The sequence below is a fragment of the Massilia sp. DWR3-1-1 genome, from assembly GCF_049898325.1.
Taxonomy (GTDB): domain Bacteria; phylum Pseudomonadota; class Gammaproteobacteria; order Burkholderiales; family Burkholderiaceae_D; genus JAFCUW01.
The window spans coordinates 230,687-286,455 of record NZ_JAFCXL010000002.1; the positions used below are offsets into that span (position 1 = coordinate 230,687).

Consider the following 55,769-nt stretch of genomic DNA (forward strand, 5'->3'; position numbering starts at 1 on the left):
ATCATGCTTACCTGGATGGGCGCCGGCTTGAGGGCGAACAGCGGCAGGCGGTTGAAGGCGGTGTGGCCGGCCAGGTCGATCAGGATGTCGATGCCGTCGGCGCGGATGCGCTCGGCGACTTGTGCATCGTCCTGGCCGTGGATGTCGCGCCAGCCGCGCATATGGGCGCGAAGGCGCGCGGTGACGCTGTCGTGGACCGTGTGATTGTAGTAGGCCGTCATTGCCAGACCGGTGCGGGTGGCCAGGCGCGCCAGCAGCGGCTCGATGAACGAGGCCAGCGCATGGTTGCGAAAGTCGCCCGTGACGAAGCCGATGCGGATGGTCCGTCCCGCGTCGCGCGAGTTGGCGTGGCCACGCAGTGTGCCGCGCAGCGGCGCCTCGACGGCCTCGCCGAAGGCCCGATGCGCCTCAAACAGGGCCGGCGCGGCGATGTCGTCCATCTGGCTCAGGCAGAACAGCAGATTGCTGTGGACGACGTGGAAGTCCGGCCGCAAGCGCAGCGCGCTCTGGTAGTGCGGCAGCGCCTCGGCCAGCCGGCCCTGGCTTTGCAGGCATTCCGCCAGATTATTGAGCGCATCGGGAAAGTCGGCCTTGCGCGCCAGCGCGCGCCGGAATGCCGCTTCGGCGGCCGCCGGTTGGCCTTGCAAGGCCGCGCCCAGGCTGTTCCAGGTGTCGGCGTCATCGGCGCCCAGGTCGAGCGCGCGCCGCAGCGCGCGCCCGGCTTCGTCGAAGCGCTGCAATTCGTTGAGCAGGGTGCCCAGGTTGGCGTGCGCCTCGGCGTCGGCAGGGGCAATGAGCACGCCCCGCTGCATCGCCTGCAGCGCCGCCTCGGGGGCGCCGCGCATGCGCTGCACCGCCGCCTGAATCTTCCAGCCAAACGGGTCGGTGGGAAAGCGCGCCGCCAGCGCCTGCGCTTGCGCGAACGCCTGGTCGTGATGGCCCTGGGCCAGCAGCGCCATCACGGCGGCGCTGTCGTCCGCCCCGACCGGCCCCAGGCGGGCCTCAAGGGCATCGACGGCGGCGCCGCCCAGGCCCCGCTGGCGGCCCAGTGCGAGCACGTGGCGGGCGCCGTCGAATTCGGTAGCGTCGATCAGTGCGTCGATGTAACTGCGCCAGAATTGTTCCTGTTCGGGCGCCGCCTTCAGGGCCGTCGCCAGTCGCACCAGCGCGCCGGCGCGGCCCAGTCGCAGTTCGAGCAGGCCCAGTTGATGGTTGGCCAGCGCGTGCGTCGCTTGCACCTGCAGCACCGCCAGGTAGGCGGCGGCCTGCTCGACGTCGCCCGCCGCGCCCAGGCCCTGCGCCCGGTGCAGCAGGGCGTCGACCTCGCCCGTCTGTGCTTGCGCGATCGAATCAGCCTTCACTTGCATACGTTCCTTTGATTGCATCTCGGTCCTGCCTGCGCGCAGCCCGTCGGACTCGCCCGCGGGCGACTTGCCGGCGCAGCATTCGATCGTGGGATGGCCGCTGCGATGATCCCCCCACCATAGTGGAAAGCGCAGACAGGGTCAAGTGGCCGGACCGATCCGCAGGGGCGCCGGCGGCAGGCCTTCGCACCAGCGCCGCCACATCGCGCGCAGCGCCAGTTCGACGCCGTGCGGGCCGCCGTCGACAGCGTCGCCAGGGGCGCCGGCGAAGCGCCCGCGCAGGCTGGCGCGGATCGCGGCAAGGGCATCGAGGTCGTGCGCCAGGGCGGCGCCGATGGCGACGAATTCGCCGCCGTCGGCGGCGACGAAACGGGGCAGGCCAAGGTGGCGCAGGATGCCAACACCCTGGTGCCCGGCGGCGCTGGCACCTGCCAGCGTCAGGGTCGGCACGCCCATGTACAAGGCGTGCAGGGTGGTGGTGCCGCCCGTGCAGGGGAAGCTGTCGAGGCACACGTCGACGCGCCGGTGCAGGGCCAGGTAGGCGGCCATGTCGGTGCGCGGAACAAAGTCGAGGCGCTGGCGGGCCACGCCGTTCAAGGCGAACAGCGACGCCAGTTCGTCGTGGGACAGGTCGGCCGGCATGGCGCCGATCAGCATGCGCGCCGTCGGCAGGGCGCGCAGCAATTGCGACCACAGGGCGACGACGGTGCGGCTCAATTTGCCGGGGCGGTTGAAGCTGCCGAAAGTGAGGTAGCCGTTGTCGATGGCCGGCAGGCGGTTCACCGGCGGCGCCAGCGCCGCTGGCGCGCGCGGCCTCGCCAGCGGCAGGTGCACCAGCGCTTCGCTGAACTGCTGGTCGAACTGGCCGGGCGGCAGCATGTACGGGTCGGTCAGGTAGTAATCGATTGCCGCCAGCCCCGTGCTGCCAGGGTAGCCGATCGAGCTCGCCTGGACCGGCGCCGGCTTGCGGGCAAATACCGGCAGGCGGTTGTGCGCGGTGTGGCCGGACAGGTCGATCAGCACATCGATGGCGTCAGCGGCGATGCGGGCGGCGACAGCGGCGTCGTCCCAGCCGACGACCGGCGTCCAGCCGGCAAAGTGCTGCCGCAGGCGGGCGCTGACCTGGTCGTGCACCGCGTGGTTGCTGTAGGCGTGCAGGGTCAGGCGCGCGCTGCTGGCCAGCGCGGCCAGCACCGGCTCGACCAGCGCGGCCACCGGGTGCTCGCGCAAATCGCCCGACACCACGCCGATGCGCAACACCCGCTCGGGGTCGCGGCCGTTGGGGTGGGCCGGCCAATGGGGGCGCAAGGGCGCCTCGAAGCAGTCGGCGTAACGCTGCTGTTCGGCCGTCAGCGCCGCCGCATCGACGCTCTCCAGCTGGCTCAGGCACAGCAGCAGGTTGCTGTGCGCCTCGGCGTACAGGGGATGCAGGGCCAGGCTGGCCCGGTAGGCCAGCACCGCCTCGCCCATGCGGCCCTGGGCCTGCAGCGCCAGGCCCAGCTTGTTGCGCGCCTTGACGTAGTCGGGCTTGAGTTCGAGCGCGCGCCGCAGGCTGGCGGTGGCCGCTGCGGGCCGGTCCTGTTCGAGCAGGGCGATGGCCAGGTTGTTGTGCGCTTCGGCGTAGTCGCTCGAGAGCGCCAGCGCGCGCCGCAGGGCGGCTTCGGCTTCCACGCTGCGATTGAGGCTCGATAGCACCAGGCCCAGGTTGTTGTGCACCTCGGCGTCGTCGGGCAGCAGGCGTGCCGCCTCCAGCGTGGCGGCGAGTGCGGCGTTCACATCGCCCTGCACCTGCAAGGTGATGGCCAGCGCCTTGAAGCCGAAGCCCCAGTGGGGGCAGGTGGCGATGAGCTGGCGTGCCAGAACTCCCGCCTCGTTGAGGCGACCCTGGGCGAACAGGGCCAGCAAGCTGTCGACAAGGGCGGCTTCGGGTGCGCTCGATGACTGGCTCATCGGCAGCAGGCGCGGCGGCGCGGAAGAAAATACAGTGTGCGCAAATTGGCTGCCGGTATGAACCCAGCGCACGGAGCGAAGTGGACCGGCTGCGGGGCACCCAGATAGAGTATCGTTCACAATAAGGCAAGTCAAGGACGGCGGGCGGCTATCCCAGCAGGTCCTCGACGTCGAGGATCCGCTGCGCCAGCTCGGCCAGCTTCATTTTCTTGTTCATCGCCATGCTGCGCAGGCGCTGGTACGCCGCCTCTTCGCTGATGCCGTGGTGCTTCATCAACAGGCCCTTGGCCCGTTCGACCGTCTTGCGCTCGGCCAGCTGGTGGCGGGCATCGGCCAGTTCGCCGCGCATGATCTCTTCCTGCCGGAAGCGGGCCAGGGCGACATTCAAGACGGGCTCGAGGCGCTCGGCCTGCAGGCCGGCGACGATGTAGGCCGACACCCCGGCCGCCATCGCCGCCGCCATCGAGGCGGGCGCGGCGTCGTCGGTGAACAGCACGATGGGACGGCGGCCGTGCTGGCTGCTGACGACAACGTGCTCGAGCACGTCGCGGGCATCGGAATCGGCGTCGATGATGATCAGGTCCGGTTGCAACTGGGCGATGCGCTCGGGCAGGTACATGTCCGCCGGCAGCGACGCCACCAGGTCGTAGCCCGCTTCGAGCAGGCCGATGCGCAATGCATTGGCGCGCCGCGACTGCTCGGCCAGTGCGGCTGCATCATATTGGTGCGGATCGGCCACGGTGGTGGCCACGACGATGCGCAGGGGAGGGGCGGCGGACGGCTTCATGCGGGTTTTACTCGCAAGAATCGTGCCGCCTGCGGGGGCGACGCCTTGTTCAGCTCAGGCCGGCAATGCGGGCGTTGCGCTCGCGTTCGAGCCGGGTGATGTAGCGCTGCACGGCGGCGGCGCTGGCGCGCGACATGTCGAGGAACTGGCAGCCCAGGCGACGGTTGGCCTTGTTGTTGAGCAGGGTCATGTCGATCGAGTTTCTGACCTGCAAGGTGGTGGCGACCATGCCGATGTCCGGCAATTCGATGCGGCAGTTCTCGTAGTTCTTGCCGATGGTGTTGCCGAGCACGAACTTGTTGTCGAACACGCACACGCCGCCGCAGCTGATGTCCGACAGCGGCAGCACGGCGTTGCCGCCGCCGAGCTCGTAGGGAATGGGGATGGTCACCCGCAGCGGCGTGCTCACGGGCGTACTCATGCGGTAAAACTCGCGCCGTTGCAGGCGGATCATGGTGGCCGGCAGGTCGAGCACGAGGGCGGCGCCGTCGACGTGGATGGTCTCGCGCACGCTCTCGCTGGCGAACAGGATGCGGATCTTGTCGAGCGAGGTTTCAAAGGAGATGCGGCGGGCCTGGACGATGCGCGCGTTCTGCTCGGCGTTGATCGAGCGGTCCAGCACCAGCGTGCCGGCGTCGGCGTCGACGTGCAGGATCGAGGTGACGCACACGTCGTTTTCGCCCTGCACCAGCATGCGCACGAGCTGGTTTTTATCGGCGATGGCGCGCAGGATGGCCACCACTTCGCGGCGTGAGCCGACTTCGAAGTCGTGCCAGTTTTCCAAACCAAAATCGTTCAAGTCGTCCATCGGGGCCAGTTCGGAAAAAATCGTTCAATCGGTTGGGGCGGACGCGGCAGGCGGGGCCGGCAAGGGCTCGCCCCGTCCGGTCGCCGCGTCAACATGATATAGCCAGGCCAGCAGTTCCGCAATCGCCCGGTACAAGGCCGGCGGGATCTGGCCATCGAGGTCGACGTCCATCAGCAAGGCCACCAGTTCCTTCGATTCGTGCACGAACACGCCCGCGTCGCGGGCGCGCTCGATGATCTGGCCGGCCACCAGGCCCTTGCCCTTGGCGACGACCTTGGGCGCGCCGTCGCCATCCTGGTAGGCCAGTGCGACGGCGCTCTGCAAGCGTTGCGACGGCTCAGGCATCGGCGGCGATATTGAGCGAGGACAGGGGCGCGCCGGCCGCCTCGAGGGCGCCGGCCAGGCGCGGCGCGTGCGCCTGCAGGGCGGCGCCGGCGTCAACGCTGGCGGCGCGCACCTGCAGGTGCAACTGGTCGCCCACCAGCACCAGCTGGGCGTTCACTTCGCCCAGGTGGGCAAAGCGAAAGCGCACCGCGCTGCGCCAGGCGGTGGGCGCCTGCTGGCCGCCCTGGCCGCGCGCCTCGGGCGCGTCCTTGCTGATTTCCCACTGCATCGGCTGGCCCGGAAACAGTTCACCCTGCCAGGCCACGCGCGACTGCTCGTGGCTCGACAACTGCAGGTTGATGAACTGGGCGGTGGGGCCGTCGATGGCGGCGCCGGCGCCGGCCCGGGCGGGCGCCTGTTCGAGCGCCTTTTGCATCTGCGGCTCGCGCGCCAGGTCGGACAGGGGCCGCTTGCCCTCGCTCCACTGGCGCAGGTGCGATTCGTAGAACAGGCCGCTGCTGTCGATCGTGTGTTTCAATTCGCCCGCCAGCGCCGCCGTCTGCGCCTCGACCGGCGCGCGCGCCAGGATCGGCGCGGCGCTGTGCACGGCGGTCGGTGGATTGGGCATGGCCATGGCGGTGGCCAGCACATTGGTGATGACGCGGGCGCTGGGACTGAGCACCGCCTGGCGGCTGTCCGCCTGCAGCGCCGGCAGTTGTTCGGCCGCGACCATGGCGGCGTTGCCGCGCAAGACCGCCCCTTGCGCACCGGTGGCGGCGCCCTTGCCGGCGCCCGCCGCCGGCGCCGCTTCGCCCTCGGCGGGCGCGTCGCCGCGCGGCGGCGCCAGCACGCCCGCATCGGCTTCCGACATCATGGCCGCGCCGCCAGCGCCAAAGGCGGCAATCTGGAAGGTCGGACGGGGCGTGAGCGAGACCAGCGTCAGGGGCACCTCGGCGCCGGGCTGGGAACCGGCCGGCAGCATCATGCGCGCCGGGGTGCCGTTGACCTTGACGACAAAGCTGCCGTCGGTGAGCCGGGACATGATCTGGCCGGGCAGCGATTTGCCCACCAGGGTTTGCAGCGAGCGTTCAAACAGGACCTGGCGCGGGTCGCCGATCGCCTCGGCCGCCTGCAGGGGGCGGGCGGGGGTGACGGGACCGATGCTGGCATCGATGCGTGGCAACATGGCCGGTCGGCCTTACACCGCGCCGTAGGTATTGACCAGGCGGTTTTGCGAGCGGGTGCTGCCGATCATCGCCGACAGCTGGGCCATCCACGGCATGGTCAGGTCGCGGATCTTGCGGTCGTCATCGAGCAACTGGCGGATGATCTGGATTTTTGCCACCCGCTGCTCGCCGCTGAGCGGCACGGCGTCGGCCTGGGTTTTCAGCGCGTGCACGTGGGCGGCGCAGCGGCGCTCTAGATCGGCCAGCAAGTCCCACTCGCTGGCGCTGGCGGCGTCGACCATCTGCGCGGTCAGGCTCTGCATGGCTTCGTAGGTGCTCAGTACTTGTTGCGTCGTCATCATGGTCGATTGCCTTATGCCTTGATCGTGCTGGTGGTGCGCGGGACGGCGGCGCCGTAGCCATTCACGGCCGCGCTGGTGGTGGCCGACGGCGCCGCCATTTGACCGAGCGCGGCATTGGCCATCTGGCCGATGGCGGCGGCGGCCGGGTCGATGCCGTCCCACGCCTGTTTCAGTTCGATCAGCAGGCGCTGTACTTCCTCCAGCATGGCCGGATCGTTTTTCAGGTTGCCCATCAACAGGCGGTTGCTCATGTACTCGTACAAGGCGTCGAGGCTGACGGCGATGCCGCCGCCGGCGGCCTGGTCGAGGCTGGCGCGCAAGCCTTCGTCGATGATGCGGATGGCTTTCGACACCGCCTGGCCCTTGCCGGCGATGTTGCCGGTTTTCATGTGCAGCAGGGCGGTCGACAGCGCCACCAGGGCGCCCTCGAACAGCATGGCGATCAGTTTATGGGGGCTGGCGGCCAGCACGCCCGTCTCGACTCCCACTTTGGCGTATGCATTGGCCCCACTGCGCTGCGATCCGAACATGTTGTTATCCTCTGTTAATCAATTTGCTGGCCATCAGGCTTACGCGGCGATGGCGGCGAGCTGCTGGGTCAAGTAAGTACTGGTGGTGGTCATGCTGGCCATCGCCGAGTCGAGCGCGCTGAACTGGGCACGGTAGCGCTTTTCCACATCGGCCAGGCGGGCGGTGAGGGTGGTGCGCTGCTTTTCCAGGTCCTTGATGCTGCTGTTAAAACTGTTGGTGTGCGAGGGCAGCGTGCCCACCGGGCTGAGGATGCGGCCCAGGGTCACGTCCATCTGGGCACCGAAGCCGCGGTTGCCGTCGTTGGTGGCGAACAGGGAGGTGAAATTCTTGGTCGGGTCGGCCAATGCCTTGTCGAGCTTGGTCGAATCGATGGAAATGGTGCCGTCGCGCTGGGTGGTGATGCCGATATCGGGCAGGGTGGCGCCACCGGCGGCGGCGCCGGGGATGGCGCTGCCCATCAGCGCGCGCAACTGGGTCTGGATGGTGCGCACGGTGCCGTCGCCATTGAGCACGGCGCCCTTGCCGGTGGTGGTGTCGTAGGCGGTCAGGTCGACCATCGATTTCGAGGCGTCGTTGTAGGCTTTGACAAACGCCTCGATATTCGTCTTGACGGTGCTGGTATCGCGCGCCAGCGACAGCGTGGTGGTGACCCCGCTCGCGGTCGGCTTGGTCAGGGTCAGGGTGACGCCGTCGATGGCGTCGGTGATGGTGTTGGACGCCTTGGTGATCTTGACGTTGTCGACGAAGATGACGGCATCCTTGGCCGACACCGACTGCGTCATTTCGCTGCTGGCGCTGCCGTCGTAGGCAAACGCGGCCAGCGCCGGGTCGGCCACGATGCGCATGGCATTCTTGGCGCCCGTGCTGGTGGAGGCGAACGACAGGAAATTGCCCTCACCATTGTTGATGATGCTGGCGGTCACGCCCGCGTTGGCGGCGTTGATGGCGTCCCTGACGCCGGCCAGCGTCTTGTGGTCCTCATCGATGGTAATCGTGGTGGCGCCATGCACATTGGCCGTGTCGAAGCTGAACTCGGCAGGATCGCTGCCAGCGACCGCGGTGTAGCTGCTGAAATCGAAGGTAATGGTGCCGGTGCCGACGACGTCGGTGGTGGCGCCATACGAGACGCTGGTCTTGAGTTTTTGCTGCTGGGCCAGGCTTTGCACTTCGATGGCGTAGTTGCCGGTGGCGGTGCCGCCGGTGGCGGTGGCGCTGAGCACGGTCGGATCGGCCACCGTGGTCTTGATGGGCGCAATCAGCGCCGGCGTGGCGAGGGCGCGGGCGGCCGTCTGCAAGGTCGCCAGTGCGCTTTTCATGGTGCCGAAGGCGGTCAGCTTTTCCGTCAATACGGCTTGCTTCTTGTCGATGGCGTTGATCGGCATACGCTCGACCGCCATCAACTGGCTGACCAGACTTTCGACGGGCAGACCGGAACCGACTCCTGATGAACTGATTGTTGCCATGATGTTTTCTCCAACTTGCAGGCACTATACCGTGGCAGGGGGGCCGTCAAATTGCCCGAAAGAGGGGCAAACAGGCGCTATTTCCCATTCGATGCCACTGGGGCGGACCAGGCATTGCCGGCCGCGCGTGATGCACACTGCATATTCCAGGTCTGCGCGGGGCAGATTCAAACGCAGTGCTTGCTACCTTGTCGCAGGAGGACTCAGGCCTCTTGCTTGATCAACATGCCCTTGGCGCGGTCGAGCGCCTTGGCAATTTCCAGCGCTTCCACCGACGGCATCTGGCGCAGCACTTCGCGCGTTTCCTGGTCGATCACCTTGACCACCAGGCGCTTGCTGTCGTCGTCGATGGAAAACTCGACGCCCTGGCCAGCGGCCTGCAGGGACTTGTTGATATTGCCGACGGCTTCGTCGAGCGGGTCGGGGGCGCCGGCGGCGCGCACTTCGGGTGCGCGGGTGGCGGCAGCGGCTGCGACGGGCGCTGGCGCGGTACTGGCGGCGAGTTTGCCGGCGGCTGCCGCGGCGGCGGCGCGCACGGCGTTCGGGTCGCGCTCGACCGGCGAGGGCGCCGGCGAACTGGAAACGGAACGGATATCCATGAAAAACTCCCAAGAAGGCTTGCCTTCGAATGGCAAAAAGACCCTGCCGGCTTGAACCGACAGGGTCGCTGGCTACATCATGCCGGGCGGGGAATTAACCGCGCAGCAGCGACAGCACGCCGTTTGGCAGCGAGTTGGCCTGGGCCAGCATCGCGGTACCTGCCTGCTGCAGAATCTGGCCGCGGGTCAGGCTGGCAGTTTCCGAAGCGAAGTCGGCGTCTTGAATCCGGCTACGGGAAGCCGACAAGTTTTCCGACGTGGCTTGCAAGTTCGACACAACGGCGCTGAAACGGTTCTGGTAAGCACCCAGAGCAGCTTTCGACGAGTTGACCGAGCTGAGGGCGGCATCGATGGTGCTCAATGCTGCCTGCGCGCCGGAGGCGGTGCTGACGTCGACCGAGCTGACCGAGTTGGTCGACTTGGTGTCGGCCGATTTCAAGCCTTCGAATGCCTTCAGGCCGGCGTTCTTGTCGTTGGCGCCGCCCACCACGATACCGTTGGGGTTCGAGCTCGACAGGGTAACGGTACTGGAAAACACGCCGGCGGTGATGCCTGCCGAGTTGGCGGAGGTGCCAGTGCCATCCTGTACGTTGATGTCGCGGCCGTCCGCTGCGGTCAGCGACACGGCGCCGGTGATCGAATTGGCCGTCGCGGTGACGCCCGTTTTGCCACTGACCAGGTTGATGGCCGCGGCCGCATTCGCGCCCTGGCCCTGCGCGGTGGTGCCGGTTGCGATGGCGCCGATGTCCACACCGTTGATCTTGAACGAACCAGCGGTCTGGGCGCCCACCGATGCGCCGGTGGTGGTGGTGACGCTGCCTGCGGTGGTAGCGACAACACCGGCATTGGCCAGCACGTTGGCAATCGGCGTTGCGCCGGCGGCAGGATCGACCATCTTGACGGTGATGTCCTTGCCATTGAGCGACTGCAGCTGGACCTTGCCGGTGTCATCAACCGTAGCGCGCACGCCGGTTTTGTCCGAGATCTTGTTGATTGCTTCGGCCGCGTTGGCGCCCTGGGCGATCAGCGCGGTCGGGCCACCGGCCGTTGGCGGGTTGGCGGTCAGGACTGCGGCGACACCGGCGGCGATTTCGCCGACGGCCACACCGTTGATGCTGAAGGTGTTGGCAGCCAAAGCGGCAGCGGCGGTAGGCACGGCGCCGGTGGTCTTGATGGCGTTGGCAACGGTGGCGTTGGCGGTGGCGGTGACACCGGACTGGCCGGCGGCAGCGTTGATGGCCTGGGCCACGGCGTAAGCCGAGCTCGAGGTCTGGCCAGCCTGGCCACCGGCGGTCGAACCACCGACTTGTGCGCCGTTCAGGGTCAGGTCGCCGGCGATCAGGCCACCGGAGACGGAACCGGAGGTCAGGGTGGTCGAACCGGACAGGCCCGTGCCCAGTGCGGTCGTTTGCAGGTTGGCGATCTTGTCGATCTGGATGCGGTCGCTCGAGGTGGCGTTGGCGCCCACCTGGAAGCTTTGGGCGGTGAACGAACCGTCAAGCAGGTTCAGACCGTTGAAGCTGGTCGATTTGGCGACGCGGTCGATCTCGTCCTTGAGCTGGCCGACTTCCGACTGGATCGACGCGCGGTCGGTGTCCGAGTTCGAGCCGTTGGCCGACTGCACGGCCAGGTCACGCATACGCTGCAACAGATCACTTGCCGAGTTCAAGCCGCCTTCAGCGGTTTGCGCCAGCGAGATGCCGTCATTGGCGTTACGTGCTGCCACGTTCATGCCGCTGATCTGCGAGGTCATGCGGCTGGAGATCGACATACCTGCCGCGTCGTCTTTGGCGCTGTTGATACGCAGGCCGGTCGACAGACGCTGCAACGACGTGGCCAGACCCGATTGCGACGAGGTCAGGTTGCGCTGTGCGTTGAGCGAGGAAATGTTGGTGTTGATCATCGATGCCATGGTAATTCTCCAAAACTGGTAGTACGGGGTGGGCGACGTGCCGCTGCTGTCCTTGGTGTGCCCCGCTTTTCCGGGACAATCACACCGTGGTTGAATCAGGTAACGGAGTGTGCTTCTGATTCTTTAGAGCAAAATTTGATAATAAAATCATTGCCTTGCCCTTCAGTTCGCCGTTTGGGCGCGCTTAAACGACCGCGCCCGACCGAACTTGAGGGTGAAAATAATTTTATTTTTTTGATGAAACGGCGCCAGGACGGCGCGTTTGCTTGATAAATGATTATGACAATTGGCCGCCACCCCGGGCGGGGGGCGGCCGCGGTTAATCGGCGATGACGACGCGGTTCTTGCCCGCCTTCTTGGCCGCATACATGGCCTTGTCGGCGCGGCCGATCAGCGCTTCCTGGGTTTCATTGGCGACGCGCAGCGCCACCCCGGCCGAAAAGGTGATGAGCAACTTGTCGTTCTCGTGCAGGAAGAAATGCTTGGTCAGTTCGCGCTGCACCCGCGTCATCGTCTGCGAGGCCGCGTCGAGCGTGGTCTCGGGCAGCAGGATGACAAACTCCTCGCCGCCGAAGCGGGCGATCGCATCCATCGAACGCAGCTCGTCCTTGACGATCTTGACCAGGTGGCGCAGGGCGCTGTCGCCGGCCTGGTGGCCGTGGGTGTCGTTGAGGCGTTTGAAGTCGTCTAGGTCGAGCAGGGCCACGCACAGGGGCGTGCCGCGGCGGTCGGCGCGCGCCGTTTCGCGGTCGAACACGTCGTCCAGGCCGCGACGGTTGAGGCTGCCCGTCAACTGGTCTTCGCGCACCAGTTCGCTCATGTGGCGCAATTCCGCCTCCAGTTGGGTGATCTTGTTCTCGGCGTCCTGCACTTCCTGGCGCGCCTCGAGCATGCGGTCGCGTGACTTGAGCGCCTCGGCCTGCACCAGCCGGGTTTCGCGCAGCACTTCGGCGACCACGTCGTTGAGGTCGGTAATATTGGCGGCGCTGCTGATGCGCTCGGTGAAGCCGCCGATTTTTTCGTGGAAGTCGCCGGTCGAGGCGGCCACGCTGCCCAGGCGGTCAATGAAGGTCATCATCATGTTCTTGACCGTCACCTTGACATCCGACAGGCTGTGTTTGAGCTTGCCCTGTTTATAGATGACGTCCTTGAGGCTGCGGGTGGCGTCTTCCAGCGCGCGCTGGTCCATCGGTCCGCTGATCAGGTCCTGCACGGCGTCGATCTGGCCGCGCAGCCAGCTGTCGTCGTCGAGCAGGCCGCTGACGTTTTCCAGCAGCAGCTTGAACAGGCGCAGCAGCAACTCTTGCTGCTCGCCCACGTCGCCACTTTTGATTTCGATCTGGTAACACAATTGTTTGAGGCGCGCGCCGATCTCGCCCAAGGCTTCGTCCGAATGGCCCGTCTTGACGGCCGCGCCCAGCGCCTCCGCTTCGGCGACCAGGGCGGGATTGCCGCTGAGCAGAGAGGCGACGGCAAAGCCCAACGTGCGGCTGAGCAGTTCGCGCAATTGCTTCGATTCGGCCCCTTCGGCCGGCACCGTCAGCGCGATGTTGCCGGCGCCGGCGCGGCGGTACGGCTTTTCCACCAGTTGCGCCAGGTTGCGGGCACAGGTGTCCCAGTCGCGGTTGGTCAAGGCGCGCGTGAAGCGGCGGCCCAGATCGGCCATCTCGCCCGGCGTCTCGGCCAGCTTGCCGGCAAATTCGGCCAGCACGCGTTCGGCTGCCCCGCTGTCGGGCGCCGCGGCGGCCGCCGGCACGGTCGGCACGCCCGCCACCTCGTTGTAGATTTCGCGGTAATTGTCCGGGGTCGGCGCAATGCGGCGGGTGGCCAGGCGGCGGAAGGCTTCGCGGGCGAAATCGGCTGGATTCTGGCCGGGAGCGGGAGGTTTGGCAGGAGGCTGGGACATGGGGTCGGTAGGAGAGCGGCGGGCGCGTTAACAGAGAGCAATCCCTGTATGGTAATGCAGTTCGAATAGTTACATGGTGCAAATAAAAATGGTGAGAGTCACTTACTTTATGGCACAGCTTCCACGCCGGCACGCGAGGAAGTGAAATTTCCTTTCATCTATCGAATAATAATGAAAGATTATTCAATCAACTGGTTTTTGATGGCGTAGTGGGTCAGTTCGGCGCTGTTTTTCAGCTTCATTTTCAGCAGCAGCCGGGCGCGGTATTCGCTGATGGTTTTCACCGACAATTTGAGCTCCTCGGCAATTGCCGTCACCGTCTTGCCCGAGGCGATCATGGTCAGGGTCTGGTATTCGCGGTCGGACAGGGTTTCATGGGGCGCGCCGGCGTGGTCTTCGCCCAGTTGCGAGGCCAGTTCCTGCGCCAGCGCCGCGCTGACGTACTTCTGGCCGGCGGCCACCAGGCGGATGGCGTCGACCAGTTCGCGCGGGGCGCTCTGCTTGGTCAGATAGCCCGCCGCGCCCGCCTTGAGCGAGCGGATCGCGTACTGGTCCTCGCGGTGCATCGACAGCATCAGCACGACCATGTCGGGCTGCTCTTTCTTGACTTGCTTGAGCACTTCGATGCCGCTGCGGTCGGGCATGGAGATGTCGAGCAGCATGACGTGGCACTTGGCCTTGCGAAACAGCTTGATGGCGTCGTGACCGTTTTCCGCTTCGCCGGCCACGATGATGTCGCGCGACTCTGCCAGGATCTGCTTGAGGCCTTCGCGCACGATGGCGTGGTCGTCGGCGATGAAGACGCGGATGGTGGCTTTTTCGGTCATGGGGCAGGCGGGCTCAGCTCGATCTTGATGGCCACCATGGTGCCACCTCCGGGCGCGCGCGACAAGGTCATTGTGCCCCCCAGCGCGCGCGCCCGCTCGCTCATGCTGCGCAGGCCGAAGGAACCGGGCTTGCGGCGGTCGGCCGCGGCGATGCCGCCGCCATTGTCGGTGATCCGCAGCGACAGCGCATCGCCGTCGCGCGCGAGCGCGATATCGACGCGGCTGGCGCCGGCATGCTTGGCGATATTGGTTAGCGCTTCCTGGAAAATCCGGAACAGGGCGATGGCGTGATCGGGCGAGAGGGCGATGTCGGTCTCGTTGGTGGCGAAATGGCAGGCGATGCCGACCTGCTTTTCAAATTCCTTCACTTGCCATTCGAACGCGGCGACGATGCCGAAGTCGAGCATGGGCGGGCGCAGGTCGAGCGAGATGCGGTGCACCGCCTCGATGGTGCGGTCGACCAGGCTGTCGACATAATTGGTCTTGTCGAGCAGTTGCGGCTGGTCGGGCGGCAGCCGGCGCGCCAGCATGGCAATGGCCATCTTGATGGCGGTGAGGTTGCCGCCCAGGTCGTCGTGGATTTCGCGGGCGATGCGGGTGCGTTCCTGTTCCTTGACCGCTTCGATGTGGGCGGTCAGCTCGGCCAGGGCGGCGCGCGAGTCGCTCACTTCGCGCTGGGCCTGCTTGCCGGCGCTGATATTGGTCATGATGCCTTCCCACTGCACCGCGCCGGCGGGCGCGGCCAGCGCGCGCGGGGTCGAACGCAGGTTGATCCACTTGACGTCCTTGAAGGCGTCGATCCAGATGCGGCCTTCCCAGTTCCAGGGCGTCAGCGCTGCCGCCGAGGCCTGCATCGATTCGAGGTAGGCGGGGCGATCCTGCGGCAGGATCAGGGCGAGAAAGCGGCGCGGCTCCGCCTCCAGCACGGCCGCCGGCACGCCCAGCAGCGCTTCGCAGCCTTCGCTCAGGTAGGGAAAGCGCACCGCGCCGTCCGCCTCGACGACGAACTGGTAGACCAGGCCGGGCATGTGGCGCACCACGGCGTTGAAACGGGCTTCATAGTCGGTAGGCAAGTGGGCAGTCATCGTGATGGGTTTCAGGAACGCCGGCGGGCGCGGAAAATCGCCTGGAAGCGGCGCAGGATGCGGGCCGGGCGGGTGGCCGCGCGCGCGCCATGGCGGCTGCGCCGCCGCAGCCGCAGCCAGCGGCGACGCAGGGCCTGGCGTAGTTGTTCCGACGTGAGCGCGGCGCGCCGGTAAAAGCCGGTGGCGCGCAGGCGCGCCAGCCAGTCGTCGCGCACGGCCAGGAAGCGCGCATGCCAGCGAGCGAACCAGGGCAGCGTCAGCAGGGCCGGGCGGGTCAGGAAATACACGCGCGCCACCAGCGCGGCGCCGCCCAGCTTGGCGGCGACGAACACGGCCACCCCGGTGACGGGATAGCCGGCGCCGATGGCGAACAGCGCCAGCAATTTGACGGGCAGCAGCAACGCAGCGGGCAGCACGAACAGGCACAGTGCGGGGTAGGGCGAGAGCGTGGCGATGCGCGCGTCAATCAGCTTGAACGGCGGCCACGCCGACACCGTCCGCACCAGCGCCAGGCCCAGGTCCCAGCACCACTCTTCGAGCAGCAGCAGCAGGGCGCCGGCCACCACCAGCGGCGAGAGCAGGCGGTTGCGCAGCTTGCGCGAGCGCACGCGGGGACGGGGAGGCGGGGACGACGGCATGGGGCGATGATACGGCAAAAGTGTCGACGGGCGCTGCGATTCGGGGCGGGTGGACCGCCACGCAGGCCGGTACGCCGGTACAATAGGGCCATGAACAAAGCATTCGTCAAAGAGTCCGACGACGACGACGAGGAAGCGCTGCTGCTGGCGCGCGCGATCCCCGCCGGCGCCAAGAACTACATCACCCCGGCCGGCTACCAGCGCATCAAGGATGAGCTGCTGCAGTTGATCGACGTCGACCGCCCCGAGGTGGTCAAGGTGGTGCACTGGGCCGCCTCGAACGGCGACCGCTCGGAAAATGGCGACTATATTTACGGCAAGCGCCGCTTGCGCCAGATCGATGGCCGCATCCGCTTCCTCACCAAGCGCATGGACGCCGCCGAAGTGGTGGACCCGTCGGCCCAGCACGGCAACGACCAGATTTATTTCGGCGCCACCGTGCTGTACCAGAACGGCGCGGGCGAGCAGCACACCGTCACCATCGTCGGCATCGACGAACTCGATCCCTTGAAGGGCAAGATCAGCTGGGTCTCGCCGGTGGCGCGGGCGCTGACCAAGGCCCGCGAAGGCGACCTGGTCACCCTGCAAACGCCGCTCGGCGCGGACGAACTGGAAATCCTCGAAGTGCGCTACCCGGCCCCGCCGCCGGCGTAACATCGCTGGCTAAGGTTTGCTGGCGCTGCCCGTCGACTTGCCCCACAGTTCGCCGCGCACGCTGGTGCCGGGCGTTTTGAGCACAGGCAAGGCGGCCCTGGCCCCGCCCGGCGGCGCCGGCGGCACGACCAGGGTGGCGAGAATTTCAGCGCGGTTCGGCTTGGTTTTCGACTGCCAGCGTACCGTCCGGTAGCCGGCCTGCTGCAGCATGGCATCGCGCCGCGCATCCCTGACGCTGTCATGGGTGCGATCGTCGAGTTCAATGATGGCGACGATCTGGCCATTGTAGCGGCGCTGCGCCACGTAATCGATAATTTTCTGATTGAACATATTGCGCGCCTTCCACCAGGCGCGGTTGTTGCCTTGGCGCGCGACCAGCGGATCGAGCAGGGCACCCATCGCCACCTGGGCGTGAAAACGGTATTCCGGCACGGCCGACTCGAGGCGGGCAAGAAACTCGGCCTCGTTGGCGCTCATGAACGGGCGCGCCTTGAAGGCGGGCGCCGCACCGCCACCGCGCTTGCCCAGCAAGGGAAGCAGGAAGGCCACGACCAGCGTGGCGACGATGATCAATAGCACGGTTGCATCCATGGTGTTCTCGGTTGACGGTGTCGGGTGCTGCAAGTATATGGATATTTTTCCGTGTGGAAACTATTCAATTGTCACAATCGTGGCGTATTTGCACCAGCATCGGCCTGTATCAAGCCCCTTCGATAACAGGCAGATAACATGGCCAGCCCTATCGCAACGAGGAGAATGGCAATGATGAACTTTTTGGCAAGTCTGGCGGTGCAAGTGAATGGCTTCGATGATTTTTTGCGCTGGCTGATCGCCCTGTTGAAATGGCTGAAATAAGCGCTGGCGCCGGCGCTGGTAAGATGGGCCACTTTGCTGTCCTTGCGTCGTTCCATGAATCCTGCCGATCTCATCGCCGCCCTGCGCCACGCCACCAGTGCCCAGCACGCCATCCTCGATAGCGGATTGCCGCTGGCGCAGCCTGATGCGGGCCTGGCCGCCTACGTCGCCCACCTGCGCATGCTGGCGCGCTGGCTGGGCCCCATCAACGCCTGGCTGGGCCAGTTCAGCGACGGCCCGCAAGGGCCGGGGGCGCCACCGCCGCTGGACCGGCTCGCTGGCATCATCGCCGACCTGGCGGCGGCGGGGGAGCCGGCGCCCCCGCCGGACCTGCACGCCGCCTGGCCGGCCCATGCCAGCCCCGCCTATCGCTGGGGCGTTGCCTACGTGGTGGAGGGCTCGCAACTCGGTGGGGCGGTGCTCTATCAGCGCCTGGCCGAGCGCCTCGCGCCCCATCCGCTGGCCTACCTGAAGCCGCCTGCCGACGGCCCCGGCCCCCGTTGGCGCGCCGTCATGGCAGCGCTGCGCGCGCAGGTGCGCACCGACGCCGAGCTGGCCGACGCCTGCGATGGTGCATGCGCGGCGTTTGCCCGCGTCCTGGCACTGGGCGGCACGGTCCCCGCCGTCGTGGAGGCGCAAGCGAGATTGCCATAGAGAAATGGCTGCTTGCGTGCGAGGGTGCGACAATGCCCGTTTATAGACAACGGTAGACACGCCCATGAAAAAATTCCTCTGCGCCGTCGCGCTCGTCCTCGGCAGCATCGGCGCCGCCCAGGCCCAGGTGTATTTCGATTCCGGCAGCGCGCGCCCGAACAATCCGCCCGCGGTGCGCCATGATGGCGAGCGCCAGCACCGCGCCCACCCCCCGGTACGGGCGCGCCAGAAGCTGGTGCGCTGCCGCGATGGCGCGCGGCGGGTGGCACGCATGTGCCGTGGCCACGGTGGGGTTGCTCGACGTTAAGATTGTGAAGGATTGGCGGGCGGGCCTGCGTGGCCCAGCCCGCTTGCGCGAGGGGCCGCTCAGGCCCGTTCGCGCTCGACCCGGTTCACGCCGGCCACCTGGCGCAGGTTGCGGATCAGGTGCGCGAGGTGGACCCGGTCCTTGACCTGAATGGTAAAGCGCAGCTGCGTCATGACGTGTTCCGCGTCCTCGTCCATGCCGACGTAGGTGATGTTGGCGTCGGCCTCGCCGATGTCGGCTGCGACGCGGGCCAGGATGCCTTTTTCGTTGTTGATCAACAAGCGAATACGGCAATCGAAACGGCGGTTCAACTCGGCGCCCCATTGCACGGCGATCCAGCGCTCCGGCTCTTTCAGGCGCAGGCGCTTGGCCGACGAGCAGTCGCTCGTGTGCACGACCAGGCCCTGGTCGCGCCGCAATTGCCCGGTGATCTGGTCACCGGGAATCGGCAGGCAGCACGGCGCCAGTTGCACCGACACGCCTTCGCTGCCGTAGATGGTAACGGGGTCGAGTTCGCCCGGCGTCAAGGGATGGCTCGAGGGCAGGGCGCCCGAGTCATCGTCGACCAGGCCGAAGATGTGGCGCGCCACCAGCGCGGCCATGCGCTTGCCGATGCCGATTTCCGCGTACAGCTCGTCCATGGAACGGGCCGATGATTCGTTGAGCAGTTTTTCGATCGTCGCCGCCGGCAGATCGGGGTTGACGTTGAGCGCGCGCAGGGCCTGGGCCAGCAGTTCCTGCCCCAGATCGACGGATTCATTCAGGTTTACCGTGCGCAGGTGATGGCGGATTGCCGAGCGTGCCTTGCCGGTACGCACGAACGACAGCCAGGTGGGGCTGGGCCGCGATGTCGCGTCCGTGACGATTTCCACGATGTCGCCGTTGCGCAATTCCGTGCGCAGGTGCTGCGCCTCGTTGTTGATCTTGACGGCCACCGTGTGATCGCCAATGCCGGTGTGGATCGAATAGGCGAAATCGAGCGCCGTGGCGCCCCGCGGCAGGGCGATGATTTTCGATTTCGGCGTGAACACGTACACCGAGTCGGGAAACAGGTCGACCTTGACGTGTTCGAGGAATTCGGCCGAGTCGCCCGTCTGCTGCTGGATGTCGAGCAGCGACTGCAGCCAGCTGTGGGTACGCTGCTGCAAGTCCGACAGGTTCGATTCGTCATTCTTGTAGAGCCAGTGCGAGGCCACGCCGGACTCGGCGGTGCGATGCATTTCCTGGGTGCGGATCTGGAATTCGACGGGGGTGCCGTAGGGGCCGATCAGGGTCGTGTGCAGCGACTGGTAGCCATTGAGCTTGCGGATGGCAATGTAATCCTTGAACTTGCCCGGCATCGGCTTGTACAGCCCGTGCAGGGTGCCCAGCGCCACGTAACACTGGGCGAAGTCGTCGACGACGACGCGAAAGCCGTAGACGTCGAGCACTTGCGAGAACGACAGTTTTTTGTTGCGCATCTTGCGGTAGATGCCGTACAGAGTCTTTTCGCGGCCATACACTTCGGCCGGCAGGCTGGCGCCGGCCAGGGTCGACTTGACCGATTCGAGGATTTTCTTGACCACTTCGCGGCGGTTGCCACGCGCCGCCTTGACCGCCTTGCCCAGCACCTGGTAGCGCATCGGGTGCAGGTGCGAGAACGACAGATCCTGCAATTCGCGGTAAATATTGTTCAGGCCCAGGCGGTGCGCGATGGGCACGTACACTTCCATCGTCTCGGCGGCAATGCGGCGCTTCTTGGCCGGCGCCATGTGGTCGAGCGTGCGCATATTGTGCAGGCGGTCGGCCAGCTTGATGAGAATGACGCGCACATCGGACGCCATCGCCAGCAGCATCTTGCGGAAGTTTTCCGCCTGCGCTTCGATCAGGCTCTGGAACTCGATTTTTTCCAGCTTCGACAGGCCGTCGACCAGGTTCGCCACGGGCGCGCCGAAGCGCTCGATCAGCTCTTCCTTCTTGACGTCCTGGTCTTCCATGACGTCGTGCAGGAAGGCGGCCATGATGGCCTGGGCGTCGAGCTTCCATTCGGCGCAGATTTCGGCGACGGCGATGGGGTGGATGATGTACGGCTCGCCCGATTTGCGCACCTGGCCCAGGTGCATTTCGTCGGAGAAGCGGTAGGCTTCCTTGACTTTTTTCAGCTCGGACGGGGTCAGGTACTCGGACAGGCGGGTGATCAGGTGGGTGACCGAGGCCACCACCGGGGGGGGCGTGGCGGGCACTTCCTGCCTGGCCGCCGCGCGCGCCGAGCGCGAAGTTGGCGCGGGCGCCGGCGGGATGGGCGTGCCTGGAGGGGTCGCTACCGGTGTGTGCAGAGTCATACTGTAGTCAATCAGCCGCTGTGAAATAGCAGAATACCAGAATGGCGAGTTGACACATCTCAGGAGAATTACCGGATATGCCGGTAATTACATTGGAACTTTTTTCAGCATTTCAATGCCGACTTTGCCAGCGGCGATTTCACGCAGGGCGACGACGGTGGGCTTGTCCTTGGCATCGACCTTCGGGGTGTGGCCTTGCAGCAACTGGCGGGCGCGGTAGGTCGCGGCCAGGGTCAGCTGAAAGCGGTTAGGGATGCTTTTCAAACAATCTTCAATGGTAATGCGTGCCATGATTACTCCAGGGTGTGTGAGGGTGGTGCCGGGCGGGGCGGATGCGCTTACGGCTGCGACGCGTGGATGCCCAGTTGGGCAAACAGGGCGGCGTTGCGTGCGGCTTGCTGGGGAAACCGCGCTCGTGTCGCTTTGACAATCGCGCTCATTTCGGACAAGGCGACGTTGAACTCTTCATTGATAATAACATAGTCGAAGTCCGGGGCGTGAGCGATCTCGCCGCCAGCGGCCAGCAGGCGCTTGGTGATCACGTGCGGTTCGTCCTGTCCCCGCTTGTGCAGGCGCTCCTCGAGCGCGGCGATCGACGGCGGCACGATGAAGATTCCCACCGCCGACGGAAACTGCTTGCGCACCTGGCGCGCGCCCTGCCAGTCGATCTCGAGCAGCACGTCGGTGCCGGCCCGCATTTCCTGCTCGACCAGCAGGCGCGAGGTGCCGTAGTAGTTGCCGTGCACCTCGGCCCATTCGAGAAACTCGCCGGCGTCGGCACGGGCGACGAAATCGTCGGCCGTGGTGAAATGGTATTCGCGGCCATCGATTTCACCGGGGCGCGGCTGGCGCGTGGTGGTGGAAATGGACAGTTCGATGGCCGGCTCCTGCTTGAGCAGGGCGTTGACCAGGGTCGACTTGCCGGCGCCGGACGGCGCGGCGACGATGAACAGGCTGCCGGCGAAAGAAGTGGGAGTGTGCATGGGAGGGTCCTTGGATTCGGTAGGGCCGGGCAGGCACCGCACGCGGGGACCTGCCCGTCGGCGCGCGCGGCGCCGGTTGTTATTCCAGGTTTTGCACCTGTTCGCGCATCTGCTCGATGAGCAGCTTGAGTTCCATCGAGGCGTCGGCCAGCTCTTTCACGGACGCCTTGGCGCCCAGGGTGTTGGCTTCGCGATTGAGTTCTTGCATCATGAAGTCGAGCCGCTTGCCCACCTGGCCGCCTTTTTTCAGGATGTGGCGCGTTTCATTGAGGTGGGCCGACAGGCGCGACAGTTCTTCCGAGACGTCGATGCGGATGCCATACAAGGTCACTTCCTGGCGGATCCGCTCGAACGCTTCCTGGCGCGTCAGCGTCGATGGCGTGCCGTGGCCGGCCAGCCCGAGCGCGTCCTGCATGCGCTCGACGGCCTTTTGCTGGAACTGGGCGATGACCTGGGGAATCAGCGGGCTGATGCGCTTGACGATGACGTCCATCGCGTCGATGCGCGCTTCGAGCATCGCCTGCAAGGCGGCGCCTTCGCGGCGGCGGCTGTCGACAAAGGCGGCCACCGTGCGCGCCGTGAGCGCGGCGACGTCGGCCTGCAGCGATTCCTGGCCGACGGTGGCTTCTTCGATGACGCCGGGCCAGCGCAGCAGTTCAGCCACCGTCATCACGGGCGCCGACACAAAATGCCGGGCCACTTCGGCCTGCATGCGCGCCAGGTCGCCCAGCAGCGCCTGGTTGAGCGCCTGCGAGGCGCCGGCCACCTTGCGGCCGAACGACAGGCGCGCTTCGACCTTGCCGCGGGTGATGGCGGCCATGATGGCGGCGCGCAAGTCCGGTTCGAGCGCGCGTAACTCATCGTTGATGCGGAACTGCAGGTCGAGAAAACGCGAATTGACGCTCTTGATTTCGATCGTCAATGTGCCCGCGGCGCCTTCACTGGTCGCGACCGCGTAACCTGTCATGCTTGAAATGCTCAATGGAGTCCCCGGAATTTATCTTTTCTTTACAATGCGGTGTTTTATCCACACAATCGTCGTCGACACAGTCGATCAGCTACGCAAGGAATGCTCACTCCAGATGGCCGCACAAAACAACGCCCCGCTGCCCGATGGACTGGAAATTGCTGGATATCGCATTGTAAAGAAAATTGCGTCCGGTGGGTTCAGTATTGTTTACCTCGCGTATGACCACGATGGCAACGCCGTCGCCATCAAGGAATACCTGCCCAGCGCCCTGGCGCTGCGCCAGCCCGGTGAACTCATTCCCGTCATCGCCAAGGCCAATTTGCCCGTGTTTCGCATCGGCCTCAAGTGCTTTTTCGAGGAGGGGCGGGCGCTGGCCCTGATCGCCCACCCGAACGTGGTGCGGGTGCTCAATTTTTTTCGCGCCAACGACACCGTCTACATGGTGATGGCCTACGAATCGGGTCATTCTTTGCAGGAACATATCGCCCGCTTCAACGCCCGTGGCAGCCGGCTGGGCGAAGCCTTCATTCGGCAGGTGTTCGCCAGCGCCTGCAGCGGCCTGCGCGAAGTGCACGCCAATAAACTGCTCCATCTCGATATAAAACCGGCCAATATCTATCTGCGCACCGACGGCAGCCCCCTGCTGCTCGATTTCGGCGCCGCCCGCCAGACCATCAACGCCGACGTGCCCAAGCTCACTCCCATGTACACGCCCGGCTTCGCGCCGCCGGACCTGTACTCGAGGGCGGCGGCGCTGGGGCCGTGGTCCGATATTTACAGCATCGGCGCCTCGCTGTTTGCCTGCATGGCCGGGGCGCCGCCGCAGCCGGCCGACCAGCGCAAACTCGACGACAAGATGGGCGCGCAGTGCGACAAGCTGGTCGGGCTGTATTCGGACGAATTGCTCGCCATGGTGCGCGCCTGCCTGTCGCTGGATCCCTTGCTGCGCCCGCAAAGCGTGTTCGCCGTGCAAAAGCTGCTGCAGGCGCCCATGGCCGCGCCGGCGCAGGTCGCGCGCGCGCCCGGCCTGGCCGGGCAGTTGCGCGCGCTGGTGGACAAGGTCACGGGCTTGGGCCGCAAAGCCGGCGACAGCGCCGACCAACCCTGAACCCGGAGGACCGCATGCAATTTTCAGTCTACCAACAGAGCCAGATCGGCGGACGCAAGGTCAACCAGGACCGCATGGGCTACAGCTTCACCCGCGAAGCCTTGCTGCTGGTGCTGGCCGACGGCATGGGCGGCCACGTGCGCGGCGAAGTCGCCGCCACCATCATGCTGCAGACCATGTCGACGCTGTTCCAGCAGCAGGCCACGCCGTATGTCAAAAAGCCCGAGCGCTTCCTCGAAGAGGCGTTCCTGGCGGGGCACCACGCGATCCACCGCTACCGCACAGTGCACGCGCTGCCGGAAACCCCGCGCACCACGGTGGTGGCCTGCCTGATCCAGCACAACACGGCCATCTGGGCCCATTGCGGCGACTCGCGCCTGTACTGGATGCGCCGCGGCCAGATCCTGGGACGCACGCGCGACCATTCGCACATCGAACACCTGATCGAGCGGGGCCTGGCCGCGCCGTCCGAGCGCGCCACCCACCCCGACCGCAACAAGCTCTATAACTGCATCGGCGCTGCCAGTCTGCCCCGGATCGAGGTGGGGCGCCAGGCGCGCCTGCTGCCGGGCGACGTCGTGCTGCTGTGCTCGGACGGCCTGTGGGGCAGCGTGTCCGACGCCGACATCACCCACCGGCTGGCCACCCAGACCATCGTGCGGGCGATTCCGGAACTGGTCGAGACGGCCGTCAGCGTGGCCGGCCCGGGCGGCGACAACACCACCGCCCTGGCCATCATGTGGCAGGGCAGCCTGGAAGAGTCGAGCGCGCCCGGCGTGACCGTCATCTCCACCGAAATGCTGCCCGATAACCTCGTCAGTACCACCATCGGCGCGGCCGCCGAGCCGGCGGCATCTGGCGATGCGGCCAACGAGATCGACGCCTTCAACGACGACGAGATCGAAAAGGCGATTGCCGAAATTCGCGGGGCGATCGAACGCTCCAACCAGATATTGAAATAAACCGTTTACTTTTCATCCCCAATTCATCAGCTACTTACCAGGATATCCATGACCAATGTTCAACGCCCCAGCGGGCGCGCCGTCGACCAGCTGCGCCCGATTCTGCTCACCCGTAATTTCACCCGCCACGCCGAAGGATCGGTGCTCATCGAGTGCGGCGACACCAAGGTGATCTGCACCGCCAGCATCGAAGAGAAAGTGCCGGGCTTCTTGAAGGGCAAGGGACAGGGCTGGCTGACGGCCGAATACGGCATGCTGCCCCGCTCGACCCACACCCGCATGGACCGCGAAGCGGCGCGCGGCAAGCAGTCCGGCCGCACCCAGGAAATCCAGCGCCTGATCGGCCGCTCGCTGCGCGCCGCGTTCGACCTGCAAGGTTTCGGCGAGCGCACCCTGCACCTCGACTGCGACGTCATCCAGGCCGACGGCGGCACCCGCTGCGCCTCGATCACCGGCGCCATGGTGGCCGCCTACGACGCCTTCGCCAGGCTGCACGCGCGCGGCGCCATCGACGCGATTCCCCTGAAAAGCTTCGTCGCCGCCATCTCGGTGGGCGTGGTGGGCGGCGTGGCGCTGCTCGACCTCGACTACATCGAGGACTCCGGCTGCGACACCGACATGAACGTGGTGATGACCGACGCCGGCCATTTCATCGAAGTGCAGGGCACCGCCGAGGGCGCCGCCTTCGACCGCGCCGGCATGAACCGCCTGCTCGACCTGGCCGAGGGCGGGGTGGCGGCGCTGATTGGCCTGCAAAAGACGGCGCTGGGCATCGCGTAGTCATCGGCGCGGCGCAGCGCGGAGCGGGCAGTGGGGGTAAAATGCCGCTTCTTCCCCCTACTTACGGCGCCGCCCGCGGCCCTTTACGCCATGACCCAACGTCTCGTCCTCGCCTCCAATAATGCCGGCAAACTGCGCGAATTCGGCCAGATCCTCGCCCCGCTGGGCTTCGAACTGCATCCGCAGGAAGCGTTCGGCGTGCCCGAGGCGGACGAGCCGTTCGCCACCTTCGTGGAAAACGCGCTGACCAAGGCGCGCCACGCGGCGCGCCTGACGGGCCTGCCCTGTCTGGCCGACGACTCCGGCGTGTGCGTCAACGCGCTCGGCGGCGCCCCCGGCGTACGCTCGGCGCGCTATGCGGGCGAGCCGAAATCGGACCAGCGCAACAGCGAGCGCGTGCTGGCCGACCTGGCCGCGCACGCCGACAAATCGGCCTACTATTATTGTGTGCTGGTGTATGTGCGCCATGCCGACGACCCGCAACCGGTGATCGCCGATGGTGTCTGGGCCGGCGAGATCCGCCCGCTCGCGCGCGGCGACAACGGTTTTGGCTACGACCCCCATTTCTGGCTGCCGGCGCTGGGCAAGACGGCGGCCGAACTGAGCGCCGTCGAAAAGAACGCCGTCTCGCACCGGGGCCAGGCGCTGCGCGCGCTGGTGGCCAAGCTGTCGGCGACGCTGGCATGATTCCCATCAAGCTGGTCGGCACCAGGCCGGCCGCCGCCGAGCCGGCCTTCGACGCCGCCCTCGCCGAGAGCCGCTCGCCCGCCGCCAGCGCCCTGCAATACCTGCAGCCGGGCGCCCTGCAACTGAGCGCGCTGCCGCCGCTGGCGCTGTACATCCACTTTCCCTGGTGCGTGCGCAAGTGCCCTTACTGCGATTTCAACTCGCACGAGGCGAAGGGGGAACTGCCCGAGCAGGCTTACCTGGACGCCGTGCGGCTCGACCTGGAACAGTCGCTGCCGCTGATCTGGGGCCGAAAAATCTATACCGTGTTCATCGGCGGCGGCACCCCCAGCCTGCTGTCGGCGGCGGGCCTGGACCGCCTGCTGTCGATGGTGCGCACCCTGCTGCCGCTGGAGATCGACGCCGAGATCACCATGGAAGCCAATCCCGGCACCTTCGAAGTGGAAAAATTCAAGGCCTACCGGGCCAGCGGCGTCAACCGCCTGTCGATTGGCATCCAGAGTTTCAACGCCGACCATTTGAAGGCGCTGGGACGGATCCACGACGACGGCGAGGCGAGACGGGCGGTGGAGATCGCCCGCACCCATTTCGACAATTTCAATCTCGACCTGATGTACGCGCTGCCCACCCAGACCTTGCAGCAGGCCGAGCTCGACCTGGCCACCGCGCTGTCGTACGCGCCGCCCCATCTGTCGCTGTACCACCTGACGATGGAGCCGAACACGGTGTTCGCCAAGTACCCGCCGGTACTGCCCGACGACGACGCCAGCGCCGACATGCAGGACATGATCGCCGCCACCATGGCGGCGAACGGCTACCAGCACTACGAGGTGTCGGCGTTTGCGCTGCCGGGCCGGCGCGCCCGCCACAACCTCAATTACTGGCAGTTCGGCGACTACCTGGGCATCGGCGCCGGCGCCCATTCGAAGCTGTCGTTCCCGCACCGGATCATCCGCCAGGCCCGCTTCAAGCAGCCGGAGTCGTACATGAAGGCGGCGCAGGCGGGCAATCCCGTCCAGGAGCAATTCGAGATCGGGCGCGCCGACATGGGCTTCGAGTTCGCCCTCAACACCATGCGCCTGACCGAAGGGTTTTCACCGAACCTGTTCGGCGAGCGCACGGGCATGGGCCTCAACGCCATCGAGGCGCCGCTTAACGCGGCCGAGGCGAAGGGGCTGATTTACCGCGACCACCAGATCATCCGTCCCACCGAACTGGGGCTGCGCTTCTTGAACGACTTGCAGCAGATGTTCCTCGAGAGTTGAGCGGCAGCCAGGACTCAGGCCAGTTGCAGGCGCCGGGCCGGCGCGTGCGCCGACAGCCGGAACGCCGCCGCCACCTCGGTCAGCAATCCCGCCTGTTCCTGCATGCTGGCCGCGGCGGCCGCCGCTTCCTCCACCAGCGCCGCATTCTGCTGCGTCACCCGGTCCATCTCGATGATCGCCTGGTTGACCTGGTCGATGCCGGTGCGCTGTTCCTGGCTGGCCAGCGTAATCTCGCTGACCACGGTGTTGACCCGGGCCACGCTGTCGACCACGTCCTGCATGGTCGCACCGGCTTCCCGCACCAGTTGCGTGCCGCTGTTGACCTGGCTGACCGAGTCGTCGATGAGGGCCTTGATTTCCCGGGCCGCGCCCGCCGAGCGCTGCGCCAGGTTGCGCACTTCCGAGGCCACCACGGCAAAGCCGCGCCCCTGTTCGCCCGCGCGCGCCGCTTCGACGGCGGCATTCAAGGCCAGGATATTGGTCTGGAAGGCGATGCCGTCGATGACGCCGATGATGTCGACGATCTTGCGCGAGGAGGCGTCGATCGAGCCCATGGTATCGACCACGCGGCCGACGATGGCGCCGCCCCGTGCGGCCACCTGCGAGGCCGCCAGCACCAGCGCGTTGGCCTGCTGGGCATTGTCGGCGTTCTGCCGCACCGTCGAGGTCAGTTCCTCCATCGATGCCGCCGTCTCTTCGAGCGAACCGGCCTGCTGCTCGGTGCGGGCCGACAGGTCGAAATTGCCGGCGGCGATCTGGCTTGACGCCGTGGCGATCGTCGCGGTGCCGCTCTGGACTTGCGAGACGACCTTGAACAGGGCGCCATTCATGCGCTCGAGAGCGCGCATGAGGTCGCCGATTTCGTCGTGCGCGGCGCTGTCGAAGGCGCTCGTCAGATCGCCCGCCGCCACCGTTTCGGCCACGCCGACGGCAGCGCGCAGGGGCGCGGTGATGCTGCGCGTGATCAGCCAGGCCATGGTAGTGCCGGCGCCGAGCACCAGCGCGCCCAGCAGCAGCAGCAGGTTGAAGGCGCGCGCGCTGGCGACGTCGAGCGCGGCCGCGGTGGCATCGATGTTCTTGCGCTGCAGGGCCAGGAAGGCCTTCTGCTTGGACGCGTAGCGTTCGGCCGCGGGCATGAAGGCCTCCTCGAACAGGCGCACGCCGGTGTCGATGTCGCCGGCTTTTCTGGCGTCCATCACTTTCACCTTGGCGGCCTGGTAGACGGCACGGTCGGCGACGATTGCGCTCATCATGTTCTTTTCCTCTTCGTCGACCAGCAAGGCTTCGACCTGCTTGAGCAATTCGGTGCTGCGGGTGACGCTGTCGGCAATCTGCTTGGCGAACTTTGCAGAGAGCGTGTCGTCGCTGCTGCTGGCGATCAGTGCGGTGCGCGCAATTGCAGACGCAGTGTAGGTATGCCAGTCGGACACCAGCCGTTCCTTCGCCAGCGGCATCGCCGTCAGGTGGCGCGTGGCGTCGGCGCCCGCCCGCGCGGCCACCAAGGCATAAGTCGTGGAAATAATCGAAAGGAACAGGATGATGCCGAACGCGAGCGCCAAGCGGGCGCCGATTCGAAGATGAAATAACATGAGGATTGCCCTGGAATAGTTTAAAAAATACTTATGGGAAACTATTATCCCCTTCTTGGCCCAGCTAAGCGATTAGTAATCACTTTTTTTGTTGTTTCGAGGAAAGAGAGCGCTGGCGCTGCCAAAAAAAACGGAGCACCAAGGCTCCGTTTTGGGACACTGCGCGCGCGCGATCAGCGCTGCGCGGTGGGCGCTTGCGCCGTGCTCCAACCGCCGCCCAGTACGCGGTACAGGGTGACCTGGTTCTGCAGGCGCAGCAGGTTGGCCGAGATGGCCGAGCGCTGGGCGTCGAACAGGGCGCGCTGGGCGTCGAGCAGTTCCAGGTAGGAGCTGGCGCCCGATTTGTAGCGCAGGTCCGACAGGTTGAAGCGGTCCGCTTCGGCCTCGGCCACGCGGCGCTGGGCACGCAGCTGTTCGGCATACGTTGCCTGGCCGGCCAGGCCGTCCGACACTTCGCGGAACGCCACCTGGATGGCCTTCTCGTAGTTGGCCACCGCGATGTCGTTGCCGACGCGGGCGCTGGCCAGGTTGGCCTGGTTGCGGCCGTAGTCGAAGATCGGCAGCAGCGCCTGCGGGGCGAAGGTCCAGCCGAACGAGCCGCCCTTGAACAGGCCAGAGAGTTCACCGCTGGCGCTGCCGGCGCTGGCCGTGAGCGAGATGCGGGGGAAGAAATTGGCGCGGGCGGCGCCGATGTTGGCGTTGGCGGCGATCAGCTGCTGCTCGGCGGCGCGGATGTCCGGCCGTGCCGCCAGCAAGTCCGATGGCAGGCCGGCGGGCAAGTCGCCCAGCGCCGTCTGCGCCAGCGTGCGCGTGGCGGGCAGGGTGGCCGGCAGCGGCTGTCCCACCAGTTGGACCAGCAGGTTGGCATCCTGGGCGCGCTGGCGCAACTGCTGCGCCAGCACCACTCTGGCCGTCTCGACCAGCGAGACACCCTGCTGCAGGTCGAGTTTCGACACGATGCCGTTGTCGAATTTTAATTGGATCAGGCGCAGCGATTCTTCGCGGCCGGCCAGGGTCTGGCGCGTCAGCTCGAGCAATTCCTCGTCGGCCAGCAGCGACAGGTAGGTATTGGCCACCGACGAAATCAGGCTGATCTGGGTACTCTTGCGCGCCTCGTCCGTGGCCAGGAACTGCGCCAGCGCCGCGTCGCTCAAATTGCGCACGCGGCCGAACAGGTCCAGCTCGAAGGCCGACACGCCCAGGCCCACCTGGTAGGCGCTGACGATGCTGTCGTTGGCGCCCGGGCTGCGGCTGCCGGTGGCGGCCAGGTTCAGCGTGGGCAAGGTGTCGGCGCGGCGGATCTGGTAGGCCGCGCGCGCCTGTTCGATGTTCAAAATCGCCACGCGCAGGTCGCGGTTGTTCACCAGCGCCAGGTCGATCAACTGCTTCAGGCGGGCGTCGGCAAAGTAACTCTGCCAGGCGATGCTAGAGGCGGCCTGCGCGGTGGCGGCGCTGACGGGGGCGTCAGGGAAGGCGGCCGCCACTGGCGCGGCCGGGCGCTGGTAGTGCGGCGCCAGTGACGTGCAGCCGGTCAGCGCCAGCACCAGCGCCAGCGGCGCCAGCCGAAATGCCAGTGGAGAAATATTGTTCATAATCATACTTTTTCCTCTGTAACGGTGGCCGGGCCCGCCACCTGCGGCGTGGCCGGCTGGGGGTGGTCCTTTCCGCCAAATAATTTGCGTATCAGCACGAAAAACACGGGCACGAAGAACACGCCCAGCGCGGTGGCCGTGATCATGCCGCCCATCACGCCGGTACCGATGGCGCGTTGGCTGGCGGCGCCGGCGCCGGAAGCGATCACCAGCGGTAGCACGCCGAGGATGAAGGCCAGCGAGGTCATCAGGATCGGCCGGAACCGCAGGTGGCAGGCGGCAATCGCGGCATCGACGGCCGACATGCCTTTTTCCTGCAGTTCCTTGGCGAACTCGATGATCAGCACGGCGTTTTTGGCGCCCAGGCCGATGATGGTGATCAGGCCGACCTTGAAGTACACATCGTTGGGCAGGCCGCGTGCGGTGGCCGCCATCAGCGCACCGAGCACGCCGAACGGCACGACCAGCAGCACGGCGACGGGAATCGACCAGCTTTCATACAGGGCGGCCAGCGACAGGAACACGGCGAGCAGGGCGAAGCCGAGCAGCACGAAGACGGTCGAACCGGACAGTTTTTCCTCGCGCGACTGGCCGGTCCACTCGAAACCGAAGCCGGGCGGCAACTGGCCCGCCATTTTCTCCATCTCTTCGAGCGCCTGGCCCGTCGAGTAGCCCTTGGCCGCGTCGCCGGAAATGCGCATCGTCGAGTAGCCGTTGTAGCGCACCGTCTGCATGGGGCCGGTGATCCAGCGGGTGGTGGCAAAGGCCGACAGCGGCACTTGCTGGCCCTTGGCGTTGACCGCGTTCAGGCGCAACAGGTCTTCCGGCTGCATGCGCGAGGCCGCTTCGGCCTGCACCACGACGCGCTGCAAGCGCCCGTTGTTCGGGAAATCGTTGATGTAGGACGAACCGAGCGACGTCGAGATGGCCGTGTTGATGGCATCGAAGGTCACGCCCAGCGCATTGGCCTTGTCGCGGTCGATGTCGAGCTGGACCTGGGGCGCCGCTTCCAGGCCTTCCGGACGCACGCCCGCCAGCACGGGGTTTTTCGCCGCCATGCCCAGCATCTGGTTGCGCGCCGCCAGCAGGGCGGCGGGGCCGTTGCCGCCGCGGTCTTGCAGGCGGAACGAGAAGCCCGTGCCCGTGCCCAGTTCGGGAATCGGCGGCGGCGACAGGGCGAACACGAAGGAATCGCGCTGGCTCGACAGGGCGCCCGTGATGCGGCCGGCGATGTCGGCGGCGCCATGGCCGGCGCCGCGCTCTTTCCAGTCTTTCAGGGGAATGAAGGCGAGCGCGACGTTCTGGCCCTGGCCGGAAAAATTAAAGCCCAGCACGCTGACCATGCTGGCCACTTCCGGCTGCTTGAGGATGAATGCTTCGGCATCCTTCATCACTGCCGAGGTGCGTTCGAGGGTGGCGCCGGCCGGCAACTGCACGTTGGCGATGATGTAACCCTGGTCTTCGTTGGGCAGGAACGACGATGGCAGGCGGGTGAAGATCAGGCCGACCACGCCGATGACGACGGCAAACACCACCAGCGCGCGGCCCGTATGGCGCAAGGTCTTGGCGACCCAGCCTTCATAGCCCTTGGCAGTTTTGGTAAAGCCCCGGTTGAACCAGCCAAAGAAGCCTTTCTTGACGTGGGTGTGGCCCTTTTCGACGGGCTTGAGGAAGTGGGCGCACAGGGCCGGCGTGAGCGACAGCGCCATGAAGGCGGAGAAGAAGATCGACGACACCATCACGGCCGAGAACTGGCGGTAAATATTGCCGACCGCGCCGGCGAAGAAGGCCAGCGGCACGAACACCGACATGAGCACGACGGTGACGCCGATGATGGCGCCGGAAATCTGGCCCATCGCCTTGCGCGTCGCTTCCAGCGGCGGCAAGCCTTCTTCGCTCATGATGCGTTCGACGTTTTCCACCACCACGATGGCGTCATCGACGACGATACCGATCACCAGCACCATGCCGAACATGGTGAGCACGTTGATGGAAAAGCCCAGCGCCAGCAGGGTGGCCAGCGAGCCGAGCAGGGCGACCGGCACCACGATGGTGGGAATGATGGTGTAGCGGAAATTTTGCAGAAACAGGTACATCACCACGAACACCAGCAGCACCGCTTCGATCAGGGTTTCCACCACTTGCTTGATGGAGATGTCGATAAACGCCGAGCTGTCGAAGGGCACCGAGTACTTCATGCCAGGCGGGAAGTATTTCGACAATTCCTTCATGCGTGCACGCACCAGCTTGGCCGTCTCAAGGGCGTTACCGGAGGGCGACAACTGCACCCCGATGCCGGTCGATGGTTTGCCGTTCAGGCGGGCCGAGGTGCCGTAGCTCTGGCCGCCCAGCTCGATGCGGGCGACGTCTTTCAGGCGCACGGTGGAGCCGTCGGCGTTGGCGCGCAGGACGATGTTACCGAACTGTTCGACATTGCTCAGCTGGCCAGTGACGACCACGGTGGCGGAAATGGTCTGACCGACTTGCAGGGGCAGGTCGCCGATGGTGCCTGAGGCGACCTGGGCGTTTTGCTGGCGGATGGCGTTGTTGACGTCCGCCGTCGACAGGTTGAAGCCGACCAGCTTGGCCGGATCGATCCAGATGCGCATGGCTTTTTCCGTACCGAACAGCTGGGCCTGGCCGACGCCCTTGATGCGCTGGATTTCCGGCAGCACCGTGCGCGAGGCGTAGTCGCCCAGCGCGATCGGGTCCCATTTCGGGTCGTCCGAGGACAAGATGGTAAACAGCAGGAAGTTCGAGCGCGATTTATCGACCCGCACACCTTGCTGCACCACCGCCTGCGGCAGGCGCGGGGTGGCCCGGCCCAGGCGGTTTTGCACGTCGACCTGGGCCAGGTCGGGATTGGTGCCCGTCTCGAACGAGAGCGTGATGGTGCCGGTGCCGTTGGCCTGGCTGATCGACTCCATGTAGATCAGGCCGGGCGACCCGTTCATTTCCCGTTCGATGACGCTGATGACTGAGTCTTCCAGGGTCTGGGCCGAGGCGCCCGGGTAGGCGGTGGTGACGACGATCGACGGCGGCGCCACGCTGGGGTACTGCGCGATCGGCAGCTGGGTGATGGAAACGGCGCCCATCACCATGATGAACAAGGCGATCACCCACGCAAAAACGGGGCGATCAATAAAAAAGCGAGCCATGAAGGAATCCTGTGTGGGTTATTTGGCAGCCGTGGCTGGCGCCGAAGCGGCGGCGGCGGCGGGGGCGGCGGCGGGTGCTGCTGCTGCCGGGCTCCATGGCACCGGCGTGACGGGCGCGCCCGGCACCATCATTTTCTGGAAGCCGTCGACGACGACTTTTTCGCCTTCTTTCAGGCCCTCGAGCACCACCCAGTTGGCCCCTTGCTGGGAACCGATCTTGACGGGGCGGGGCGCTGGCTTGTTGTCGGCGCCGACGACGATGACGGTGTCGCCATTGTTGCCGCGCGTGACAGCCTGCTGGGGCACCAGCATGGCTGCCGGCAGCGATGCCTGCGACAGGCGGGCGCGCACGTACTGGCCTGGCAGCAGGGCGTTGTCGGGGTTGGGCACTTCGGCGCGCAGGGCCACCTGGCCCGAGGTCGGGTCAACGGTGACGTCGGAGAACAGCAGCTTGCCCTTGCGGCCCAGCTCCGTGCCGTCGTCGAGGATGACGGTGACGGCAATGCTGCCGGCCGCACCGGCGCCCGCGGCGCGGCGCAGCTTTTGCAGTTCGGTCGCCGATTGGGTGATGTTCAGGTAGACCGTGCTGGTTTGCTGGATGACGGCCAGCTGGGTCGCTTCGCTGGCGCTGACGAGGGCGCCTTCGGTGACCAGGGCGCGGCCGATGCGGCCCGCGATGGGCGCCGTCACGCTGGCGTAACCGGTGGTGAGCTGGGCCGTCTGCACGGCCGCCTTCTGGGCGGCGACGTCCGCTTCCGCGGTTTTCTGGGTGGCGACGACGTTGACGTATTCCTGCTTGCTCACGGCGTTCGCTTCGACCAGCGGCTTGTAGCGCTCGGCCTGGGCGGCGGCCTGGTTCAGTACCGCCTGCGACTTGACCAGGTTGGCGCGGGCGCTGGCCAGCGCCGCTTCATAGGGCGCGGCATCGATCTGGTAGAGCACCTGGCCGGCCTTGACTTCGCTGCCCTCCGTAAACAGGCGCTTGAGCACCACGCCATTGACGCGGGCCCGTACCTGGGCCACGCGCACGGGCTCCACGCGGGCCGGCAACTCCGTCTGCAGGGCGACCGGCTCGAACCTGGTGGTGATCACGCCCACCTGCGCGGGCGGCCGGGCAGCGCCAGCGGCGCCAGCGGCGCCAGCGGCAGCCGGATCGTCTTTCTTGCCGCAGGCGGCCAACGCGAGCAGAACGGCAAGGCTGACGGCGGTCAGCCGGGTCTTGGACAAAGGGAAAGAGGTGGCAGTGCGCATTGCGGGGGCATCCTTTGAAAATGCGGCGCTCCCGCAGAGTCGTCGGGGTAGTGCCGCTGGCTTTTATCGATTTTGCGGCTATACTATCACGAGTGTATGTTTAATGTTTGGCCCAGCCAGTTTGGGTATTTGGAGCAAATGATGGTACGCAGGACCAAGGAAGACGCATTGGCGACCCGTGACAGTATCCTGGATGCGGCAGAGCAGTTATTTGTACGGCAAGGCGTGGCGGGTACCACCTTGCAGCATATCGCAACGGCGGCGGGCGTGACGCGCGGCGCAATCTACTGGCATTTTCTGGACAAGGGGGCGATGTTCAACGCCATGATGGAGCGCGTCAAGACGCCGCTCGAGGCGGCCCGCCAGTTACTGGAAGACAATCATCCGCTGGCGCCGCTGGACGCCTTGCGCGAGCACATCATCGCCGTATTTCGCATCACGGTGCAGAACCCGCAGGCGCGCCGGGTGTTTGAAATCGCCACCCTCAAGATGGAATTCATCGACGAAATGAACACGGTGCGCGAGCGCCGCAAGCAAAACCAGGAACTGTGGATGGCGCGCACGGAGAAGGCAATCCGCGACGGCATTGTCGCCGGTGAAGTGCGCGAAGGGGTCGATCCGGTGGCGGTGGCGCTGGGACTGTGGGCCATTCTCGACGGCTTGCTGCGCGCCTGGCTGCTCGATCAGCAGGCTTTCGACCTGGTCAAGCTGGGCGGCGACATTGTCGACACCCATCTGGCCTGCCTGCGGGCGCCACCCCGGGCGGCGCCGCTGGCGGGCTAAGGATTAACGCAGGGCGGTGATCATCTGCTTGAGCTTGCCCGAATCGGCGCAGAAGGCGCGGATGCCTTCGGCCAGTTTTTCGGTCGCCATGGGGTCTTCGTTCATCATGAAGCGGAAGGTTTTTTCGTCGATCGACACCTTGTCGATGGTCGCCCCTGGCGCGTCACCGCCCAGCTTGCGGACCACGGGCCCATTGCTGTCGGCCAATTTTTGCAGCAGGTCAGGCGCGATGGTGAGCAGATCGCAGCCGGCCAGTTCGAGGATCTGCGAGGTATTGCGAAAGCTCGCGCCCATCACCTCGGTGCGGTAGCCGAACTTGCGGTAGTACTGGTAAATGCGCTTGACCGATTGCACGCCCGGGTCTTCCGCGCCCGTGTAGTCGATGCCCGTCGATTTTTTGTGCCAGTCGTAGATGCGGCCGACGAAGGGCGAAATGAGCTGGACTTTCGCTTCGGCGCAGGCGATCGCCTGGGGCAGGGCGAACAGCAGCGTCAGGTTGCAGTGGATGCCTTCGCGCTCGAGGATTTCAGCGGCGCGGATGCCTTCCCAGGTCGAGGCGATCTTGATGAGCACGCGGTCGCGTCCGTAGCCGGCCGCTTCGTACAGGGCGATCAGTTCGCGGCCCTTGGCGACGTTGGCTTCGGTGTCGAACGACAGGCGGGCATCGATTTCGGTGGACACGCGGCCTGGCACCAGCTTGAGGATTTCAATGCCGAAGGCCACCAGCAGGTGGTCGATGACGTCCGTGGTCGACAGCGAAGGATGGTCGCGCACGGCCTGCTCGAGCAGGGGCCGGTATTCGGCCTTTTGCACCGCTTTCAGGATCAGCGAAGGATTGGTGGTGGCATCGCGCGGGGCGTACGCCTTGATCGACTGAAAATCGCCGGTGTCGGCAACGACGGTGGTGAATTGCTTGAGCTGTTCGAGTTGATTCATGGCGCACGGGTGAAGGTTGAGGGTATGGGAATCTATTGTACCAAGCTGCCGCAGCCCCGGGGCGGGCAGTTCCGGGCCGGCCGGGCACGCATGCCCGGCCAATCGCGCGCGCGATTTATGTTGCCATCGTTACACTGACTGCAGAGCACATCGCGGCCAACCGGTCGCCATCACTTTTCAGGAGAAATTCATGCGAGCATCCATTTTTGCCCAGGCCTTGATCGCCGTCGCCGCCACCGTCACCCTGGCCGGCGCCCAGGCCCAGTCGAAGCCGACCCCGGTCGGCGAAGCGAACGACCACACCTCGGCCAACGCCGCCAGCACCGGCACGCCAAAGGTCAAGAACGCCACCGGCAACGTCAATCCGGGCGTGGTGCCGCCAAAGGTCGGCGAAGCCAACGACGCCACCTCGGCCAACGCGGTCAGCCGCCCGGCCGGCAAAACCCGTCCCGCCAAGACCAAGGCCAGCAAGGCCAAGGCGCCGGTGACGGGCGAAGCGAACGATCACAGCTCGGCCGGCGGCAGCACCGAAGCGGGCAAGGCGGCCAAGGACGCCAAGACGGGCATGTAATCCCGTCCTCGACGGGCTGCACGTAAAACGGGGCCGGACGGCGCATGCGTGCGCTGGCCGGCCCCGTTTTACGTGCGCGCCGTTAAAATGCGAATCGGCTTGACCCTGACCCTGCGTCAGGCTTCACAGTGGCAGCACGCTCGATAAACAAGGGAGGCATCGATGTTGAAAGTAGGGGAACTGGCCACGCGCGCCGGACTGACGGTACGCACGCTGCACCACTACGACAGCATCGGCCTGCTGGCGCCGTCGGCGCGGTCGCAAGCCGGTTACCGGCTCTACGGCAGCGACGATGTCGCCCGCCTGCAGCAGATCCAGGCCCTGCGCAAGCTGGGCATGGATTTGTCGGGCATCGGCGCATACCTGGACCGCGCGGACGTGTCGCCGCTGGCGATCGTCACCAGCCAGCTGGCCGCGCTCGATCGACAGATCGACGAGGCCGGCCGCATGCGCGCCCAGTTGATCGCCCTGCGCGATCAACTGGCGCGCGGCGAGGCGCCCGCGCTCTCTACCTGGCTGACCACTCTGGAGAACATGACCATGTACGACAATTATTTCACGAAGGACCAACTGGCGCGCCTGCCACTGCTGAGCAACCCGGACGCGCCGGCCGAATGGCGCGAGCTGGTGCAGACGGTGGCCGCGCTGATCGAGGCGGGCGCCGCTGTTGATGACGCTGCCGTGCGTGCGGCCGCGCTGCGCTGGATGGTACTGCTCGAGCGCGACACGGCGGGCGACCCGGACTTGCTGGTGCAGCTCGACACCATGCACCGCGAGCAGCCCGAGGCGCAGCGCGACACCGGCATCTCGCCGGCCATGCGGGGGTTTATCATGCGCGCCATCGGCGACATCAAGCTGGGCGCGTATGCCGGCTACCTGACGGTGGAAGAACTCGATCGCATGCGCCGTCACCAGCAGGGCCGCGCCGCCGAATGGCCGGCCTTGATCGCGGCGGTGCGTGCGCAGATGCAGGCCGACCCGTCACCGCAGGCGCCGGCGGCGGCGGCGCTGGCGGCGCGCTGGCACGCGCTGTTCGAGGACATGGTTGGCAGCGACCCGGCCACCGTGCCGCGCTTCCGGCTGGCGGTGGCATCGGAACCGCTGCTGCAAATGGGCCGCGCCATGAGCGACGAGATGGTGGCGTGGTTGCGCGCCGCGCTGCGCTGACGGGGCGGCGCCTTTATTACAGGTCGGTGGCCGCCAGGAACGCCGCCACCAGTGCTTCGAGTCCCGCCTGGTCGGCCTGGCTGAAACGGTTGAGTGTAGGGCTGTCGATGTCGAACACGCCCAGCACGGCGCCGTTCTTGATCAGGGGGATGACGATTTCCGCGTTCGAGGCGGAGTCGCAGGCGATGTGGCCGGGGAAGGCGTGCACGTCTGGCACCAGCATGGTCTGGCGCTGCTCGGCGGCGGCGCCGCACACGCCGCGGCCGAAGGGGATGCGGGCGCACGCCACCTTGCCCTGGAATGGCCCCACCAGCAGTTCCTGGCCGGCGCCGTTCCTGGCCGGCCGCGCCAGGTAAAAACCGGCCCAGTTCAGGTCGGCGATGGTGTCATAAATAAACGCGGAAAACTGCGACGCATTGGCGACCAGGTCGCGCTCGCCTTCGAGGATGCTGTCGACCTGGCGAACCAGCATGGCGTAATCGGGGGCGGTGGAAGCGGCGGGCGTGATGTGCATGGGATGGCCAGTGAGTCGAAAGGCCATATTTTACCCGCGCAAGCTGATCCCTGCCGGCGTGGCGGCTGTCGTGCAGCCGCCCCACCGCCACCCTCACTCCCCGCGGCGAACTACGCACCGCGTCGGGTTTGCGTCCCTTAAGAATCATCTGGCTCCGCCAGGGATTCTTGCCTGACCATCCCTGGCCCTTGCGTGCCTTTCCTCAATATCAGTCTTAACAAAAGTAGGGTTTCACTTTTGTTGAAAAAATTTATCCGATGAACGAATCGAACTGCATATCGAACTCCTGCAGCGCCTTCTGGGCATTCTGCATCTTCTTGCGAAACTCCGGCCCGCGCTGGATCGCCAGGCCCACCGCCAGCACGTCGATCACCACCAGGTAAGCCAGGCGCGCCGAGATGGGCGTGTACGGATCGGTATTAAAAATGAGGTCGATGGGAATGAGCACGGTGGCCAGTTCCGCCAGCGGCGTGCCCGAGGGGGCCAGCACGATGACGTCGGCGCCGCCGCGGCGTGCCAGTTTCACCGAGCGCAGCAGGGCCGGGCTGTTGCCGCGCTGGGAAATGGCGACCACGGCATCGCCTTCGCGCAGCAGGGCGGCGGCGATGCTGTGGATATTCGGGTCGGAATACGCCACCGTCGGCACGCCCGAGCGGAAAAACTTGTGCTGGGCGTCGGCGGCGACGATGCCGGAGGTACCCTGGCCATAAAACTCGATCTTGCTGGCGCGCGCCAGGATTGACAGGGCCCGTTCGATGGCGTCCGGATTGAGGTTGTTGCGCAGGTCGAGCAGGGTGTTGATGGAGCGGCTGCAGATTTTGCTGACCAGGTCCGCCGCCAGATCGTCCTGGGCCGGCTGCTCGTTGGCGCCGGGCAGCGCCAGCGCCAGCCCCTGCGCCAGCTTGAGCTTGAATTCGTGCCAGCCGTCGTAGCCCAGCGTGCGGCAAAAGCGCACCACCGTGGGTTCGGATACCTGGGCATGACGGGCCAGCGCCGTGATGTTCTGGCTGACGGTGAGCGCCGGCTGTTCGAGCACCGCCAGCGCCACCTTGCGCTCGGACTTGGACAGCGAGTCGAGCTGGGTGCGGATCGAGTCGAGCAGCATCATGCCACTCGCAGCGTGGTGCGCAGGTGATGCAGGCAATTCGCATTGCCTCGCAATGCGCCTGCAGGGACGGACTCCGCAGCCCTTCTGATATTAGTCTTCAGGTAAGGCCTCTTCACGCCACTGCAGCCCATCGCGCCCGATCAGGGCGCTGGCCGCGGCCGGGCCCCAGGTGCCCGAGGTGTAGGGAATCGGGTTGTCGTCGTCCTGCTCCCAGTAATTGAGGATCGGTTCGACCCATTCCCAGGCCGCCTCGAGTTCGTCGCCCCGCATGAACAGGGTCAGCTGACCGCGCAGCACGTCGAGCAGCAAGCGCTCGTAGGCGTCCATGCGCGGGGTCTTGAATTGTTCGCGGAAATCGAGTTCGAGCTCGGCCTGCTTCAGGCGCATCGAGTCGCCCGGGGTCTTGGCCATCAGGTTGAGCGAGAGGCCCTCGTCCGGTTGCAGGCGGATGACCAGGCTGTTGGGCTGGAAACTGCTGGTGGGCTGGTTGAAAATCGAGTGCGGGATGGGCTTGAAGCGCACCACGATTTCGGCGAGGCGGTCGGCCATGCGCTTGCCGGTGCGCAGATAGAAGGGCACGCCGGCCCAGCGCCAGGTGTCGATCTCCGCTTTCAGGGCGACGAAGGTCTCGGTCGAGGACTGCGCGGGCGCATCCGGCTCGTCCTTGTAGCTAGGTACTGGCTGGCCGTCGACGTGGCCGCTGCGGTACTGGCCGCGCACGATGTTTTGCGCCAGCGTGGTGGGGGTGAATTTCTTCAGCGAGCGCAGCACCTGCAACTTGGCGTCGCGCACGGCGTCCGGCGAAATCGAGGTGGGCGGCTCCATCGCCACGATGCACAGCAGTTGCAGCAGGTGGTTTTGCAGCATGTCGCGCAGGGCGCCCGAGGTGTCGTAGTAGCCCATGCGGTTGCCCACGCCGATTTTTTCGGCGATGGTGATCTGCACGTCGGAGATCCACTCGCGCCGCCACAGCGGTTCGAACAGGATGTTACCGAAGCGCAGGGCCAGCAGGTTCTGCACCGTCTCCTTGCCCAGGTAATGGTCGATCCGGTAGATCTGCGATTCGGCGAATACCTTGCCCACTTCGAAGTTGATCTGCTTGGCCGAGGCGAGGTCGCGGCCCAGCGGCTTTTCCAGCACCACGCGCGAATTGGCGGTGGCCAGGCCGGTGGCCTTGAGGTTGTCGCAGATCTGCGCGAACAGGTGCGGCGGCGTGGCCAGGTAGTACACGCGGGTCAGGCTGTCATCCTTGCGCAGCGCCTCGACCAGGGCGCCATACGTGGCGACGTCGGTGGCGTTGACGGAGACATAGACGATGCGCTTGATGAAACCGGCCCAGGCTGTTTCGTCGGGCGCCTTGATGTGGGGCTTGGAGGTTTTTTCCGCTTCGGCGAGGAACGCTTCGGTCGTCCAGTCGTGGCGCCCGACGCAGATGATGCGGGCGCTGGCGGGCAGGTCGCCGGCCAGGTGGCGCGCGTACATCGCCGGCAGCAGCTTGCGCATCGCCAGGTCGCCTGAGCCGCCAAACAGGACAAGGTCAAAATCGTTGAGTGCCATAGTAGTGTGATCGCAGTAGTGGGGTGCCGAAGATGATGCCGGGTTCGCTGTCGCGCCGGCGCACGGGTGACGCGGGCGCGACGGTCAGCCGTCGTGATGTAAATTTACTACACGATTGGCCGGATCGCAAGTAATTTTACTACGTAGCGACCCCATCGGCCTCAGTCGCGCGGTTCAGGCGGCGGCAGGTGAATGGTAAAACTGCTGCCCAGGCCCACGCCGGCGCTGTCGACGCTGAGGGTGCCGCCGTGCAGTTCGACGATGCGGCGGGCGATGTACAGGCCCAGTCCCAGGCCGCTGGCATTGGCCTGGGTTTGCAGGGTGAAGGCGCCGAACACGTGCGGCAGGTCGGCCGCATCGATGCCCTGGCCGCTGTCATCGATGCGGATGCGCACGCCGTCGTCGAGACGGCTGATGACGACGGCGATGGCGCCGCCTTCGGGAGTGAACTTGATGGCGTTGAGGATCAGGTTCCACAGCACCTGCTGCAGGCGGCGCGGATCGCCGTCGATCTCGATGCGGTCGCCGAAGTCGGCCGGCGCCACCGAAAAGGCGATGCGCTTGTCGTGGGCCTTGGTTTCGATGGTCGAGACGGCGTCGCGCACGATGCTGCCCAGCGAGACGGGCACTTTGTCGATCGACATGGTGCCCGTCAGGGTGCGGGCGGCGTCGATCAGGTCTTCCACCATGGCCGCTTCCTGGCGCACGTGCACGCGCATGGCCTGCAGCGCCGTGGTCAGTGCCGGCGGCAGGTCGCGCATGGTTTTAAGCAGCAGGTCGACCCGCAGCGACAGCGCCGACAGGGGCGTGCGCATTTCGTGTGACACGGTGGCCAGGAACAGGTCGCGGGTGCGGCTGACGCGGTTGAGTTCATCGATGGTGTCGCGCTGACGGTCGAGCGAGCCGGCCAGGGTGCGCAGCAGTTCGCGGTAGGTGGCCAGGCGGGCGTCGGTCAAGGGCACGTCGAGCCGCACTTCGCGCCACAGCGCCTGGCCGGACAGCCCCACCTGGCGGGCCAGCAGCTCGCAGGCCATGGGCGAACTGAAGTCGCGCAGGCACCAGCCGAACAGCAGCGCGCCGTAACGCTGGCCGGCGCGCGTCAAGGGCAGGGCGCACACGCGCATGCCATGGAACAGCTCCTCCACATGGGGTGCGCCGGCGGCGATGGCGGCCGCCATGCGCCGCTCGACGGCGCTGCCGGGGCCGTCCTCGGCCCACAACGTCGAGCCGCCCAGAAAGCGCGCCACCGGCGTCGCCAGCAGCGGGCCCAGTTGGCGCGCGCCGGCGATGTCGTAGGCCGACACCGTCAGGCCGCTGGCCTGGCAAAACTGCAGCAGGGGCAGGTCCCATTCGTGCCAGTCGATGCCGCCGGCGTGGGACAGCGCGATGTGGATCACGAAGTCGATTCGGTGGGCAGGTCGACCGAGGCGGGCAGCGCATCGCCGTGGGCGACGGCCACTTCGATGGCCGGGCTCTGGCGCGTCGGCGAGCGTGACAGCAGGCTCGAATAGGCGGAAAACGGCAGTTGCGGCACGGCGTTGGCGCGCGCCGACGGCGAGCCGTCCTCGTCGAGCAGGGCCAGGCCCCCTTCGGCGATCACGTATTCGCGGGTGATCTGCAGGTTGCGGCTGCCGCGCACCTTGGGGATGGCGATGGCGCGGCGCAGCATGGTGGAGATTTCGACGTAATTGAGCAGGATGATGTTGTCGACCAGGTGCGAGCCCTTGAGTTCTTCGCTGATCTGCGACAGCCCCAGCAGCTCCGGGCTTTCGTAGTTGAAGAACACCGTCGCCAGGCGATTCTTGAAATACGTGGCCAGCGCGTACAGGTAGTCGGCCACTTCGCTGCGGCTGGCCATCTCGTACACCGCCACTGAATCGAACACGATGCAGTCGATGCTTTCGCGCTCGGCCAGCTTGATCACGCGGTCGAAGTGCACGTCGAGTTCGAGTTCGAGTGGCGACTCGTACAGCACGAACAGCTCGCCCCGTTCGCGCATGCCTTCGAGGTCGAAGCCCAGCGAGGCGGCATTGCGGATCAGCTGGCGCGGATGCTCGTCGAGCGTCACCAGCATGGTCTTGTGGCCGGCCTTGACGGCGGCGGTGAGGAACTGCACCGACAGCACCGTCTTGCCGGTGCCGGAAATGCCGCTCACCATGGTCACCGAGCCTTCGTACAGGCCGCCGTCCATCAGCGCGTCGATGGCGGGCGCGCCGATCGACAGCCGTTTCTCGGACGTGGGCTGGTCGTTGAGCAGCATGGGGCGCGACTGGGCGCGGCGGTACACGTGGATGCCCTGGTGCGCTTCGATGCGCATGGTGTGGCTGCCGCCGATGAAATCCTGGCCGCGCGACTTCGACACCGTCAGGCGGCGCTCGACCCGGCGCTTGTGCTCGGCGCGGGTGAGTTCGATGATGGTGTCGAACACGAAGCGCTCGTGGGCCGGCGCGACCATGGACTCTTCCCGCTCGGCCGTCACCAGCGTGGTCACGCCGAGGCGGTTGAGGCCCTCGATGAGCACGTGGACGTCTTCGCGGAACGGCAGGTCGTGCACTTCGGCGTACAGGCGCATGGGGGTGAGGCCGTCGATCAGCAGGCGCTTGGCGCCCATGCCGCGCAAGGTGTCGGCGAAGGCGCCGTCGGCGTTGCGAAATTCCGACAGCAGCACGGCCGGACTGGTCTGGATGATCTTGATGCGGCCGGCGTCGATCTGCGCCTGCAGATCCCAGTCGAAGCCGGCGGCGTCGCGCAGCAGCTTGGCGGCGTCGAGCTCGAACGAGACGATCACCCCCGGTTCGTCGTACAGGGCGGCGCCGGCGTAGATGAAGCCCAGGCCCAGCGTGGTCTTGCCGGTGCCGGGGGCGCCTTCGACGATCAGGTTGTTGTGGCGCGGGATGCCGCCCAGCAGAATTTCATCGAGTCCGGCGATGCCCGTTTTAACCAGCGTGTCCACGTCGTGCCTTGTGCAGTAAAGATGCGATATCGATCGAGAGCCCAACGAGAAGTCGGGACAACAGGCGACAGTCTATCAGCGTCTGCCTGCGTGCTCGATGGCGAGGCCGTAAATGCACCCGATCATGGCACATGTGTAATGTGGCGCGTTCACTGTTGTTTACGGCAGGTAGGCCGGTGCCGGCAGGCCCGGCACCTCGACCCGCAAGGCCAGCAGGCAGCCCGACAGGGGGTAGCGCGCGCGCTCGGCGGCCGGGCGCCTGGCGCCGGCGCTGGTGATGTACAGGGTGCGCAGGTCGGCGCCGCCGAAGGCCATCATGGTGGGGCAGCGCACGGGCAGCTTCACTTCGCGCAGCAGCTCGCCCTCGCTGCTAAAGCGCAGCAGGCGGGCGCCCTCGAACATGGCGCTCCAGTAGGCCCCTTCGCTGTCGACGGCGGCGCCATCGGGGCGCCCGCCGTAGTCGGCGGCGCTCTTGTCGCTGGCAAAGCGCTGGAACGGCACGGCCGCGCCCAGTTCGCCCGTGGCCGGATCGTAGGGATAGCGGTCGATGCGGTGGCTGGGGGTGTCGGCGTGGTACATCCAGCGCTGGTCGGTGCTGAAGGCCAGGCCGTTCGAGGTCGTCATGCCGCCGTCCCATGCGGTGCGCACGGCGCCCCGCTCGAGCACGTACATGGCCGCCTTCTGCGCATCTTTCGGCTCGTACAGCGTGCCCACCCAGAAGCGCCCGGCCGGATCGACGCGACCGTCGTTGAAACGGGCGGTGGCGGTGTCGTAGGGCGCCACGGCGATCGGCGTAAACACCCCGCTGACGGGGTTGAAGCGGGCAAAGCCGTCGCGCAGCGCCACCACCAGCGCGCCGTCCAGGCACAGGCCCAGCGCCGACGGCTCGGTGGGCGCCGTCCAGCTGCTGTGGGCGCCGCTGTCGGGATGCAGGCGGTGGATGGCGAAGCCGTCGATGTCGACCCAGTACAGGCAGTTTTCGGCGGCGTGCCAGAGCGGCGACTCGCCCACCGTCATGGGGGTGGCGAAGGCCACCTGCAGGCCTGGCTCGATGTCGGCAGCGCTCATACGGCCTCCCGCGCCTTGGCGATGAGGCCATTGGTCGAGCTGTCGTGCAGGTCGGGACGGGCCGCCGTGGTCAGCTCCGCTTCGATGTTTTTGGCCAGCGCCTTGCCCAGTTCGACGCCCCACTGGTCGAAGCTGTTGACGTCCCACAGCACGCCCTGCACGAAGGTTTTTTGCTCGTACAGCGCCACCAGCGCGCCCAGCGAGTGGGGCGTCAGGTATTCCATCAGGATGGTGTTGGACGGGCGGTTGCCGGTGAAGGTCTTGTGCGGCGTGAGGCGTTCGATGTCGGCCGCTGCCAGGCCCTCGGCGGCCAGGTCGCGGCGCACCTCGTCGGCGGTTTTGCCGCGCATGAACGCTTCGGACTGGGCGAAGCAGTTCGCCAGCAGGGCGGCGTGGTGGCGCTGCAGTTCGTGGCCGGGACGCAGGGCGGCGATGAAATCGATGGGGGTGACGTCGGTGCCCTGGTGCAGCATCTGGAAGTAGGCATGCTGGCCGTTGGTGCCGCATTCGCCCCACACGGCCGGGCAGGTGGGGTAGTCGACGGCAGCGCCGTCGCGGGTGACGCGCTTGCCGTTGCTTTCCATCTCGAGCTGCTGCAGGTAGGCGGGAAAGCGCGACAGGTCCTGGTGGTAGGGCGCGATCGAGACCGAGGCGCAGCCGAGGAACTGGCGGTTCCAGAAGCCGACCAGGGCCAGCAGCACCGGCATGTTGGCGGCCAGCGGCGCGCTCTGGAAGTGCTGGTCCATGGCGTGCGCGCCGGCGAGGAAATCCTGGAAGTAGCCGAAGCCGACCGCCAGCGCGATCGGCAGACCGATCGCCGACCACACTGAATAGCGCCCGCCCACCCAGTCCCAGAACGGGAACATATTGGCCGGGTCGATGCCGAAGGCCTTGATCGCCTCCAGGTTGGTCGAGACGGCCACGAAGTGGCGCGCCAGGGCCGACTCGGGCGCCAGCGCGGTGAACCAGCGGCGCGCCGTCTGCGCGTTGAGCATGGTTTCGCTGGTGGTGAAGGTCTTGGAGGCGACGATGAACAGGGTGGTCTCGGGGTCGACGGCGGCGAGGGTGGCGTCGAGGTCGTGGCCGTCGACGTTCGACACGAAATGCAGGCGCAGGCGGGGGTGCGAGTACTGGCGCAGGGCCAGGCAGACCATTTTCGGGCCCAGGTCTGAGCCGCCGATGCCGATGTTGACGATGTCGGTGATGAGCTTGCCCGTGTGGCCCAGCCAGGCGCCGCTGCGCACGGCGTCGGTGAAGCCGCGCACGCGCGCCAGCACCGCCTGCACGTCGGCGCCGACGTCCTGGCCGTCGACCATCAGGGTGGCGGCGTCGGCCGGCGCGCGCAGGGCTGTGTGCAGCACGGCGCGCTGCTCGGTGTTGTTGATTTTTTCGCCGGCGAACATGGCGTCGCGGCGCGCCTCGACGCCGCGCTCGCGCGCCAGTTCGAGCAGCAGTGCAAGGGTGCGCCCGTCCAGGCGGTTTTTTGAATAGTCCAGGAACAGGCCGGCGGCGTCGACCGACATGGCGGCGAAGCGACCGGCGTCACCGGCGAACAGTTCACGCATCTGCCAGCGGGCGGCGTCGGGAGCGAGTTTGCTGAGGGCTTGAAAACTGGCGGTACTGCGCAGGGAAGGCTGGGACATGGCGGTGGCTGGCGTAAGGTTGGTCGCGACGGCGACATAGAAGTACATGAACGGCGCGGGCGGCCGCACGAATGGCAGCTTTGGCGCCGTGGCGCTACACTGCATTGTTGCTTGAATTGTACCTGAAAGGGCGGTAAATTCACTACGTGATGTTTTCAAAAACCCGCATTGCATCGCCTGCATGTTGCCGTTCAGCCTAGTAATTACCGGCATTGATACCGCAAAATGCGCAGGCCTGGCCATTTGTAGTAAAATTTCATAAATCAAACACAAAAGGAAATCACCATGGCGCTCCACCCCGTTCTCCAGACGGTGACCGACCGGATTATCGCGCGCAGCGGCGCTTCGCGCGCCGCTTACCTGGCCCACCTCGACGCCGCGCGCGTGCAGGGCGTGCAGCGCAGCACCCTGGCCTGCACCAACCTGGCCCATGGTTTTGCCGCCTTTCCCGCCAACGACAAGCTCAAACTCAAGCAGGTGCAGAAGCCGTCGATCGCCATCATCTCGGCCTACAACGACATGCTGTCGGCGCACCAGCCGTTCGAGCGCTTCCCGGCGATCATCAAGGCCGCCGTGCGCGAAGTCGACGCGGTGGCGCAGTTCGCCGGCGCCACCCCCGCCATGTGCGACGGCGTCACCCAGGGCCAGCCGGGCATGGAGCTGTCGTTGTTTTCGCGCGACGCCATCGCCATGAGCACGGCCATCGCGCTGTCGCACAATATGTTCGACGCCGGCCTGTACCTGGGCGTGTGCGACAAGATCGTCCCCGGCCTGCTGATCGGCGCGCTGCATTTCGGCCACCTGCCGGCCGTGTTCGTGCCGGCCGGTCCCATGACGAGCGGCCTGTCGAACAAGGAAAAGGCGGCGATTCGCCAGCGCTACGCCAAGGGCGAGGCGAGCCGCGAGGAACTGCTCGAGGGCGAGTCGGCCTCGTACCACAGCGCCGGCACCTGCACCTTCTACGGCACCGCCAACAGCAACCAGATCCTGATGGAGTTCATGGGCCTGCACTTGCCCGGCTCGTCCTTCATCAATCCGGACGCGCCCCTGCGCGACGCGCTCACCCGCGCCAGCGCCCGCCGCGCCGTCGCCCTGACCCAGCAGGGTGGCACCTACACGCCGGTCGGCCAGATGATCGACGAAAAAGCCATCGTCAACGCCATCGTCGGCCTGCTCACCACGGGCGGCTCGACCAACCACACGCTGCACCTGGTGGCCATCGCCAAGGCGGCCGGCATCGTCATCGACTGGGACGATTTCAACGAACTGTCGAGCGTGGTGCCGCTGCTGGCGCGCATCTATCCGAACGGCGACGCCGACGTCAACCATTTCAATGCCGCCGGCGGCCCCGGCTTCCTGATCCGCGAACTGCTCGACGTCGGCCTGTTGCACGACGACGTCACCACCATCCTGGGACGGGGCCTGCGCCAGCACTGCAGCGAACCCTTCCTCGACGGTGACGAGGCGGTGTGGAAGGCGGCCACCGCCGTCAGCGGCGACGACGCCGTGCTGCGGCCGGCATCGGCGCCGTTCTCCGTCGACGGCGGCCTGATCCTGGTCAAGGGCAACCTGGGCCGCGCGGTGATGAAAATCTCCGCCGTCAAGGAAGCCCACCGCATCGTCGAGGCGCCGGCGCTCACTTTCAACTCGCAGGAAGAATTCATGCACGCCTACCAGGCCGGCCACCTGGACCGCGATTTCGTCGCCGTGCTGCGCTTCCAGGGGCCGCGCGCCAACGGCATGCCGGAACTGCACGCGCTCACGCCGGCGCTGGCGAACCTGCAGGACGCCGGCCGCCGCGTGGCGCTGGTGACCGACGGGCGCATGTCGGGCGCGTCCGGCAAGGTGCCGGCGGCGATCCACGTGTCGCCGGAAATCCTGGCGGGCGGCCCGCTGGGACTGGTGCGCGACGGCGACATCATCCGCCTCGACGCCACCACCGGCAGCTTGCAGGCGCTGGTGCCCGACGCCGTCTGGCGCGCGCGCGCCATGACCAGCACCGACCTGTCGTCGTCGCACATCGGCATGGGGCGCGAACTGTTCGCCATGTTCAGGAACAGCGTCAGCGCGGCCGAGCAGGGCGCCACCACGTTTGGCCTGCCGTCCCCGGTGCCGACCACGGTACAGCTGCACGAGGGCACCGACGTCGGCGAGATCATGCCCGGCTCCGACGAAGACACCCTGTTCAAGACCGCGCACATCGCGCCCCAGTAACTTTCAAGGAAAGAACCTGCCATGAATGCATCCACCGTCAACGCCTCGAGCAGCCTGCTCGAGATCATGCGCAGCGCGCGCGTCATTCCCGTGATCGCCATCGACGATCCCGAACACGCCGTGCCGCTGGCGCGCGCGCTCGTCGCCGGCGGCATCCGCGTGCTGGAAGTGACGCTGCGCACGGCGCACGGGCTGGCGGCGATTCGCGCCATGAGCGCCGTCGAAGGCGCCATCGTCGGCGTCGGCACGCTGACCCAGCCCGACGAATTTGCCGCCGCGCGCGACGCCGGCGCGGTGTTCGGCGTCTCGCCCGGCCTGACGGCGGCGCTGATCGAGGCGGCCCGCAAGAGCGGCCTGCCGCTGCTGCCTGGCGTGATGACGCCGTCCGAAGTGCTGGCCGCGCGCGAAGCGGGCTTCAAGCAATTAAAACTGTTCCCGGCGGTGCCGGCGGGCGGTGTCGGCATGCTCAACGCCATCGCCGGTCCCATCCCCGACATCACTTTCTGCCCCACCGGCGGCATTTCGATCGAGACGGCGCCGGCCTTCCTGGCCTGCAAGAACGTTGCCTGCGTGGGCGGCTCGTGGCTCACGCCCAAGGATGCGCTGGCCGCCGGCGACTGGGCCCGCATCACGGAACTGGCGCGCGCCGCCGCCGCGCTGGGCACGCGCTGAGCCGGTGGCCAGGCGCGGCCTGACGGCCGGCGAAGTGGCGCTGGCGCGGCCGCTGTTCGGCGCCGCCGTCGATTATGCAAAAGTGCGCATCATCGGCCGCCGCTACCTGCCGTTCCAGCCGAAGCACTGTGCCATGACGCCCAACGGCAGCATGTATTTTCACCGCTCGTGCTGGCGCGACGATTTTTCGGCGGCCAGCATCGGCGAGCAGCGCTGGTTCATCCACGAGATGACCCACGTCTGGCAGCACCAGCTTGGCTACCCGGTGCGCCTGCGCGGCGCGCTGCGCATCGGCCTCGATTATCACTACCGCCTGCGCTCAGGCGCACGCTTGGCCGACTTCAACATGGAGGCCCAGGGCGACCTGCTGGCCGATTATTTTGTGCTGCGCCTGTTGCAGCGCCCCGACGCCATGCGCTGGCCCGAGCACGCCGGCCAGGGCCCCTTGTTCGACGCCGTGCTGGCCCCGTTCCTGGCGCAGCCGGGACTGCGCGAGCATTTGCCGGGGCGGGCCGGGCCGCGGCGCGGCGTAAAGTTGCGTTCGGTCAACTAGTGACGGCGCCGCTGCACGTAGGCTAGGCGTTTTGCTTCCTCGCCACCGGCCCGTCATCATGATCTTCCGAGTTTGCGCGCGCGCCCTTTGCAAGTTGGCCAAACTGGCTGTCGGAATCGGCCTGGCCGCGGCGCAGGCGGCGCCGGCGCCCCTGCCGCGCACTGGCGAGGCCGACGTGCGCGAGGGCGGCGGCGGGGTGCCCTGTTTTACCATCGCCGAGCGCGACGAGCGCCGCGACGGCGCGCCCAGCTTCCAGGCCATCAGCGTCGTCGACGTCGCGCGCAAGCCGCGCACGACCATGTGGGCGATGGCGATGCCGGCTGACCGTACCTTCCCGTTGATGTTTTCCATGTGCATCCCCTACGCGGGGCGGGTGGCTGCGCTGCCGCAGGAAGAGGCCGAAGCGCTCGCGCCCGACACCGTCTACGAAGTGGCGATCGCGGTGCGTGGCGGCAGCGGCAAGCTGCCGGCGGCCTACGTGAGGCGGTTTTGCCTGGCGCGCCAGGCCGATGGCACGCGCGCCGTCAGGCTGCTGGGCGCGGCGGCGACGGCGTGCGCCGGCGCCGCGCCGCGGGCGCTCAAAAAGCCAGGTCAGCGGTCGTAGGTGTGGGCTGCCGTGGCGCCATGGGCGGCTTTGCGTCGGGCTCGGGGGCCAGCCGCACCTTGTGCAGCGCCTCCCACTTGGCGATGCTGTAGAGCTTCCACAAGGTGGCCTTGTCGATGCGCGCCAGTGCGATCGGGCGCTTGCACATGGCCGCGATGATGGGCGAAGCTTCGATCGCCGCTTCCATGGCGGGCCGCATGGCGCCGATCCAGGTCGCCACCGGCGCCTCGAAGCCGAGCTTGTTGGTGCGCCACAGGATCGCGGCAGGCGCCAGGCCGTGCATGGCCGTGCGCAGGATATGTTTGGTCCAGCCCTGGTGGATTTTCAGGCTGCCGTCGATGCCATAGCAGGTTTCCACCAGCCGGTAGTCGAGGAAGGGCAGGCGCGCCTCGATCGAGTGGTGCATCGAATTGCGGTCTTCGTAGCGCAGCAGGTGGGGCAACTGAAACGATTCGATTTCCAGTTTCTGCATGTGGCGCACGTCCGATGTGGCGGCGGCCAGCAGGCGGATGTTGGGGAAGGCCGCCAGGTACTGGTCCTTGATGAAGCCGTAGCGGCGGCGCAGCGCGCCGATGCGCACCCAGGCGAAGGAAAAATAGGCCAGGCGCGCGGCCAGGTTGGCCAGGCCCAGGCTGGCGTGGCGGTGAATCGACCATAGTTCGCGCAGCGCGGCCAGCCGTCCCAGCGACTGCAGGTGCGCTGAATAATAGCGCTCGTAGCCCAGCATGATTTCGTCGCCGCCCTGGCCGTCGAGCATCACCTTGCAGCCGATTTCGCGCGCCTTCTTGAACACGAAAAACTGCATGACGATCGAGGGCGCGGCGAACGGCTCTTCCTGGCACCAGGCGACGTCGTCGACGGCGTTGACGAAGTCGGCCACGGTGGGCTCGATGATGGACAGGTCGATGCCGCAGCTGTCGGCCAGTTCGCGGGCGAAGCCGCTCTCGTCGATGCCTTGTTCGCTGGTGCGCGCATGCACCGCCTGGAAGCGGCCGCCGCCACCGGCGCGATAGGCGCGCGAGGACAGGCTGGCGATGCTCGAGCTGTCGAGGCCGCCGGACAGGCAGGTGCCCACCTTGACGTCCGAGCGCAGGCGGTAGCGGATCGACGCCTTCAAATCCTGCAGCAGGCGCGCCGCGGCCGCGCGCGCGCCCATGCGCGGCAACTCCTGGCGCACGGGCAGGGTATACCAGCGCGCGAGCGACCAGCGCGGCGCGTCCGCGTCCGCCCCGTCGAGCCGGTACACCAGGTTGTGGCCCGCCTTGAGCGCATGGACGCCTTCGAAGAAGGTGGCGCTGGTGTGGTCATGCAGGCCTTCGACAAGAAAATCGCGCACCACCGCCATATTGGCCAGCGCCGCGCCACCGGCGCCGCGCAGCACCTGCTTGATCTCGGAGCCGAACACGAAACGCTCGGGGTGATCGGCATAGTAGAAGGGCTTGACGCCGAAGCGGTCGCGCGAGCAGAAGATCAACTGGCGCGCAACGTCATGAATGGCGAACGCCCACATGCCGTTGAAATGCTCGACGCAGTCGACGCCCCATTTGTCGTAGGCGGCGAGGATCACTTCGGTGTCGGAGTCGGAGTCGAAGCGATAGCCCCAACGCGCCAACTGGGCCTTGAGTTCGATGAAGTTATACACCTCGCCGTTGTAGGTGATGACGTAGCGGTCGAGGTAGCCCATCGGCTGGTGCCCGGCCGCCGAGACATCCAGGATCGCCAGGCGCCGGTGGCCGAAGGCGAAGCCGGCGCCAAAATAAAATCCCTCGCCGTCCGGGCCGCGGTGCGCCACCAGGTCGGTGATGGCGCCGATGGCGCCGGGCTCGACCGCCGAGCCGTCCTTGTTGATGATGCCGCTGATTCCACACATGATCACCGCCCGTGCTTGCATGGCGAAATCGCCTGCGCCATGGTACGGCGCTGCGCCGGCGCCGACCTTGGGGGAGATCAACGGATGGGCGCGCCGTGGTGGGCCACGGCGCGCCAAATGTGGTATAGGGCAACTATATTTTGCATTTGACGGTGCCCCGCATTGCGGTGTCAGGGGGGATCAATTAGACTTAAATGTCGTTAAAATACGCGCAAATAACATTAATTTAACGATAACTTTCCTTTACTAGTCAATAAGTGCTAGCCCATTCCGCTTTGATTGTTGACGATGAATCTGAAAATCAAGATCCCCCTGGCGTTTGCCGCCATCTCGCTGCTGATGGCCGCCTTTGGCCTGTTTGGCATCTACCGCTTGAGCCAGGCCATCGAGATCTACGACGTCGCGGTGCGGGTCGATGTCGCCAACGAGCAGGCCACCGGCGCCTTGCTGGCCGAATTCCGCCTGCAGGTGCAGGAGTGGAAGAACACTTTATTGCGCGGCAAGGACATCGAGCAGCGCGCCCGCTATTGGGCGGCGTTTCAGAAGAACGAGGCCGGCGTTGCCGGCCGCGCCGCCGCGCTGCGCGCAGCCCTGCCTGAAGGCGAAGGCCGCGAGCTCATTGCCCGCTTCGCCGACGCGCACGCGAAGATGGGGCGCGATTATCGCCAGGGCTTCGAGGCCTATGTCGGCAGCGACGGCGACATGGCCGTGGGCGACACCGCCGTCAAGGGACGTGACCGGGCGCCGGCCGAACTGCTCGACCAGGCCGCCAGGAAAATCAGCGCGCAGACCGCCGCGGCACTGCAAGCGGCCAACGACGCCAGCAAGCGCGCCACCATGCTCAGCGTGGCCATGCTGGTCGTCGGCGCGCTGGGCGCCATCGTCGCCGGCGTGCTGATGGCGCGCACCATCGTGCGGCCCATCGAGCGCGCCGTCGCGGCTGCCCAGCGAGTGGCGGCGGGCGATCTGCGCCACGACATCGAGGGCGGCGCCAGTGACGAGACGGGGCTGCTGCTGGCGGCCATGCAGCAGATGACGGTGGGCTTGCGCGGCCTGGTCAATCAGGTGCACGGGGGCGCCGACAGCATCGCCGGGGCGGCCGGCGAAATCGCCAGCGGCAACCTGGACCTGTCGCGCCGCACCGAGCAGCAGGCGGCCGCGCTGGAAGAAACGGCATCGTCGATGGAGCAGATGATGGCCACCGTCAAGCAGAACGCCGACAGCACCCGCCAGGCCAACCACTTGGCGGCGTCAGCCTCGCAGCTTGCCGTCACCGGCGGCGCCGTCGTCGCCGAAGTGGTCGACACCATGGATGCGATCAGCGAATCGGCCAACAAGATCGTCGATATCATCGGCGTCATCGATGGCATCGCCTTCCAGACCAATATCCTGGCGCTTAACGCGGCGGTGGAGGCGGCCCGCGCCGGCGAGCAAGGGCGCGGCTTCGCCGTGGTGGCGTCCGAGGTACGCAACCTGGCGCAACGTTCGGCGGCGGCGGCCAAGGACATCAAGCAGCTGATCAACGATTCGGTGGCCAAGGTCGATGCGGGCGGTGCCCTGGTCGGCCGGGCCGGCGCCGGCATGGGCGACATCGTCGACAGCGTGCGCCGCCTGACCGATATCATGGTCCAGATCAGCAGCGCCAGCACCGAGCAGGAAAGCGGCATCGCCCAGGTCAACCTGGCGATCACGCAGATGGACACGACAACCCAGCAAAATGCCGCGCTGGTCGAACAGGCCGCCGCCGCCGCCCAGGCCATGCAGGAGCAGACGGTGGTGCTGACGAAGGTGGCGAACCAGTTTACGACGCTGGAAAGCGCGGCGGCGGCGGCGCGTGTGCCTGCCCGCGCGCCCGCGCGGCCGCTGACCGCGGCGGCGCCCGCTCGGCCGGCGCGCAGCGCCATCGCCGTGCGCCCGGCAGTGTCGCGTGCGGCCCCGCGCGCCGCCGACGAGGAGCAGTGGGAGCAGTTCTAGCACGCTGCCGGACGCAGCGTCGCCAGACTTCTAGTCGGGCGCGGTGTCGACCATGACGCAGTCGCGACCGCCGCGCTTGGCTGCGTACAGGGCGCGGTCGGCGGCGCCGATCAGGGCGGCGGCGTCGGCCCCGTGCAGCCAGCCCGGCGCCTGGCCCGTGCTGGCCACGCCGATGCTGACGGTGACGTGCGGCCCGGCGCTGGCGGCGCCGTGGCATATGCGCTGCTGCGCCACCAGCTGGCGCAGGGCCGTCGCCACTTGCAGCGCCTGCTGCGCCGGCGTCTCCGGCAGGATCACGGCAAACTCCTCGCCGCCGTAGCGGGCCAGCAGTTCGAGCGGGCGTTGCAGGCGCGCGGCGAGTGCGCCGGCCACCCTGACCAGGGTGTCGTCGCCCTGCTGGTGGCCGTAGTGGTCGTTGTAGGCCTTGAAAAAATCGATGTCGATCATCAGCAACGAGAGCGGCTTGCCGGCGCGGCGGGCGCGGCGGATCTCCTTGTTGAGCACCTGGTCGAAATGGCGCCGGTTGGCGATCCCCGTCAGGCCATCGGACATCGACTGCTCGCGCAAGGCGAGGGCATGGGTGCGCAGCAGTCTCTCGCGCAGCACGGCGGCGCTGACATCGTTGATCTGGATCAGGCAGTGGCGCGTGCTGCCCAGGTCGGCGCCGGCCACTTCGAACGGCGTCACCGCGATCGCCTGGCGCATGCGGCAGCCGCCGTCGCGG

Annotated in this window: 51 protein-coding genes (2 of these 51 running past the window's edge); 16 read left to right on the forward strand and 35 right to left on the reverse strand. The window is 66.6% G+C overall.

Annotation, left to right across the window (positions count from 1 at the left end; genetic code table 11):
- From ACP7EY_RS03285 to ACP7EY_RS03355, 15 genes are all read right to left on the reverse strand, one after another.
- Positions 1-1,367, reverse strand: partial view of a tetratricopeptide repeat protein gene (locus tag ACP7EY_RS03285; protein WP_426190429.1) — the 5' portion only. Its footprint begins 799 nt before the window's first position; the window shows 1,367 of its 2,166 coding nt (coding positions 1-1,367); the start codon lies at positions 1,365-1,367; its stop codon lies beyond the left edge, outside the window.
- A 138-nt stretch (positions 1,368-1,505) separates the two neighbouring features.
- On the reverse strand, positions 1,506-3,314 hold the full coding sequence (locus ACP7EY_RS03290) for a tetratricopeptide repeat protein (protein WP_426190431.1): 1,809 nt from the start codon (positions 3,312-3,314) through the stop codon (positions 1,506-1,508).
- Positions 3,315-3,462: 148 nt separating this feature from the next.
- Positions 3,463-4,101: an ANTAR domain-containing response regulator gene (locus ACP7EY_RS03295; protein WP_426190433.1), complete on the reverse strand. Its 639-nt coding sequence runs from the start codon at positions 4,099-4,101 to the stop codon at positions 3,463-3,465.
- Between the two features lie 49 nt (positions 4,102-4,150).
- Positions 4,151-4,885, reverse strand: coding sequence for a flagellar brake protein (locus ACP7EY_RS03300; RefSeq protein ID WP_426190435.1), 735 nt, complete (start codon positions 4,883-4,885; stop codon positions 4,151-4,153).
- 48 nt (positions 4,886-4,933) lie between these two features.
- A complete protein-coding gene (locus ACP7EY_RS03305; protein ID WP_426190437.1) occupies positions 4,934-5,254 on the reverse strand; it encodes an EscU/YscU/HrcU family type III secretion system export apparatus switch protein in 321 nt (106 codons plus the stop codon).
- On the reverse strand, positions 5,247-6,419 hold the full coding sequence (locus ACP7EY_RS03310) for a flagellar hook-length control protein FliK (protein ID WP_426190439.1): 1,173 nt from the start codon (positions 6,417-6,419) through the stop codon (positions 5,247-5,249). The genes ACP7EY_RS03305 and ACP7EY_RS03310 overlap by 8 nt, the downstream gene beginning before the upstream one ends.
- 12 nt (positions 6,420-6,431) lie before the next feature.
- Complete coding sequence (locus ACP7EY_RS03315) at positions 6,432-6,761, reverse strand: flagellar protein FliT (RefSeq protein ID WP_426190441.1); 330 nt, start codon at positions 6,759-6,761, stop codon at positions 6,432-6,434.
- 11 nt (positions 6,762-6,772) lie between these two features.
- Complete coding sequence (fliS, locus tag ACP7EY_RS03320) at positions 6,773-7,291, reverse strand: flagellar export chaperone FliS (protein WP_426190443.1); 519 nt, start codon at positions 7,289-7,291, stop codon at positions 6,773-6,775.
- A 39-nt stretch (positions 7,292-7,330) separates the two neighbouring features.
- Positions 7,331-8,755 (reverse strand): flagellar filament capping protein FliD, encoded by a 1,425-nt coding sequence (gene fliD / locus ACP7EY_RS03325; protein ID WP_426190445.1) that lies wholly within the window; start codon positions 8,753-8,755, stop codon positions 7,331-7,333.
- A 203-nt stretch (positions 8,756-8,958) separates the two neighbouring features.
- Positions 8,959-9,354 (reverse strand): flagellar protein FlaG, encoded by a 396-nt coding sequence (locus tag ACP7EY_RS03330; protein ID WP_426190447.1) that lies wholly within the window; start codon positions 9,352-9,354, stop codon positions 8,959-8,961.
- 94 nt (positions 9,355-9,448) lie between these two features.
- Positions 9,449-11,266: a flagellin gene (locus tag ACP7EY_RS03335; RefSeq protein ID WP_426190449.1), complete on the reverse strand. Its 1,818-nt coding sequence runs from the start codon at positions 11,264-11,266 to the stop codon at positions 9,449-9,451.
- A 319-nt stretch (positions 11,267-11,585) separates the two neighbouring features.
- Positions 11,586-13,172, reverse strand: coding sequence for a GGDEF domain-containing protein (locus ACP7EY_RS03340; protein ID WP_426190451.1), 1,587 nt, complete (start codon positions 13,170-13,172; stop codon positions 11,586-11,588).
- 179 nt (positions 13,173-13,351) lie between these two features.
- Complete coding sequence (locus ACP7EY_RS03345; RefSeq protein ID WP_426190453.1) at positions 13,352-13,999, reverse strand: response regulator; 648 nt, start codon at positions 13,997-13,999, stop codon at positions 13,352-13,354.
- The gene (locus ACP7EY_RS03350) at positions 13,996-15,084 is read right to left on the reverse strand and encodes an ATP-binding protein (RefSeq protein WP_426190455.1); all 1,089 of its coding nucleotides are present in this window, start codon (positions 15,082-15,084) and stop codon (positions 13,996-13,998) included. Before ACP7EY_RS03350 ends, ACP7EY_RS03345 begins: the two co-directional genes overlap by 4 nt.
- 11 nt (positions 15,085-15,095) lie before the next feature.
- Complete coding sequence (locus ACP7EY_RS03355; RefSeq protein WP_426190457.1) at positions 15,096-15,722, reverse strand: hypothetical protein; 627 nt, start codon at positions 15,720-15,722, stop codon at positions 15,096-15,098.
- Positions 15,723-15,812: 90 nt separating this feature from the next.
- Between ACP7EY_RS03355 and greB the strand changes: the two genes are divergently transcribed.
- On the forward strand, positions 15,813-16,376 hold the full coding sequence (gene greB, locus ACP7EY_RS03360) for a transcription elongation factor GreB (RefSeq protein ID WP_426190459.1): 564 nt from the start codon (positions 15,813-15,815) through the stop codon (positions 16,374-16,376).
- 9 nt (positions 16,377-16,385) lie between these two features.
- Here greB and ACP7EY_RS03365 read toward each other — a convergent pair whose 3' ends face one another.
- The gene (locus ACP7EY_RS03365; protein ID WP_426190461.1) at positions 16,386-16,967 is read right to left on the reverse strand and encodes a DUF2726 domain-containing protein; all 582 of its coding nucleotides are present in this window, start codon (positions 16,965-16,967) and stop codon (positions 16,386-16,388) included.
- Positions 16,968-17,038: 71 nt separating this feature from the next.
- Complete coding sequence (locus ACP7EY_RS03370; RefSeq protein WP_426190463.1) at positions 17,039-17,287, reverse strand: hypothetical protein; 249 nt, start codon at positions 17,285-17,287, stop codon at positions 17,039-17,041.
- Between ACP7EY_RS03370 and ACP7EY_RS03375 the strand changes: the two genes are divergently transcribed.
- On the forward strand, positions 17,286-17,885 hold the full coding sequence (locus ACP7EY_RS03375; protein WP_426190465.1) for a biliverdin-producing heme oxygenase: 600 nt from the start codon (positions 17,286-17,288) through the stop codon (positions 17,883-17,885). The two genes, ACP7EY_RS03370 and ACP7EY_RS03375, sit on opposite strands and share 2 nt — an antisense overlap.
- A gap of 64 nt (positions 17,886-17,949) precedes the next feature.
- Positions 17,950-18,192, forward strand: a complete 243-nt coding sequence (locus ACP7EY_RS03380) for a hypothetical protein (RefSeq protein WP_426190467.1) — start codon at positions 17,950-17,952, stop codon at positions 18,190-18,192.
- Between the two features lie 59 nt (positions 18,193-18,251).
- Here ACP7EY_RS03380 and ACP7EY_RS03385 read toward each other — a convergent pair whose 3' ends face one another.
- The 4 genes from ACP7EY_RS03385 to ACP7EY_RS03400 form a co-directional block, all read right to left on the reverse strand.
- Positions 18,252-20,513 (reverse strand): RelA/SpoT family protein, encoded by a 2,262-nt coding sequence (locus tag ACP7EY_RS03385; RefSeq protein WP_426190469.1) that lies wholly within the window; start codon positions 20,511-20,513, stop codon positions 18,252-18,254.
- Positions 20,514-20,600: 87 nt separating this feature from the next.
- Positions 20,601-20,804, reverse strand: a complete 204-nt coding sequence (gene rpoZ, locus ACP7EY_RS03390; protein WP_295997292.1) for a DNA-directed RNA polymerase subunit omega — start codon at positions 20,802-20,804, stop codon at positions 20,601-20,603.
- Positions 20,805-20,851: 47 nt separating this feature from the next.
- Positions 20,852-21,496 (reverse strand): guanylate kinase, encoded by a 645-nt coding sequence (gene gmk, locus ACP7EY_RS03395; RefSeq protein ID WP_426190471.1) that lies wholly within the window; start codon positions 21,494-21,496, stop codon positions 20,852-20,854.
- A gap of 79 nt (positions 21,497-21,575) precedes the next feature.
- The gene (locus ACP7EY_RS03400) at positions 21,576-22,463 is read right to left on the reverse strand and encodes a YicC/YloC family endoribonuclease (protein WP_426190473.1); all 888 of its coding nucleotides are present in this window, start codon (positions 22,461-22,463) and stop codon (positions 21,576-21,578) included.
- A gap of 115 nt (positions 22,464-22,578) precedes the next feature.
- On the opposite strand from ACP7EY_RS03400, the gene ACP7EY_RS03405 reads away from it, so the two are divergent.
- From ACP7EY_RS03405 to hemW, 5 genes are all read left to right on the forward strand, one after another.
- Positions 22,579-23,574 (forward strand): serine/threonine-protein kinase, encoded by a 996-nt coding sequence (locus ACP7EY_RS03405; protein WP_426190475.1) that lies wholly within the window; start codon positions 22,579-22,581, stop codon positions 23,572-23,574.
- 14 nt (positions 23,575-23,588) lie between these two features.
- Positions 23,589-24,536, forward strand: a complete 948-nt coding sequence (locus ACP7EY_RS03410; protein ID WP_426190477.1) for a PP2C family protein-serine/threonine phosphatase — start codon at positions 23,589-23,591, stop codon at positions 24,534-24,536.
- Between the two features lie 48 nt (positions 24,537-24,584).
- Positions 24,585-25,316: a ribonuclease PH gene (gene rph, locus ACP7EY_RS03415; RefSeq protein ID WP_426190479.1), complete on the forward strand. Its 732-nt coding sequence runs from the start codon at positions 24,585-24,587 to the stop codon at positions 25,314-25,316.
- A 90-nt stretch (positions 25,317-25,406) separates the two neighbouring features.
- Complete coding sequence (gene rdgB / locus ACP7EY_RS03420) at positions 25,407-26,003, forward strand: RdgB/HAM1 family non-canonical purine NTP pyrophosphatase (RefSeq protein WP_426190481.1); 597 nt, start codon at positions 25,407-25,409, stop codon at positions 26,001-26,003.
- The gene (gene hemW, locus ACP7EY_RS03425; RefSeq protein WP_426190483.1) at positions 26,000-27,268 is read left to right on the forward strand and encodes a radical SAM family heme chaperone HemW; all 1,269 of its coding nucleotides are present in this window, start codon (positions 26,000-26,002) and stop codon (positions 27,266-27,268) included. Before rdgB ends, hemW begins: the two co-directional genes overlap by 4 nt.
- Before the next feature lie 14 nt (positions 27,269-27,282).
- Here the strand turns inward: hemW and ACP7EY_RS03430 are convergent, their stop codons facing one another.
- The 4 genes from ACP7EY_RS03430 to ACP7EY_RS03445 form a co-directional block, all read right to left on the reverse strand.
- A complete protein-coding gene (locus ACP7EY_RS03430) occupies positions 27,283-28,857 on the reverse strand; it encodes a methyl-accepting chemotaxis protein (RefSeq protein WP_426190485.1) in 1,575 nt (524 codons plus the stop codon).
- Between the two features lie 173 nt (positions 28,858-29,030).
- Positions 29,031-30,449: an efflux transporter outer membrane subunit gene (locus ACP7EY_RS03435; protein ID WP_426190487.1), complete on the reverse strand. Its 1,419-nt coding sequence runs from the start codon at positions 30,447-30,449 to the stop codon at positions 29,031-29,033.
- 2 nt (positions 30,450-30,451) lie between these two features.
- On the reverse strand, positions 30,452-33,607 hold the full coding sequence (locus ACP7EY_RS03440) for an efflux RND transporter permease subunit (protein ID WP_426190489.1): 3,156 nt from the start codon (positions 33,605-33,607) through the stop codon (positions 30,452-30,454).
- Between the two features lie 18 nt (positions 33,608-33,625).
- The gene (locus ACP7EY_RS03445) at positions 33,626-34,858 is read right to left on the reverse strand and encodes an efflux RND transporter periplasmic adaptor subunit (protein ID WP_426190491.1); all 1,233 of its coding nucleotides are present in this window, start codon (positions 34,856-34,858) and stop codon (positions 33,626-33,628) included.
- Positions 34,859-34,999: 141 nt separating this feature from the next.
- Here ACP7EY_RS03445 and ACP7EY_RS03450 point away from each other — a divergent pair, with 141 nt between their 5' ends.
- Positions 35,000-35,641, forward strand: a complete 642-nt coding sequence (locus ACP7EY_RS03450; protein WP_426190750.1) for a TetR family transcriptional regulator — start codon at positions 35,000-35,002, stop codon at positions 35,639-35,641.
- Between the two features lie 3 nt (positions 35,642-35,644).
- On the opposite strand, the gene tal is transcribed toward ACP7EY_RS03450, so the two are convergent.
- Positions 35,645-36,577 carry a transaldolase gene (gene tal / locus ACP7EY_RS03455; protein WP_426190493.1) on the reverse strand — a complete coding sequence of 311 codons (933 nt, stop codon included), beginning with the start codon at positions 36,575-36,577 and terminating at the stop codon, positions 35,645-35,647.
- 190 nt (positions 36,578-36,767) lie between these two features.
- Between tal and ACP7EY_RS03460 the strand changes: the two genes are divergently transcribed.
- Together ACP7EY_RS03460 and ACP7EY_RS03465 are read left to right on the forward strand one after the other, a co-directional pair.
- On the forward strand, positions 36,768-37,148 hold the full coding sequence (locus ACP7EY_RS03460) for a hypothetical protein (RefSeq protein ID WP_426190495.1): 381 nt from the start codon (positions 36,768-36,770) through the stop codon (positions 37,146-37,148).
- Positions 37,149-37,310: 162 nt separating this feature from the next.
- On the forward strand, positions 37,311-38,315 hold the full coding sequence (locus tag ACP7EY_RS03465; RefSeq protein WP_426190497.1) for a MerR family transcriptional regulator: 1,005 nt from the start codon (positions 37,311-37,313) through the stop codon (positions 38,313-38,315).
- A 16-nt stretch (positions 38,316-38,331) separates the two neighbouring features.
- Here the strand turns inward: ACP7EY_RS03465 and ACP7EY_RS03470 are convergent, their stop codons facing one another.
- The 7 genes from ACP7EY_RS03470 to pgi form a co-directional block, all read right to left on the reverse strand.
- Positions 38,332-38,829 carry a GAF domain-containing protein gene (locus ACP7EY_RS03470; RefSeq protein ID WP_426190499.1) on the reverse strand — a complete coding sequence of 166 codons (498 nt, stop codon included), beginning with the start codon at positions 38,827-38,829 and terminating at the stop codon, positions 38,332-38,334.
- Between the two features lie 250 nt (positions 38,830-39,079).
- Positions 39,080-39,934: an SIS domain-containing protein gene (locus ACP7EY_RS03475; protein WP_426190752.1), complete on the reverse strand. Its 855-nt coding sequence runs from the start codon at positions 39,932-39,934 to the stop codon at positions 39,080-39,082.
- Positions 39,935-40,027: 93 nt separating this feature from the next.
- Complete coding sequence (gene zwf / locus ACP7EY_RS03480) at positions 40,028-41,494, reverse strand: glucose-6-phosphate dehydrogenase (protein ID WP_426190501.1); 1,467 nt, start codon at positions 41,492-41,494, stop codon at positions 40,028-40,030.
- 161 nt (positions 41,495-41,655) lie between these two features.
- Complete coding sequence (locus ACP7EY_RS03485) at positions 41,656-42,891, reverse strand: sensor histidine kinase (RefSeq protein ID WP_426190503.1); 1,236 nt, start codon at positions 42,889-42,891, stop codon at positions 41,656-41,658.
- A complete protein-coding gene (locus ACP7EY_RS03490) occupies positions 42,888-44,447 on the reverse strand; it encodes an ATPase domain-containing protein (protein WP_426190505.1) in 1,560 nt (519 codons plus the stop codon). Before ACP7EY_RS03490 ends, ACP7EY_RS03485 begins: the two co-directional genes overlap by 4 nt.
- Before the next feature lie 159 nt (positions 44,448-44,606).
- Positions 44,607-45,515, reverse strand: a complete 909-nt coding sequence (locus ACP7EY_RS03495; protein WP_426190507.1) for an SMP-30/gluconolactonase/LRE family protein — start codon at positions 45,513-45,515, stop codon at positions 44,607-44,609.
- The gene (pgi, locus tag ACP7EY_RS03500) at positions 45,512-47,158 is read right to left on the reverse strand and encodes a glucose-6-phosphate isomerase (protein ID WP_426190509.1); all 1,647 of its coding nucleotides are present in this window, start codon (positions 47,156-47,158) and stop codon (positions 45,512-45,514) included. The genes ACP7EY_RS03495 and pgi overlap by 4 nt, the downstream gene beginning before the upstream one ends.
- A 285-nt stretch (positions 47,159-47,443) precedes the next feature.
- Here pgi and edd point away from each other — a divergent pair, with 285 nt between their 5' ends.
- From edd to ACP7EY_RS03520, 4 genes are all read left to right on the forward strand, one after another.
- Positions 47,444-49,372, forward strand: coding sequence for a phosphogluconate dehydratase (gene edd / locus ACP7EY_RS03505; RefSeq protein WP_426190511.1), 1,929 nt, complete (start codon positions 47,444-47,446; stop codon positions 49,370-49,372).
- A gap of 21 nt (positions 49,373-49,393) precedes the next feature.
- Positions 49,394-50,044 (forward strand): bifunctional 4-hydroxy-2-oxoglutarate aldolase/2-dehydro-3-deoxy-phosphogluconate aldolase, encoded by a 651-nt coding sequence (gene eda / locus ACP7EY_RS03510; RefSeq protein ID WP_426190513.1) that lies wholly within the window; start codon positions 49,394-49,396, stop codon positions 50,042-50,044.
- A 4-nt stretch (positions 50,045-50,048) separates the two neighbouring features.
- Positions 50,049-50,597: a Rhs element Vgr protein gene (locus tag ACP7EY_RS03515; RefSeq protein WP_426190515.1), complete on the forward strand. Its 549-nt coding sequence runs from the start codon at positions 50,049-50,051 to the stop codon at positions 50,595-50,597.
- A 94-nt stretch (positions 50,598-50,691) separates the two neighbouring features.
- Positions 50,692-51,201: a hypothetical protein gene (locus tag ACP7EY_RS03520; protein WP_426190517.1), complete on the forward strand. Its 510-nt coding sequence runs from the start codon at positions 50,692-50,694 to the stop codon at positions 51,199-51,201.
- Here the strand turns inward: ACP7EY_RS03520 and asnB are convergent.
- Positions 51,176-53,071, reverse strand: coding sequence for an asparagine synthase (glutamine-hydrolyzing) (asnB, locus tag ACP7EY_RS03525; RefSeq protein WP_426190519.1), 1,896 nt, complete (start codon positions 53,069-53,071; stop codon positions 51,176-51,178). The genes ACP7EY_RS03520 and asnB overlap by 26 nt on opposite strands.
- Before the next feature lie 288 nt (positions 53,072-53,359).
- Here asnB and ACP7EY_RS03530 point away from each other — a divergent pair, with 288 nt between their 5' ends.
- Positions 53,360-55,045, forward strand: coding sequence for a methyl-accepting chemotaxis protein (locus ACP7EY_RS03530; protein WP_426190521.1), 1,686 nt, complete (start codon positions 53,360-53,362; stop codon positions 55,043-55,045).
- A 30-nt stretch (positions 55,046-55,075) separates the two neighbouring features.
- Here the strand turns inward: ACP7EY_RS03530 and ACP7EY_RS03535 are convergent, their stop codons facing one another.
- On the reverse strand, positions 55,076-55,769 hold the 3' portion of the coding sequence (locus ACP7EY_RS03535; RefSeq protein ID WP_426190523.1) for a diguanylate cyclase. It continues 296 nt past the right edge of the window; 694 of the gene's 990 nt are visible here — the last part of the coding sequence; its start codon lies off the right edge, out of view; it ends in the stop codon at positions 55,076-55,078.

What these genes read in the sequence shown, in the direction of transcription:
- ACP7EY_RS03290 (WP_426190431.1), bottom strand. Translation starts at nt 3,314, where the DNA reads ATGAGCCAGTCATCGAGCGCACCCGAAGCCGCCCTTGTCGACAGCTTG.
- ACP7EY_RS03295 (WP_426190433.1), bottom strand. Translation starts at nt 4,101, where the DNA reads ATGAAGCCGTCCGCCGCCCCTCCCCTGCGCATCGTCGTGGCCACCACC.
- ACP7EY_RS03305 (WP_426190437.1), bottom strand. Translation starts at nt 5,254, where the DNA reads ATGCCTGAGCCGTCGCAACGCTTGCAGAGCGCCGTCGCACTGGCCTAC.
- ACP7EY_RS03310 (WP_426190439.1), bottom strand. Translation starts at nt 6,419, where the DNA reads ATGTTGCCACGCATCGATGCCAGCATCGGTCCCGTCACCCCCGCCCGC.
- ACP7EY_RS03315 (WP_426190441.1), bottom strand. Translation starts at nt 6,761, where the DNA reads ATGATGACGACGCAACAAGTACTGAGCACCTACGAAGCCATGCAGAGC.
- fliS (WP_426190443.1), bottom strand. Translation starts at nt 7,291, where the DNA reads ATGTTCGGATCGCAGCGCAGTGGGGCCAATGCATACGCCAAAGTGGGA.
- fliD (WP_426190445.1), bottom strand. Translation starts at nt 8,755, where the DNA reads ATGGCAACAATCAGTTCATCAGGAGTCGGTTCCGGTCTGCCCGTCGAA.
- ACP7EY_RS03330 (WP_426190447.1), bottom strand. Translation starts at nt 9,354, where the DNA reads ATGGATATCCGTTCCGTTTCCAGTTCGCCGGCGCCCTCGCCGGTCGAG.
- ACP7EY_RS03335 (WP_426190449.1), bottom strand. Translation starts at nt 11,266, where the DNA reads ATGGCATCGATGATCAACACCAACATTTCCTCGCTCAACGCACAGCGC.
- ACP7EY_RS03340 (WP_426190451.1), bottom strand. Translation starts at nt 13,172, where the DNA reads ATGTCCCAGCCTCCTGCCAAACCTCCCGCTCCCGGCCAGAATCCAGCC.
- ACP7EY_RS03345 (WP_426190453.1), bottom strand. Translation starts at nt 13,999, where the DNA reads ATGACCGAAAAAGCCACCATCCGCGTCTTCATCGCCGACGACCACGCC.
- ACP7EY_RS03350 (WP_426190455.1), bottom strand. Translation starts at nt 15,084, where the DNA reads ATGACTGCCCACTTGCCTACCGACTATGAAGCCCGTTTCAACGCCGTG.
- ACP7EY_RS03355 (WP_426190457.1), bottom strand. Translation starts at nt 15,722, where the DNA reads ATGCCGTCGTCCCCGCCTCCCCGTCCCCGCGTGCGCTCGCGCAAGCTG.
- greB (WP_426190459.1), top strand. Translation starts at nt 15,813, where the DNA reads ATGAACAAAGCATTCGTCAAAGAGTCCGACGACGACGACGAGGAAGCG.
- ACP7EY_RS03365 (WP_426190461.1), bottom strand. Translation starts at nt 16,967, where the DNA reads ATGGATGCAACCGTGCTATTGATCATCGTCGCCACGCTGGTCGTGGCC.
- ACP7EY_RS03375 (WP_426190465.1), top strand. Translation starts at nt 17,286, where the DNA reads ATGAATCCTGCCGATCTCATCGCCGCCCTGCGCCACGCCACCAGTGCC.
- ACP7EY_RS03370 (WP_426190463.1), bottom strand. Translation starts at nt 17,287, where the DNA reads ATGGAACGACGCAAGGACAGCAAAGTGGCCCATCTTACCAGCGCCGGC.
- ACP7EY_RS03380 (WP_426190467.1), top strand. Translation starts at nt 17,950, where the DNA reads ATGAAAAAATTCCTCTGCGCCGTCGCGCTCGTCCTCGGCAGCATCGGC.
- ACP7EY_RS03385 (WP_426190469.1), bottom strand. Translation starts at nt 20,513, where the DNA reads ATGACTCTGCACACACCGGTAGCGACCCCTCCAGGCACGCCCATCCCG.
- rpoZ (WP_295997292.1), bottom strand. Translation starts at nt 20,804, where the DNA reads ATGGCACGCATTACCATTGAAGATTGTTTGAAAAGCATCCCTAACCGC.
- gmk (WP_426190471.1), bottom strand. Translation starts at nt 21,496, where the DNA reads ATGCACACTCCCACTTCTTTCGCCGGCAGCCTGTTCATCGTCGCCGCG.
- ACP7EY_RS03400 (WP_426190473.1), bottom strand. Translation starts at nt 22,463, where the DNA reads ATGACAGGTTACGCGGTCGCGACCAGTGAAGGCGCCGCGGGCACATTG.
- ACP7EY_RS03405 (WP_426190475.1), top strand. Translation starts at nt 22,579, where the DNA reads ATGGCCGCACAAAACAACGCCCCGCTGCCCGATGGACTGGAAATTGCT.
- ACP7EY_RS03410 (WP_426190477.1), top strand. Translation starts at nt 23,589, where the DNA reads ATGCAATTTTCAGTCTACCAACAGAGCCAGATCGGCGGACGCAAGGTC.
- rph (WP_426190479.1), top strand. Translation starts at nt 24,585, where the DNA reads ATGACCAATGTTCAACGCCCCAGCGGGCGCGCCGTCGACCAGCTGCGC.
- rdgB (WP_426190481.1), top strand. Translation starts at nt 25,407, where the DNA reads ATGACCCAACGTCTCGTCCTCGCCTCCAATAATGCCGGCAAACTGCGC.
- hemW (WP_426190483.1), top strand. Translation starts at nt 26,000, where the DNA reads ATGATTCCCATCAAGCTGGTCGGCACCAGGCCGGCCGCCGCCGAGCCG.
- ACP7EY_RS03430 (WP_426190485.1), bottom strand. Translation starts at nt 28,857, where the DNA reads ATGTTATTTCATCTTCGAATCGGCGCCCGCTTGGCGCTCGCGTTCGGC.
- ACP7EY_RS03435 (WP_426190487.1), bottom strand. Translation starts at nt 30,449, where the DNA reads ATGAACAATATTTCTCCACTGGCATTTCGGCTGGCGCCGCTGGCGCTG.
- ACP7EY_RS03440 (WP_426190489.1), bottom strand. Translation starts at nt 33,607, where the DNA reads ATGGCTCGCTTTTTTATTGATCGCCCCGTTTTTGCGTGGGTGATCGCC.
- ACP7EY_RS03445 (WP_426190491.1), bottom strand. Translation starts at nt 34,858, where the DNA reads ATGCGCACTGCCACCTCTTTCCCTTTGTCCAAGACCCGGCTGACCGCC.
- ACP7EY_RS03450 (WP_426190750.1), top strand. Translation starts at nt 35,000, where the DNA reads ATGGTACGCAGGACCAAGGAAGACGCATTGGCGACCCGTGACAGTATC.
- tal (WP_426190493.1), bottom strand. Translation starts at nt 36,577, where the DNA reads ATGAATCAACTCGAACAGCTCAAGCAATTCACCACCGTCGTTGCCGAC.
- ACP7EY_RS03460 (WP_426190495.1), top strand. Translation starts at nt 36,768, where the DNA reads ATGCGAGCATCCATTTTTGCCCAGGCCTTGATCGCCGTCGCCGCCACC.
- ACP7EY_RS03465 (WP_426190497.1), top strand. Translation starts at nt 37,311, where the DNA reads ATGTTGAAAGTAGGGGAACTGGCCACGCGCGCCGGACTGACGGTACGC.
- ACP7EY_RS03470 (WP_426190499.1), bottom strand. Translation starts at nt 38,829, where the DNA reads ATGCACATCACGCCCGCCGCTTCCACCGCCCCCGATTACGCCATGCTG.
- ACP7EY_RS03475 (WP_426190752.1), bottom strand. Translation starts at nt 39,934, where the DNA reads ATGCTGCTCGACTCGATCCGCACCCAGCTCGACTCGCTGTCCAAGTCC.
- zwf (WP_426190501.1), bottom strand. Translation starts at nt 41,494, where the DNA reads ATGGCACTCAACGATTTTGACCTTGTCCTGTTTGGCGGCTCAGGCGAC.
- ACP7EY_RS03495 (WP_426190507.1), bottom strand. Translation starts at nt 45,515, where the DNA reads ATGAGCGCTGCCGACATCGAGCCAGGCCTGCAGGTGGCCTTCGCCACC.
- pgi (WP_426190509.1), bottom strand. Translation starts at nt 47,158, where the DNA reads ATGTCCCAGCCTTCCCTGCGCAGTACCGCCAGTTTTCAAGCCCTCAGC.
- edd (WP_426190511.1), top strand. Translation starts at nt 47,444, where the DNA reads ATGGCGCTCCACCCCGTTCTCCAGACGGTGACCGACCGGATTATCGCG.
- eda (WP_426190513.1), top strand. Translation starts at nt 49,394, where the DNA reads ATGAATGCATCCACCGTCAACGCCTCGAGCAGCCTGCTCGAGATCATG.
- asnB (WP_426190519.1), bottom strand. Translation starts at nt 53,071, where the DNA reads ATGTGTGGAATCAGCGGCATCATCAACAAGGACGGCTCGGCGGTCGAG.
- ACP7EY_RS03530 (WP_426190521.1), top strand. Translation starts at nt 53,360, where the DNA reads ATGAATCTGAAAATCAAGATCCCCCTGGCGTTTGCCGCCATCTCGCTG.